Source organism: Streptomyces sp. NPDC002577, from assembly GCF_053594815.1.
This window is the reverse complement of sequence record NZ_JBSFWK010000048.1, coordinates 1-57,671: the sequence shown is the minus strand read 5'-3', so window position 1 is coordinate 57,671 and position 57,671 is coordinate 1. Positions and strand designations below refer to the sequence as shown.

Below are 57,671 nucleotides of genomic sequence, written 5' to 3'. Positions count from 1 at the left end.
GGCCAAGTCTCGTGCCACGACGGTCCAGATCGACCATGTGATGCCGCTCTCGTACGACTGGCAGATGGGTGCCTCGCGCTGGGCGAAGGACAAGCGCGAGGACATCGCCAACGACCCGCTCAACCTGATTCCGGTGGATGGTCCGTCCAACAGCGCGAAGGGCGATTCCGGCCCCGCGAGCTGGCTGCCTCCGAACAACCGGATCCGTTGCTCCTACGCGGTGCGCTTCGCGCAGGTGTCGCTCAAGTACGGCCTTCCTGTGACGGCGGCCGACAAGCAGATGATGCTGCAGCAGTGCGGTGGCTGACCTGACGCGGTGACCCGCTCTGCGTCACCTGGTGCGGCGTAGAGCGGGCGCGGCACACCTGGTGTGTGGCGCAGAGCGGACGCGGCCGAATGAAGGAATTCGGTCGCAAAGATGACCAACTCGCAAAGAGGTTCACAAGGGAGAAGCGGACAGTCGACACAAGTCGGGCTGGTTGAGCAAGAAGCAGTCAAAGTCAGACCAAGATCCTTCTTTCCCCCTGTGCACGGCATGTCCACGACGTGCAGGATCAGCGCGTTTCTGTGACCTTCCTGAGCCCGGGAGTCAAAGCCGTGCGCGCTCGGCCTTTCCGCAGTTTCCGCCTCACCCGTGGCGTCCGCCCCACCGGTCGCGTTCGCCGGGTGCGGCGCGGCATCGCGTTTCTCGTCCTGACCGCGCTGGCGGTGATGCTGACGACCCAGCAGGCCATGGCCGACGGGGCCGAGTTGGACGCGATCTCGCTGCCGAGCCTCACCTCGCTGTCGTCCTGGTTCAAGGACCCGCGATGGGGCAAGCTGCCGCACCAGCAGTCCGGGACCGCGGCCGGGCACAAGCACTATGTGTCCGCGAAGGCCACCCAGGCCCACCAAGGGCGCGGCCACGCCCCGGGCAAGGGGCGCGGCGAGCTCGCCGCCTACCACGCGCACAAGCCGGCCGTCGCCCGCGGCAAGAGCCAGGGCGCTGTCGGCTTCAACGCCAAGACCAGCAAGCGGAACGCGGCCAAGTCGTCCCGTACGGACACCGTCTTCGACAACGCCGACGGCACGACGACCCGGGACATATCCCCGACACCGGTCAACTACCAGGTGAGAAAGGGAAAATGGGCGCCGATCGATGTCGACGTGCGGGCCGGGCCGGACGGCCGCTGGCAGGAGAAGGCCAACTCCCTCGACGTCGACTTCGCCCGCACGGCCGATGACCCCGCCCTCGTCTCCTTCGGCGTCGACGGCAAGCACTCCGTCGCGTACGGCCTGCAGGGTGCCGCATCCGTCAAGGGAACGGCCGACGGCTCCACCGTCACGTACCAGAACGTCCTGGACGCGACCGATCTCGAGCTCTCTCCCACCGCCATCGGGCTGAAGGAAGCGATCGTCCTGCACTCGGCGGACGCCGGGAACAGCTGGACCTTCCCCCTCGCCCTCAAGGGCCTCACCCCCGTCCTGACCAAGAACGGGTCGATCGCCCTGCGCAACGCCGCCGGCAAGACCGTCGAGCGCATTCCCGCCGCGTACGCCTTCGACTCGAAGGTGAACAAGCGCTCCGGTGACCCGGCGACCACCTACGACGTCACGTACAAGCTGCTGCACGACAAGAACAGCAAGAGCGGCTACGCGCTCAAGGTGACCCTCGACGACAGCTGGCTGCACGACCCGCGCCGCGTCTTCCCGGTCACCGTGGACCCGACCGTCGACGACGGCTGGCTGACCACCTACGTCGAGTCGCCCGACGTCCAGGACCATTCCTTCGAGCAGACCATCAAGGCCGGCTCCTACGACTCCGGTACGCACAAGGCGATCGGCTTCTCCAACCACTGGGACACCGCCTGGGACGGCAGCAACGCCACCGTCACCGAGTCGCACCTGGACATCTTCGACACCTGGGCCTCCACCTGCACCCCGGAGCGGTTCGATGTCGCCCTGGTGACCCAGGCGTGGACGCCGGAGTCCGTCACGACCTACCCGGGCCCCTCGCACGGTGCCTCGATCGGCAATGTGACGCCGAGCGTGCCCAACGCCTGTGCGAACACCGCCGCCGACCGCCAGGTCGGCGACTGGATACAGGTCCCGCTGTCCACCTCCGCCATCCAGGGCTGGTTCAGCGGCACCACCCCCGACTACGGCCTCGCCGTCTACGCGGCGACCACCGACAACCTGCACTGGAAGCAGTTCGGCTCCTTCAACGACCCGGCCGACGGCCCGCACATCCTGGTCACGTACACGGGCAACACGGCGCCGCAGCTGTACGAGCAGTTCCCGAGCGACAACGCGGTCGTGAATACCACCCAGCCCGAGCTGACCGCCTGGGCCGGCGGTGCCAACTCGACGAGCGGCAGCACCGACCAGTACATCTTCAAGGTCTACGACAGCACGGGCACCAAGGTCGCCGACTCCGGCCTGCTCTCCACCGGCGACTGGACCGTCCCGTCGGGCAAGCTCGCCTGGAACAAGAGCTACACGTGGACCGTTCAGGCGTACGACGGCGGGCTGTACTCACCAGCGGACTCGTACGCGATGTCCGTCCAAGTACCCCAACCCGTGATCACGTCCGGGCTGTCGCAGAACAGCAGCGACCACGGCTTCGACGCCTCGATCGGCAACTACACGACCTCCGACACCGACGCGTCCATATCCACCGTCGGCCCGTCGCTGGACGTGGAGCGCGACTACAACTCCCGTGACCCGCGCTGGACCGGCGGGTTCGGCGCCGGCTGGTCGAGCATCTTCGACTCCCGCGCCACCGAGCAGTACACCGCGTCCGGCGCGGTCTCCAGCGTCAACGTCACCTACCCGGACGGCTCGCAGGTCGGCTACGGCAAGAACAGCGACGGCACCTTCACACCCGGCAACGGCCGCTTCGCCACCTTCAAGTCGGTCACCGGCGGCTACTCGCTGACCGACAAGGACGACACGGTCTACACCTTCACCCAGTCCCTGGGCTCCGGCGGCTACGGCCTCACCTCCGTCACCGACGCCAACGGCCGCTCCATCAACCTCACCTGGACCAGCGGCCATGTCACCAAGATCGCCTCGGCCGTCTCCGGTCGCTCCCTGAACCTGACCTGGTCCACGCCGAGCGGCGCGTCCGCCGCGCACGTCGCAACAGTCGTCACCGACCCGGTCACCCCCGGCGACTCGTCCACGGTCCAGACCTGGACGTACGGCTACACCGGCGACCAGCTGACGAAGGTGTGCTCGCCACTGTCCACGACGGCGTGCACCACGTACGGCTACACGAGTGGCTCGCAGTACAACAACGCCGCGCTCGACCTCGACCCGCACACGTTCTATCCGCTGTCGGAGACGTCGGGCACCACGGCGAAGGACACCGTCCTCGCCAACGAGGGCACCACCAACGCCACGTACGAGAACGTGACGCTGGGGCAGACCGGCCCGCTGACCGGCTCCTCCGCCAAGGCCGCCGGGTTCAACGGCACCTCGTCGGACATCTCGCTGCCCAAGAACCTCGGCAACGACACCGACTCGGGCGCGCTCTCCCTGTGGTTCAAGACCTCCGCGGGCCCAGGCGTCCTCTACTCGTACGCCTCGCAGCCGATCAGCTCCGGGCAGGCCGCCGGCTTCTACACGCCGTCGATCTACGTCGGTACGGACGGCAAGCTGAACGCCGAGTTCTGGTACAGCGGCGGTATCAACCCGATCGTGTCCTCCGCGTCCGTCGCCGACGGTCACTGGCACCACGTGGTGCTGTCGGCCGCGGGCAACTCGCAGTCGCTGTACCTGGACAACGTCAAGGTCGGTTCGCGCACCGGCACCGTCTCGATCAAGAGCGCGGACGCCTTCGGCAAGAACCAGTCCTTCAACTACCTCGGCACCGGCTTCCTCGGCGGCAACTGGCCCGACGAGCCGCACCAGAGCTCCACCGCGCCGGACGGCTACCCGACCTACTTCAACGGCTCCATCGCGGACGTCGGCTGGTACAGCCGCCCGCTGGTCGCGGCCGACGTCAACTCCCTCTACCAGTACGGCACGCACTCCGCGAGCCTGCTGACCTCCATCAAGCGGCCCTCCGGCAAGACGTACGCGGCCATGACGTACGACACGGCCACCACCACGCTCACCCAGCTCACCGACGAGAACGGCGGCGTCTGGGGTCTCGCCGCGCCCACGGTCGCCGGGTCCAGCCAGACCTACCGCGGCGCGGTCCTCGGCGCCGCCCCCTCCGCGTACTTCCGGCTCGGCGAGGCGGCGGGCGCGAGCACGGCCGTCGACGAGGTCCGCGGCGGCAGCGGCACGTACAACGCAGTGACCCTCGGCGTCACCGGGCCGTTCAGCGACCAGAAGGCCGCGTCGTTCGACGGCAGCACGTCGTATGTCGAGGTGCCCACCTCCGCGCTGCACGCCACCAACGACCGCAGCGTCGAAGCGTGGTTCAAGACCGCGTCCCAGGGCGTGATCATCGGCGACCAGTCCGTCGCCATCGGCGGCGCGACCGCCGCGTCCGGCAACTGGGCCCCTCTGCTGTACGTCGGCAGCGACAACAAGCTGCACGGCCACTTCTACGCCGGAAGCGGCTCCGCCAGCGCGACGTTCGGCTCGACCGGCACGGTCACCGACAACGCCTGGCACCATGCGGCGCTCACGGTCTCCGGCAGCACCCAGACCCTGTACCTGGACGGCGTCCAGCAGGCCACCTACTCGGGTGCGCCCAACGACCAGGCCAACAGTCACCTCTACATAGGCGCCGGTTTCGCGAAGGGCTGGGTGAACTCGCCCGCCGACGTCAGCCACTTCACGGGCTCCATCGCCGACGTCGCCTTCTACCACTCAGGGCTCACCGCACAGGACGTCAGCGCCCACATGGAGGCGGCGAAGAACTCCACGGGCCTGCTCCCGGTCGAGACGGTCAGGGTGACCTCGCCGACCAACGCGACCTGGACCTACACGTACGACGTCACCAACGGCAACCGCGCGCTGACCGAGACCGACGGCCTCGGCAACAAGACCAGCTTCGGCTACGACACCGGCGGCTTCGAGCACACGGTCACCGACCCCAACGGCGCCATGACGATCACCGGTCATGACGTGCGCGGCAACGTGGTCTCCTCGACCGCCTGCCAGGACCAGGCCGCGAACAAGTGCCCGACCGAGTACTACACGTACTACCCGGACGACACCACGGCCCAGCTGACCACCGCGGACCCGCGCAACGACCAGCTGCTGACCGAGCGCGACGGCCGCTCGACGTCCGCTTCCGACAACACCTACCTGACGTCGTACACCTACGACTCGGCGGGCAACCAGACCGCGATCACCGGTCCGGCGGTGCCCGGCTTCTCGAACGGCCGCACCACCACGACCGTCTACAGCGACGGCACCAGCACCTACCCGTCCGCCAACGGCGGAGTGGTGCCCAAGGGCCTGCCCGTGAAGACGATCAGCCCCGGCGGCGCGGTCAACACGGTGTCGTACCTCTCCAACGGCGACGTCGCGTCGACCACCGACGCCATCGGCCTGGTCACGTCGTACACGTACGACGGTCTCGGCCAGGTGCTGAGCCAGAAGGTCGTCTCGGACACCTATCCGAACGGCCTGACCACGACGTACAAGTACGACGCGGGCGGCCAGGTCATCGAGGAGCACGACCCGCAGCTCACCGACCGCGTCACCGGCGCCACGCACGCCGCCGTCACCACCACCGTCTACGACGACGACGGCGACGTCACCTCGCAGACCGTCGCCGACGCGAGCGGCGGCGACCAGTCCCGCACCGAGACGCAGACCTACGACGCCTACGACCACGTGCTGACCGAGTCGGACGCCAACGCCGCGGCGGGCGCGTCCAACGGCAACACCACGACGTACACGTACGACACCTCCGGCAACAAGACCAAGGAAGTGACGTCGGCGGGCGTCGACACCCGCTACACGTACGACGACAACGGCAATCTGCTGACGCAGGGCCTGATGTACACGGGTGACCCGGTCAACCCGCAGACGGCGACCCTGCTCACCGAGTCGTCGCGCGCCTACGACCCGTCCGGGCGCCTCGCGTCGGTGACGGACGCGATGGGCAACAAGACGTCCTACACCTACACCGACGACGGCCTGACCGCCTCGGTGAAGAAGACCAGCGCCGACAGCAGCAGCACATACACGCTGGAGTCGGACACCTACGACGGCGCCGGCAACCTGCTCACGTCCACCACCGACAACGGCGAGACCGTCACCAACTACCAGGTGGACGCGGCCTCCCGGACCACCTCCACCACGGTCGACCCGACCGGCGTCGACCGCGTCACGACCGTCTCGTACACGCCGGACGACGAGATCGCGACCGAGAACGACCACGACTCCTCGGGCTGGGACCGCACCACCACCAGCACGTACGACGACATGGGCAACGTGCTCAGCGAGACGCTGTACGGGGACGCCTCCGGGCACCCGGCGGGCTGGTGGAAGCTCAACCAGACCTCCGGCACGAACGTCACCGACGCGTCCGGCACCGGCAACACCGCCACCGCCGGATCGGGCGTGACCTGGGCGGACGACGCGGCCAAGTTCAACGGGACCAGCACCGGCACAGGCGATGTCATTGCCACCGGCAGCCCGGTCCTGGACACCACGGCCTCCTACACGGTCTCGGCCTGGGTCAACTTGGCCGACACCTCCACCTACCGCACCTTCGTCGCGCAGGGCGGCACCAACCGGGCCTCCTTCTACCTGCAGTACTCGAAGGCGGACAACGCGTACCGCTTCCACGCGGCGAGCTCGGACGTGGCCTCCCCGTCCGCGTTCTACGACGCCACGGCTGCCGGGGCGCCGACGCTGAACACCTGGACCCACCTGGTGGGCGTCTTCGACGCCACGACCGGCTCGATGAAGCTGTACGTCAACGGCGCACAGGCGGGGTCGACCACCGACACCTCGCCGTGGACCGGCACCGGACCGCTGTCCATCGGCGGCACCAAGACCGCCGGCGGCACCACCAGCGACGTGGTCAACGGCGAGGTCGACAACGTCCAGACCTACCAGCGGGCCCTCACCGCATCCGAGGTCTCGTCCCTCTACGGCAAGGGCCGCAGCGGCGGCACCGTCGGCTCCTCCGACGAGCAGACCACCAAGTACACGTACGACAAGCAGGGCCTGCAGACGTCCATGACGGACGCCGAGAACAACACGACCACCTACGCCTACGACGAGGCGGGCAACCTCGCGGTCACCACCGCGCCCGCCGTCCAGGCCGAGGCGGACGGCACGAACCCGGCGACCGTGCACCCCGTCACCACCAGCGGCTTCAACACCTTCGGCGAGGCCGTCGAGGAGCAGGACCCGAACGGCCTGACGACGACCACGGCGTACGACGCGAACGGCGACAAGGTCTCCGAGACGCTGCCGTCGTACACCCCGGTGGGCGGCTCGTCGCCCAACGCGGGCACCACCGTGTGGACGTACGACAGCGAGGGCAACCAGACCTCCGAGACGACCCCCGGCGGCGAGACGACCTCGTCCCTGTACGACCAGATGGGCAACGTCGCCCAGATCACGGCGCCGGACGGCACGAAGACGCACGCCACCTACGACACGAACGGCGACCAGCTGTCGGCGACGGACGCCATGGGTGCCGCAAGCCAGGCCACGTACGACTACCTGGGCCGGCAGCTGACCTCCACGACGCTGGAGCGCTACCCGTCGACGAAGACGCTGACGACGACGAACTCGTACGCCGTCACCACCGGCAACGCGTACGGCGCGCACGTCGCGTCGACCACGTCGCCGGGCGGGGTGACCTCCTCCTACGGCTACAACCGGGCCGGCGACGTCACCTCGGTGACGGACGGCGCGGGCAACACCACCCACTACACGTACGACTTCCAGGGCAACCAGCAGAAGACGATCCTGCCGGACAACACCTGGACCGAGACGGACTACAACGCCGCGGGCGACCCGACGTACACGAAGCAGTACGACGCGAACAACAACCTGCTCACGCAGACCTCGCAGACGTACGACGGCGTGGGCAACCTGACCGCGGCGACCGACGCGAACGGCCACACCACGCGCTGGACGTACGACGCGGCGGGCACGATCACGCAGGAGGTCGAGCCGGTCGACGCCTCGACGTCGATCACCTCGACGTTCGGTTACGACGCGGCGGGCAACCGCACCCGGTTCACCGACGGCCGCGGCAACTCCTTGCGCTACACGTACACGCCGTGGGGCCAGCAGGAGAAGGTGATCGAGCCGACGACGTCCACGTACACGTCGGCGGCCGACTCCACCACGACCTTCGCGTACGACGCGGACGGCCAGCCCACCACGGTCACCCAGCCCGGCGGCGTCACGACGACGATGACGTACGACGCCAACGGCCAGCTGAAGACCATGTCGGGTGCGGGCGCGGAGGCGGCGACCGCGAAGCGGAGCTTCAGCTACGACGCGGACGGCCGGGTCCTGTCGGCGGACACGGACGTGGCGGGCACCGCGGGCCAGAACGACTACCAGGCCGCCACGCACGACGCGTTCACCTACGACGACCGGGGCGATGTGCTCACGGCGTCGGGTGCGGCGGGTTCGTCGAGCTTCACGTACAACGACGACGGCTCGATGCTGACGCGCGCGGACGCGGCGGGCACTACATCGTACGGCTACGACACGGCGGGCCGCCTGTCCTCGCTGAACGACGCGGCGACCGGCACCCAGCTCACCTACACCTACGACCAGCTGAACGACCTGAAGACCGTCAAGTACGGCTCGACCGGCCAGACCCGCACCTTCTCCTACAACAGCGCGCACGAGCTGACCGGCGACACCCTGGTGCAGGGCGCCTCGACGCTGGCGAGCTTCGCGTACGGCTACGACAACAACGGCAACCTGACGTCGAAGACGACGACGGGTGTGTCCGGGGCCTCGTCGAACACGTACACGTACGACTGGTCGGACCGTCTGACCTCGTGGAACAACGGCTCGACGACCACGCAGTACGCGTACGACGCGTCGGGCAACCGGATCCGGAACGGCTCGGACGTGTACACGTACGACGCCCGGGACCAGCTGACGTCGGACGGCACGAACACGTACTCGTACTCGGCGCGCGGCACGATGACGCAGGAGTCGTCGGCGAGCGGCTCGATGGCGCTCAAGACGGACGCGTTCGGTAACCAGATCGTGGCCGGCAGCCAGTCCTACACGCTGGACGCCCTCGGCCGGAACATCACGGACACGGACACGGGCGCGCAGTCCACGCGTACCTTCGCCTACTCGGGTGCGGACAACACGATCGCCTCGGACGGCGACAACACCTACACGTACGACCCGGCGGGCGGCGTCATCGGCATCAAGCCGGGCGGCGGCAGCGCGGTCCTGGCCCTGACGGACCAGCACAGCGATGTGGTGGGGACGTTCACGTCGGGTGCGACGGGTCTTACGGGTTCGGCGTCGTACGACCCGCTGGGCAAGGTGCTCTCGACGAGTTCCATGACCGGTCACCTGGGCTTCCAGTCGGGGTGGACGGAGCCGGGCTCGGGTGATGTGGGGACGGCGTCGCGCTGGTACAACCCGGGCACGGGGCAGTTCCTGAACAAGGACAGCGTGTCGCTGGACGCGGTGCCCAACTCGGTGGCGGCGAACCCGTTCGCGTATGTCGACGACAACCCGATGGCGGGCACGGACGAGTCGGGCAACTGCTCCTGGTACGACGTGGTGTGCGGCGCGAAGAAGGTCGCGCACAAGGTCTCGCACGCTGTGCGGCATGTGGCGCACAAGGTGTACCACGCGGTCAAGCACGTGGCGCACCGCGTGGTCCACGCGGTCAAGCACGCGGCGCACAAGATCGCGCACCGGGTGCGGGATGTGTACCGGGCGACGGTGCGGGTGACGCGGCGCGTCTACCACTACGCGGTACGGCATGTGAGACGGGCGTATCGCGCGGCGGTCCATGCGGTGCATTCCGCGTATCACAAGGTCTCGCGTGTGGTGCACCGGGTGGTGCATGCGGTCAAGCACGCGGCCCACAAGATCGCGCACGGGCTGAAGAAGGCCGCGCATGCGGTCGCCCATGCGGCGAGGACGGCGTACCACGCGACGGTCAGCGCGGCGAAGACGGCGGCGAAGTTCGTCAAGCACCACGCCGCGGCGATCACCTCGTTCGTGGTCTCGACGGCGGTGTTCGCCGGCTGTGAGGCGGCGACCTGGGGGGTTGGCACGATCGGCTGCGCGGCGCTTGCGGGCGCGGCGGGCTCCCTGGTGGAGCAGGGCTTCAAGTGCGCGCAGGACGGCGGGGACGACTGCAGCGTGGGGGCGTTCGCGGGGTCGGCGGTCACCGGGGCGGTCGCGGGCGCCGTGGGCGGCGCCCTGGGCAGCCTGGGCGGAAAGCTGCTGTCGAAGGCGGCGCCGAAGGCGATGGAAGCCGTGGGCGGCCTGTTCGGCAAGGGCGCCACGGAAGCCGGGGAGTCCGCGGCAGCCGATGCCACGGATGAGGCGGCTTCGACGGCGGAGTCGGAGGCTGCCGGGACACGGAGCCAGTCGAAATCGGGCGAAAGCTGCGAGGTCCACAGTTTCACTGGGGCCACCCGAGTCCTGATGGCCGACGGCACGACCAAGGCCATCGACCAGGTGCGGGTGGGTGACACGATCGCCAACTCGGTGCCCGGTGTGACAGGGACGGAGGCGCACAAGGTCACCGCAGTGATCGTTACGCACACGGACCACGACTTCGTGGACCTGACGATCGCGAAGGTGGCCAAGGCCGGGGCCAAGGGAGCGCTGAAGGACGGAGTGAAGGCTGGGGCGAAGTCCCTGGCCAAGAAGGCGGCGCGCAAGGCGGCGTTCGGCCTGGCGGCCTCGGCCGCAGTGCTCGGCGCACTGGGAGCGAGCGGCCACGGCCATGGCGACGCCCAGGAGCCGGCGACGGCTCCGGTCGCGGCTGTCAGCACCGCGTCGCCTGGTCAGGACGCGAAGGCGGCCGGCACGAGTGGCGGGGAGGCCGAGGGCGCGCGTTTGACGACGACGTTCCACCACCCGTTCTACGACGAGACCCAGGCGGCGTTCGTCGACGCCAAGGACCTCCACACCGGAGACGTCCTGCAGACCCCGACCGGCACGGCCGAGGTCACTGGTGTCCGCCGCTACCACGCGCACACCACGACCTACGACCTCACCATCGGCACCCTCCACACGTACTACGTCGAGGCCGGCGGCACCCCAGTCCTTGTCCACAATTGCAAGGAAGCGATTGCTGCAGGCCTCAAGTCGCGGGTCGATCAACTGCATGGCCTGCTCCCTGAGGGAGCACAGGGGCGCCGGTCGACGGCCATCATTCGCGCTATCGACCAGGATGGAAACACTCGGGATGTCGTGGGGTGGAGTGGTACCGCGAAGCGTGGCTTGGATCGTCTGATCAAAGAAGGACTCCAGGATGGCGAGGAGATGGCCGACAGGGTCGCAGGCGACGCAGAAACGAGCGCACTCAACCACATCCGGAGCAGGGGCTGGACACCAGTAGCAGGCGCCTCAAACAGGCCAGTATGTCCATGGTGTCAAAACGCGCTGTTCGATCCGTTCAGCAAGTCGGTCGGTCCTGCGCGATTGGTTGGGCCAAGTGATGGCACTGCTATCCTGGGTCGAATTAGATCTACCCCTGATGGCAGCAAGCTGACAGGGCAGAGCCAATTCGTCTGGGACTGAGGGGAATAGCGATGTTCGATCGAGGGCGTGCAGCTGCCGCCATTGAGGGTCTGACGCCCTTCGGTCGAGGCCAGTTGGCGACCCTTTGCCTTGTCCGGGCTGCCAATTTGATGGATGACAGCAGGATCGCGGACGAGTTCGCTTCCATGACCGAACTGATTCATGCAACTCAGGAATATTCGACCATGCGTGCAGAGGGTCGACAGGATTCTGGAGTACTCGACCCGTCGATTCTGGACGGTCGTGTACGTGATTTTCTTGGCCCTGACGAAGATCCTCACGAGGAGCTTCCTGGTTGGGGCGCCTGGGCTATGGACATCGTGTCTTTGGCTGACTACGTCCTGCGAACCTGGTGTGCCCCTTTGGACAGCGCGGAGAAGTCCTTCAACGTGTTGTTGGCTGCATATTCCATCGCAGGCTATTTGGAGGATGATTCCGACAGTCCGGATGTCCCCGCATTGGCAGAGGGAGAATTCCATCGACAGATGGAAGACGCTTCTCGTATTGCTGCGGGAGAGGAGTGGGCTGACCTGGTCGAGCCGTCGATCGACCTGGCGCGCATTTACGCTCAATGGGTGCGGCATGTGACGGTCTGACGGCTCTGACCACTGAAGTGGCGGCATGGCGTGCTGACCAGGCATCGTCGGCGCAGAAGGACAGCGTCTCGCTGGACGCGGTGCCCAATCGTGGTCCACGTGGTGAAGCACGCGGCCCACGGGTAGGGCAGCGCGGTGCGGCGCCTGATCGAGCAGCTGGTTTGCCTTTGAGGCCGCCGGTCAAGTTGCTGTAGCTGACCAGCTTCTGTCGTCAGGCGATCCGCTCTCCAAGGAGGAGGTGTTCAACCTCCGCATTGGTGCCGGGAGTGACGCGATGCATTACCACCCGGCACTGAAGGAGTGGATGAGGAACGGGTGAGCGGTTGTGTGAATCAGATCCACCCCTGATGGCAGAAAGCTGACTAAGTTGTCCAAAGATTCTCGCCATGGATTCGCTAGGTAGGAGCCTGGGATGTTCGAGGGAAGGGCCTGGGGTCTCTCATGTGGGCCGAGATAATCGAAGGCATTTCCCCGGAGGCTGCTGTGCACGGGGCCGAGGGGGGGAGGCGCTTGCAGAGATTGAGGCGGCTCTGGCGTGCAGCATCCCGAGTGATTTGCGCAACCTGCCTCTGGAGGTCGGAGGCGTATCCGGGCGCAACGGACTTCCTGTCGTCTGGGGAGCGCGGGAGATCCTTCGGGAGAACCTTGATCTGAGAGTGCCTCCCCAGGATTCTTGACCCTGAAGAGTTGAACGTGGATACGCTGAAGGTCGGGGGTGAAGGTATCCGTGGCCATGCGGAACAAAATTCTCCCTTCACGCTCTTCTGGTCGCCGATGGGATGATGGCTGATGACTCGGTATCGAGACTTCGCATTCCTTGAAAATGCCTCTGACTCAATCCTCTCACTGTTTAGCGCTGCTGCTGCCGAACGTGTGCTTGGCGTGTATATCTCGTTGAGTCCTGCCGAAGACGGCGAATGGGCTCGGGATGCCATGGATCTCGTCTGGTCGGCCATTGGCGGTGATGCTGATGTAGAGTCTTGCGCTGATGCCCTCGAGGTGCTCGAAGAGAACGAGGACGTCGATGAGGATGATGACGGAGATTGTGGGTTCATCGTGGCGCGTTCGCTTGACGTCGTTGGCCTCGCACTGTCCTGCGCTGTCCGGCCGGAATTCGCACAGGCTGACATGGCGGCCAACACGGTGGAGACCGTATTGGACTCACTGGATTTCATGTTGTCGGGGGAGCGCGTGGTTGTAACCAAACGTGGTGATGCACTGCCTTCACCGGGGGCGTTGCTTTCAAACGAACTGAGCGTGCACGACAGATTCTTCAGTGCATTGAGAAATGCACAGTTGGAGGTGGGCTCTCCGGCTGTGCCGGGCAGGGTCGTCGCCGAGGTGCGGGAAGCTGCGATGCGCGCAGGTGAAATTAATGCCCAAGCCGCTCAAGAGTTGGCTGCAGTCAAGGGGTGGAACCACGTGCCCTGAATCGGTATCAGGGTGACTGAGGTGTCACTCCTTCATGTCGAACCGCTCCGGGCGCTTGGTCCACTCCAGTTCGGTATGAGTCGGGCGAGTTCCCAGGAAGTCCTCGGGCAGCCGGAGGTTTCTTTCCGGAGGTCGGCCTGGGAGAGCCAGCCCGCGGACAGCTACCCAACCCTTGGCCTCACGCTCGAATTCGGCCCCGATGGTGCTCTGGAAGCCATTGAGGCGATGCCGCCTGCTCGTCCGGTTTTCGAGGATGTCGATTTGTTGGCGGGTTCGGGCCGAGACGTACTGCGTCTCCTGACTGAGCGGTCCTGCGCATTTGAATGGAGCCTTGGGGTCTACAACATTGAGACGGCTGGCATCAGTCTGTTCTCGTCGTCGGGCCCCAATCCCGAGGACTCGTTCGGCAGTGCTTCTGTATTCAGGCGCGGAGTCCCTGCGCCACCTGCGTTCTTCGGTGAAAGAACGGAGTTGTCGTCCGAACCGCTTGAGGTCCTGAACGACCGGATCGGGGACGCCCGTCTCGGGATGAGTCAGCGGAATATTCGTTCGATCTTTGGCGAAGGAATGGAGACGGTCCACTTCGGTTGGGCGACGGATATCTTTTTCTCGGGAATTGTCGCTCAATATGATGCGGAGCGGATCGTTCGCAGGCTCGTGGCAACCTCTCCGGCCCAGGTGTCGATCGGAGGTCGCATCGTTCTGGGAATTCCTTTCCGGGAATTCGTCGAACAAGTGAGAGTGACGGTACCCGATTGTGTAATTTCCGATTCCGCGGTCACAGTCGGAAGCGGTGGCCCGCAAGCCTCGATTTCCAGGGCTGGCGCAGATGATCTGCCGATTTCGGCAGTTTCGATCGGCTGCCTGCCGCCTGAACGTTGAGGAGCGGCTCACGCTTCCCGATCCTCGACCAAGCCGCAGGCGAAGGGAAATGACTCCAGGAACTCCCGCCGCCCCGGGTTCGGCTCAGCTTCGGCCAAGTCTCTGAGCGCCTCCAGGAACCGGCCGCGCTGGTCCGGTGGCAGTTGCTGCAGAACCCAGCCCACGCTCTCCATGATCTTCACCGCGGAGTCGGGATCCACCTCGTCGTCCCCGCAGCTCTCAAGAAACCAGACCACGTCGACGACCAGTCCGGCAAGGACGGGCACCAGCGGATCCATGGCAGTCATCCGCGCAACTTATCCGAACGCCACGACAGCAAGAACACCACCTTCGGCCGCGCGCGGTGGTGACAGGCACCGCCTCGCCGAGGCGACCAACGGACGAGGCGTCGTCCTCCTCGAGTGCCCCCGGTGACTCTCCGCCAGCCGGGAACCGTACCGTCCCTTGACGGGCGGGCGGCCGTGCTACCCACGAAGCAGCCCCGTACGCTCCGGAAGGCCGCGCGCAGCGGGGCGGCAGTGGATGACAGGTTCTCCTGTCAGTCTGCGGTCTAGTCCTCTTCTGGTATGGCGGTTGGCGGTTCGGGCGTCGCGATGACGTACGTCCCCTTTGCGGGCAGGGTCGCGACAAGCCCTCGCTTCCGCAGTTCCACGACGGCGCGACGCACGGTGCCGATGCTCACACCGTGCAACTCCGTCATGGCTCGTTCACCTGGTAGCGCGGCCCCCAGCGGCAACTTTCCGGACGCGATGTCAGCAGCGATGACGTCGGCGAGTTTCACGTACTCGTAGCGCGGGAGCTCACTCATGCTCCCACCGTGGCGCACTCCCACGCACTATGCAGGGCTGGGACGCGTCCGGCCGCGGTGGAGTGCATAGGGATTCAGAAGGGTGCAGGGGGACGCAGTTGCGGGTATCGTCGAAACGGGAAGACCCCGGCGAGGTGGACAGACCTCCCGGGGCATGGCCAACGCTGCGAAGGAGCGTCGACATGCACGACCTTATCCGCCGGCTCGCCAAATGGTTGGTGCTGGTGTTCTCTCCGGGGCCGGGGCGGCACCGCGCCGGTGCTCGCCCGGCTCACTCGGCTCCCGTCTGGCGGCTGGACACGACCCACTCCAACGCAATGTGCCTCCCCGCCCACCGGTCACCGTACGGAATCGATGGCCCCATCGACGGGGGCGCGACGGCGCTGGTGCGCCCGTATGTCGTCGTGCATGAGGAGGGGAGTGTGCGGCAGCGACGGCTTGCCCTGGTGCACGCTGACTGCCGGATCGACCTCGACCGGCACCTGATCGGCGCGCGGGAGGTGGCTGCCTGATGGATCCGGTCACCGCACTCCGCCTCTTGCCGTGGTCGTCGCCGGAAGGCAAGCCGTGTTTTCTCGTGTCGGGCAGTAGCGGGTACGTGTCCCGTCTGGCCGACGACGTGGAAGCTGCGCAGCTGGCCATGGGCGCGGATGTGCTTCGTCACGCCTGGAAGGTGCTGGACGACCCCATGTCGCCGTACGCCGAAGTGCGGTACGCGGGTGTCCGGCTTGCCGAGTGCCTGGGGGACGTTCTGCGGGTCGCCGAGTCACGCGGCATGCGCCTTCCCGCGCCGGACATCGAGGATGGTGGGGACGCCGAGAGCGACGACGCCGAGTCGGGAGCTCACGCATGAGCCGCGTGCCTCGTACCGGTATATGCGTCCGTACGATTGGGCAGGTCCGGATGGTGGCGTGATCTATGAGGCTTCTGCGTCACCGCCGACTGTAATGCCGCGTCCGGTCCTCCGGCTGCCCAAAGGGTGTACAGGGCTGGGTACTTGCGCAAACGCGCACCGATCACTGCTTCTTGCGCCGCGTTGTGACCGATCAGCCCACGTGACCTGCGGCGAGTAGACCCTCGCTTACAGCAGTGACCGTACTGAACCACTGGAGTGGGACTCAACAGCCCCCGCCTGCCCTCCGTTTCCCATGGCAGGCGGGGGTTCACCTCCGGATCCCGGACTGGCGGGCATCGAGCCGACGGGCGGCACGGGGGTTCTGGCCCTGACGCAGTCGCACTCAGGTGACGAGGGCGGAAGCTGTCCCGCACACCGGAGACGTCCTCCAGACCCCGACCGGCACGGCCGAGGTCACCGGTGTCCGCCTCTACCACGCGCACACCACGACGTACGACCTCACCATCGGCACCCTCCACACGTACTACGTGGAGGCGGGGAACACTCCGGTCCTCGTCCACAACGACGATGTTGAGTGTCCGCGCAGTCCTGGGCAGTTGTTGCGGGACGCTGAGGCGATCCATGACGCTGGGATCCGTAATCCTCAGAAGCCGCCCACCATTGGGAACAAGAAAGCAGATCAAGGAATTACTGTGGCCACAGGTCAACTGGGCGGGCGCTCCGTCTACACTGTGAGCAACAACGCGACCACTCCTGAGATGCGAGCCCTGGCGAAGAAGCTTGGGTACGAGCGCATCAACGGGATTGAACACACCGTGCCGGGTCTCCAGACAGATGCAGAGCAAATCGTGTTGAATGCAGTGGAGGATGGCACCCTGCCGGATGAAGGCATGATGGCAGCGTCGCGTCCGTTCTGCGGTCCTAATAGACAGGATTGCGCAGCGCGAGTGGCAAGCTTTCCAAAGATAAAAGGTTTTGAACAGGCGAGAATCTCTCCCTGGGAACGTTAAGGGATGATTGAATCTGGGCGGGTGCGGGTGGAGTAGTACCCGCCCAGAGTTGAATATTCGAGGCGCGACAAGAGGTAGCGATGCTGCTCTGGGATTATGAAAGCGAAGGCTGGGAATCGTCGATCTCTGGTATGTCAGAAGAGAGACGAAGAGATCTTTCCCTCAGCTGCATCGAAGCTACAGTGGAAAGCTTTCATCCCTCGTTTGAAGCATCTTTCCGCGCTCATACTGTCAACTTCATCAGGGCTGCCCTGAGAGACTTCAGAGTGAACTTGCAGGATCCTGGCTCCAGTGTCGCAGTTCGGGATGAAGAGGAATTCTTCGACAACCTCCATGCGCTGGTTGATCAAGACCCAGCGCCAGGCCTCGCTGCGCTCGTAATGGCCGTGTCCGAGTATGCGGATTGCCTGCGAAATCGCCCACTGGGCAGCCGGGAGGTCCTTGGCGTTCTGTCGTCTTGCTATGAGGCCGCCCTCAACGAGGAGCGCATTCCAAGAGTCACCCCTGACGCTGAACGTGAAAATGAAAACTGTCGACGTGCTCTTGAAATGCAGCGCGAAATGGTGATGAATTTCGCCGGGCAGTGACAAGCTGCCGGGGCGGTAAGTGTTCAGGGTAATCCGCATGCGGTGTCATGGGCGAGTACTTAACCATGCCTGAGGTGTCGTTCTTTCATATTGAACCGTTCCGGGCATTCGGTCCGCTCTGGTTTGGTATGAGTCGGGCGAGTTGCCAGGGGGTCCTCGGGCAGCCGGGGGTTTCTTTCCGCAGGTCGGCCTGGGAGGGGCAGCTCACGGACAGCTACCCAACCCTTGGCCTCACGCTCGAATTCGGCGCCGATGGCACGCAGGAAGCCTTGCGGAGTCCCTGCGAAACCGTCCGTTGGGTTGGCGACAGCACAGAGCGGGAGAAGTCCGGGGTGGGGAGTGCGGGGCGTCCGGGCTACTGCCAGAAGCACTCGTCGATCACGATCTGCGGATCGGTGGTGCGGGGTACGAAGTGGTACCGCAGCCATCCGCGTCCGTGGTCGAAGTAGAGAACGTGCTCACCGCCGGGGCGGGTGGACTGGACGGGTTCGACGCTCATTCCGGCTGGTAGATCGCGGTCGCTGTCGATGCCCCGGAAGTACGGGTCTTTCGCGGTGACGAGCTCCACGCGTGCGGCGTCGACCAGCGCACGGGCCTGGGTGGGAAGGGCGTTCCTGTTGTCGTCGGCTTCCTTCGTCCAGTCGGCTTGCCAGGGTGGCCCCATGAATTCGCTTGTCACTGGCCGGGCTCCGTCTTCGCGGCCGTACGGCGGATGCGGCCGGCCTCTTCGATGAGGGCTTTCGCACGGGCGTAGTCGGATTCCTGGGCGGCCTCGTCCTCCAAATGGTGGACCCTGGCTTCGAGCTGTGGGTCACGGGCGAGGGCGTATTCGCTCCACCAGCGGGCCATGAAGGCGGGGACGGGAGCGAGGTCGTAGGCGTCTGCGATGTCCCGTCGCCAGTGCCGGTCGAAGTCGACGAGGAGCTTCGGCGCGTACTGGGCGATGGCGGCGCGGAGCGCCTTCGGGTTCCTCTCGGGCATCGGGGGAACGGATGTCCCGCCCCCGAGGGGTGCGGTGGTCATGAGCGGCGGGTTCCTCTCTGCGGCGCGGATCGGTCAGGCTGCGGCGGGGAGCGAGGGGGTTACGGGGCCATCTGCCTCGGGATACGGCTCCGCTTCCCTGGCTCGGCTCTTTCGCACCGCGGCGCGGATCTTGGCGACGCGGTCGCGTTTGACTCCGAGCAGTCGCGCGACGTGTTCGACGCGGCCGTACGGGATGGGGTTGGCCGGAGTCCTCGTGGTGGCGGCATAGACGAGCTCGGCGAGCCTTTCCCGCTCCTGCCGCATCGTCTCTTCCGCCTGGCGGATGACCTCCTGCTGGCGTGCGATGGCGATCAGTGTCGGCGTCCTCAGGTCTTCCTGGTACCGCGCGTCCTCAGCGCTCATGCGGCCGAGCATGACACAAGATAATCGCGCCTAACAATTGATTCTGCCGGTATGCACTCTGGCGTGGAGGGCCGTGAGGCAATCCGCGGCCCGACGGCCACAGGTGACAGGTGACAGGTGACAGGTGACAGGTGGCCCGTGTTTGACACCCCGCCGCTGTGATCGGACAACACCGGTCACGCGGCGACCGCCGGCGCTCGTACGGCGCGCACGCCGCGCCGACCATGCCTCGTCGATTTCGGGCCGGAGTGGTATAGCGGCTGTCCGCGCGAGTCGGCAAATCTGTGTGGGTCGTCTGTAATCCGCAGTCCATTCGCGCTGATGGCCGGCGGCAGAACCGAGTGGGTGAGGCGAAGGGTGCCTGAATGTCCAATGTGGTGACCGTCGAGGTCTGGGATCCCTCGTATCAGCACTCGAAGGTTCCTCTGTCGGACCTCGCGGACGTGTACCGATCGATTCCAGCGACCGCATCCCTCGGGCTGACACTGGACGATGGTGAGGGCGACTGTGTCATTGTGACTGTCGAGTCTGATTTCTCGACGGTCACGGCACTTCGGGAGCGGACGTTCTACAACCTCCAGATCTTCGGCGACTCCGAAGAGGTGGTGATAACCGCCGCCGGTGAGGAGATCACCTGGCCAAAAGGTTGTCTCCTGCCCCGGGAGACGGGCGTCCAAGTTCTGCTGGAGGCCGAGGACCGGGATGCGGTGTGGAATCGGTACACATGGGTCGAACAATGAGCCCCCGGCTTCCCGGGTTCCATGCGGGACGCTCGGCCGCCAGGCGGAGGCGCCCGGCGGTCTACGCCGACCCCGCAAGCCCTCAGCGAGTGACGGGCAGAACCGAAGTGAACCGCCGGCCGTCCCCGCGGTTCTGGACCGGGAATGTGAGCTTCAGGCCCTTCTCCTGGCCGGCGACGGTCAGATGCGTGACCACGGTGAGGCCGAGGAAACCATTCTTGGGTTCCGTGGCGGAGACGTAGGGGCGCGGCAGGTTCATCTGGAGCCGGCCCGGCCTGCCGCCGTTCGTGCCGTCGAAGAACAGCAGGCGCTGGTCGGTCATGACGATGTACATGGGGTGGGGGGTGACAGTCGCCATCACCGTTCCGGCGCTGAGTACGCCGACCACGGCCGCCGTGAGGGCCTGCTTGCGCACGGACACCGAACCGACGGCGGCCAGGGTGGTGAACTGGACCTGCTCGCCCTGTATCAGCAAGGGGGCCGCGGTCTCGAGCAGCTGGCGGTTGCGGCGGGGGTTGAGTGCCACGGTGGACTCCGGGGTTGGGCGACGGACAGGCGACGGACAGGGGACGGTGGGCGACGGGTCGTACGTGCCGACCCGCCGGACCGACCAGGCGGAGGCGGCAGGATAAACCAGGAACGCACGTGACCAGAGCGCGTCCCGAGCGGGTGGGGGGTGGTGCGAGGCGAGCCGCAACAGAAGTGCCCGAACCGCCGGGTTTCGTAGCACTTCGTGGGCGCGCAGCGGAGCGCATGGAGGTGCGGGGAGGCGAACACGCCCAGCCCCCCGACGCGGGCTCCCGTCCAGGCCGCTCCCGCGGTGCAGGTGCAGGGGCAGGTTCAGGGGCCGCTCGCTCGCGCAGTCAGTCTTCCACGCAAGGTGCAGGCCAGAAGCAAGCTCAGGGCAAGGCGGTGCCAAGTGAGCATCAAGGCAGGGTCAAGCACACCCAAACCAGCCCCAAGTCGAAGCCAAATCGACAGCCAGTGGCCCCACATGCCCCTTTATGTCCATCGCGTGGTCGCCTCGTCGCCACGGATAGCCGGTCATCTGTGCCATTTACCATCCGCTTCATGCCAACCGCCGCATCCCTGCCGCCCCCCGACTTCGAGCTCGCCTCGGCGTTCCCCGAGGCCGCCTGGCTGGAGCAGGCCGCCGCCGCGAACGACTGGGCCGCGGTTCGCCAGTACGTCGACGGGCTTCCGCACGGGACCAACCGGAGCTTCGCCTTCGGTGTGCTGGCCGACGTCCAGGGGGTGGAACACCCCCTGCGCGAACTCGTGGCCGCGGTACCGACCGACGTCTTCGCCCTGACGCTCCTCGGAACCCGTGAGGTACGCATCGGCTGGGAGATCAGGACGGAGGGCCGCGCCGAGAGCGTGAGCAGGGAGCAGTTCGCCCAGTTCCATGAGTACCTGCGGCGGGCCGAGCAACTGCTCATCCGGGCCACCGCCCTCGACCCGTCCCACGACGCGGCCTGGGCCGAGCGGCTCAACACCGCGCGGGGACTCCAGCTGGGGCAGAACGAGGCGCGGCGCCGATACGACCGGCTCGCCGCCTACCACCCGGCCCATTTCTCCGGCCAGGCACGCCTGTTGCAGCAGCTGTGTCCCAAATGGAGCGGCAGCTGGGAAGCGGCGCACGGGTTCGCCCGCGAGTGCATGCTGAACGCCCCCGAAGGCGCCCTGAACGGCGGACTGGTGGCCGAGGCGCACCTCGAGCACTGGCTCGACCTCCGCAACAAGGACAAGCGGGCCGAGTACCTGCGCCAGGCCTATGTCCGGTCCGAACTCATCGAGGCCGCCCAGCGGTCCGTGCTCCACCCGGCCTTCCAGCGCCCCTACGGGTGGGTCAGCGTCCAGGGCACCTTCGCCGCGCTCTTCTCCCTCATCGGGGACACGGAGAGCGCCGCCGTCCACTTCCGCGCCATGGGGAACCTGGCGTCCGAATTCCCCTGGAACTACCTCGGCGATCCCACGGAGGCCTTCACCAGACACCGTGCCGCCGCACTCGCGAGAGGCTGAACCATGAGCCAGACCATCCACTCCACCGAGGTGGACGGCATACCCACCCTCTTCGCGTACTCCGCGGGACCGATGCGCGCCGGGCTGGTCTTCCGCGTCGGCGTCGCCGACGAGACGCTGAGCCGGGCCGGAATCACGCACCTGGTGGAGCATCTGGCGCTGCACCGCCAGGGCCTGGCCGACTACCACTTCAACGGCGCGACCACGGCCGCGTTCACCCACTTCCATGTGGAGGGCGCCGAGCACGAGATCGTCGCCTACCTGGACGGCGTGTGCACCTCGCTGGCCGACCTGCCGATGGAGCGCCTGGAGACCGAGAAGGAGATCCTGCGCACCGAGGAGTCCCGTCGCGACCCCGGTCTGCTCCCGCTGTGGCGCTACGGGGCACAGGGCTACGGCCTGCCCAGTTATCCGGAGTGGGGCGTACGGCAGCTGCGCCCGGAGGACGTACGGCACTGGGCGGAGGCCTGGTTCACCCGGGACAACGCCGTGCTGTGGGTCGCCGGGGAACGGCTCCCGGCCGGGCTGACGCTCAAGCTGCCCGCCGGCGTCCGCCGCCCCATGCCGGCGGTCACCTCCGCCCTCTCCGAGAGCCCCGCCTACTTCTCGGACGGTACGGGCGGTGTGCTGCTGGACTGTGTGACGGCGGACACCACCGCGGCCCGGCTGTACTCGGGAGTCCTGGAGCGCGAGTTGTCGCGTGCGCTGCGCCAGGAGGGCGGCTACTCCTACACGGCCGCGACCTCCTACGAGTCGCGCCGGGACGGCTTCGCGATCGTCACGGCCTTCGCGGACGCCCTGCCCGCCAAGCAGGACGCGGTACTCGGCGGCTTCGTCGACGTCCTGGCGGGGCTCCAGGCCGGCCGGATCGAGCAGGCCGACCTGGAGGCGGTACGCACCCGCCGCGACGGGGCGCTGACGGCCCCCGACGGGGCGGTACGGCGGCTGCCCGGCGCGGCCGAGGACCTCCTCGCGCATCGGACGCTCCGCGGTACCGACGAACTGAGGGCCGAGCTATGGGCTGTGACACCGGCGCATCTGCACGCGGTCGCGCTCGAGGCCGCCGGGACGGCGCTGATGCAGGTGCCCTCGGGCCACAGGGCCGACTGGGCCGGGTACGCGGCGGCCCCGACCAGCTCCGCCCACACCGTCGCCGGGAAGCAGTTCCCCTCCGTACGCAAGGACGGTTCGGCGCTGGTCGTCGGGGACGAGGGGGTCAGCCTGACCACGGGGAAGCAGACGATCACGGTGCTCTACCGCGCGTGCGCCGCCGAGCTGAGCTGGCCCGACGGCGGGCGCCAACTCGTTGGCACCGACGGCCTGGCCGTACACGTGGAGCCGGCACTGTACGGGATCGACGCCCACACGATGGCGACCATCGACGCCGCGGTGCACCCGTCCGCCACCGTCTGGCTGCCGCCCCGGCAGACACCGCCGAAGGCCGACGCGGGAGCCACGGCCGGCGGCTCCGCGGCTGCTGCAGCAGGGGCGGCCCGGTCCGGACAGCCGGCGCGCCCGCGACGCACGGGCGCGCAGACGGCGGGGCTCGTCGTGTTCGGGGTGCTCGCGGGCCTCTGGTCCCTCGTCGCGGTCGCCTACACCGTCTTCGGCGCCACGGATCCGGAGACCACCACGGGCGAATGGGCCGGCCTGACCGTCTTCCTCTGGATCATCGCCGCCGGGCTGGCCTGGCCCGCCGTCCGGATCCAGCGGCGAACCCGGCGTACACCCGCGGGAGACGGCAGCTGACCACTGCGACACCCCTGGCTTTGCTGTGCCTTGGGGGATTCTTGTGGCGATCAAGATGCGATGTTTCCCGACCGGCCCGAAGCCGTCGGTTACGGTTCGATCCGCTTTGCGCCCGGCACGGCCGGTGTGCGGCGTGCCCGGTGCAAGTCGCGTGCCGGGAGTTCTCTCGTAGTCGGTTCGCGAAGTCGACTCTCGCAGTCGATCTCGTGTCGTGAATGGGGTGGGGATGTCCAGCCATCGGGTGTCTAGGAAGCGTCGCTACATCGCGTGGGCCGCGGCAGGTGCCGCAGTGCTCGCGGGAGCGGGCATCGCGGCGCAGAACTCCCTGGCCACCACGACGAGCTGGCCGGCGGCCAAGGTCTACACGGGCCGTGCCTTCGACACCTGCGCCGCGCCATCCCTGTCCGCGATGAAGGCCTGGCACACCGGCTTCTACGGCGCCGCCGCCGTGTACGTGGGCGGCAAGAACCGCGGCTGCTCGCAGCCGAACCTCACCGCTTCCTGGGTGAAGTCCGTCAGCTCGGTCGGCTGGAAGCTCATTCCGATCTACGTGGCGGCCCAGCCGCCCTGCCAGACCGGCTCGAGCCCCGAGACGATCAGCGCGAGCACCGCCGCCTCGCAGGGTGCCGCCGACGGCGCGGACGCCGTCGCCAAGGCGTCCGCCCTCGGCATGAAGGCGGGCAGCGGGCTCTACCTGGACATGGAGCCGTACGACACCACCAACACGTCCTGCAACGACGCGGTGCTGACCTATGTGCGCGCCTGGCACAAGGCCGTCAACGCGAAGCAGTACCGCAGCGGTCTCTACGGTTTCAGCAGCTCCAGCGCGAAGGCGGTGGCGACCGCGTCCGACCGTACGAACCTGCCGGGCAACCTCTGGTACGCCAAGTGGGACAAGGTCAACACCACGACCAGCGACTGGCCGTTCAGCTCGACGCTCTACACCGGGCACCACCGCGGCCACCAGTACCTGGTCAACAGCAAGGAGTCGCGAGGCGGTTACACGATCACCGTCGACCGCGACGCCTGGGACGCGCCGGTGGCCATCACCGGCTGAGCCCCGCAGCAGCAGGAGGAGCAGGAGGAGCAGGGAATGAGGGTCGAAAGGGTGCCGGTGCTGGGGCCGGTCGCCGTCCGGGCGGGGCTCGCGGCGCTTCCCGTCGTCAGCCTGGGGCTGCTGTGCCCTGTTCCCTCGCTCGTGATCGCGCTGAGGCGGGGCGGCCGCGCGGACTGGGGCGCCTTCGGAGTCTTCAGCGCGGTGCTGGTGGCATGGGTCCTGGAGCTCGCTCTGACGCCCGAGACCACCCACGGCATGGCGTTCGCCGACGACACGCTGCTGATCCTGATGTCGATGGCGGGAGCCTCGGTGCACGCCTGGACGGTCTGGCCCCGCCGCATGGGACGCCCCAGGTACCGGTAACCGGACCTGCCGCACCAGGGTCGGCGGCCGCCGCAGGCCGAGAAGCAAGAAGTAACGAGAGAAGCGAGCCGGACAGGTGGCCAAGCGGGTCAGACAGGTGCTCCAGGCACAGCGGGCGAAGACGGCGAGCGAGACGGCGCAGCTGTCGCGCGTCGCCGCACGCGCGCGTGGCGCCGTCCTCCGGCTCAGGTCGCTGAGCGGCCGGCAGATCACCGTCACTGCCTCCGCCCTCGTGGTGGTGGCCGCGGTGGCCGTCACGGGGTTCCTCGTCTTCCAGGACGACGGCAGGCCGCCGATCCCGGACACCCGGGCGCGGCACTACACGGAGGTCGACGCCTGCCTGCTGACCGGCAAGAAGGGGATCACGTCTGGGACCACCGCCGCCGAGGTCTGGCAGGGCATGCAGGACGCGTCGCTCAAGACGCACGCGCGCGTGAGCTACGCACCGGTGACGGGTGAGCAGTCCACGGCCAACGCGCGGCCGTATCTGAACGGGCTGCTGCAGCGCTCCTGCGACGTCGTCGTCGCGACGGGCAGTCCCGAGGTGAAGGCCGCGGCCCAGGCCGCGCCCCAGTACCAGAAGGTGGGCTTCGTACTCGTGGGCGCGGACGCCGACTCCGGCACAGGCACAGGCACCGGGCGGGGCGGAAGCGCCCGGCCCGGGAACGTCACCGTCACGAAGACCGGGGACGGGCTGCGGGCCGAGATCGCGGGGGCGGTCGAGCGGGCGGTCGACGCGCAGGGGTAGGGCGAGGACGAGGACGACGTGGGCGCCGGGGTGCCGTAACGCGCGGCGAATCGTTGGTTCTGGGGCATCCCCTGCACGAAGTGCGTGGGAAGGGGTGGCCCAGAACACAGCCACTGCCTACCATCGATCACCGCAAGACTTTGTGCACCGCCGCACAATCTCCTCGGGAGGCTTCCTTGCACCGCCGTCGCCGCATCGCGCTCGCCGTCTCCTCCGTGGCTCTTCTTGCCGCAACCCCGCTGCTCACCGCCTGCGGAAACGATGCACGGCCCGGGGCCGCGGCCGTCGTCGGCGGCGACCGGATCACGGTCGCGCAGCTGGACAGCCGAGTGGCCGAGGTACGGGACGCCCAGCGGGCCGCCACCTCGGACGACACGCAGTACGCGCAGGCCCTCGCCAGTACCGGCGGCCTCGCCCGCGACACCCTCCAAAGCCTGGTGTTCGACCGGGTGGTGCACCGCGCCGCCACCGACGCCGGGGTGGAGATCACGCCGAAGCAGATCCAGGACGCCCGGACGGGCCTCGAACAGCAGGCCGGCGGCTCGAAGCAGCTGGAGGCGGTCTGGCTGCAGCAGTACAACATCGCCCCTGCACGCGTCGACGAGAGCCTGCGTACCGAGCTCGAGGCCCGGGAGCTCGCGAATCGGCTCGGTGCCGACATGAACACGCCGACGGGCCAGGACACGTTCCTGAAGGCCCTGTCCGACGCGTCGAAGGCGCTCGACATCGATCTGAACCCGCGGTACGGCACCTGGGACGTGCAGAAGAACGGGCGTGCGGACGTCAAGACGCCGTGGATCCGCGAGGTGACGGCGGCGGGGAAAAAGCAGGCGTAGGCGTTGCCGCAGCCGAGTACGGAGGCACGGCCCGACCGTCCGGCCCCTCCGTACTCCCGGCGCCCGGGGCTATGTCGGTGGCGTGGGTTACGTTCGATGCGTGAACGCAACCAGCTCTGAGGACCCCGGCCGCATCGTCCTGCTCACCACCAGCCATCGCGTCGCGCCTGGCCTGCTGTCCTGGCCTGCCTGGCAGGCCCTGCGCACGGCCGACCGCGTGCTGTGTGCGGACGCGGCGCACCCGCAGCTCCCGTATCTGCGGGACGCGGGCATCGAGGTCGAGCAGACGGCCCCCACGGCCCAGGAGCTGGTGGACGCCTGTGCGGGCGGGCGGACGGTGACCGTCGTGGCCACGGGGGAGGGCGAGCCGCGGCTGACCGACGGCCTTGCCCGGCTGGCCGGCTCGGGCCGCGTGCAGATGCCCGAACTGGAGCTGCTCCCCGGCTCGTACGACCTGCCGGGCGCCCGCCTCCTCGACCTCGTCCAGGTCATGGACCGCATCCGTGCGGAATGCCCCTGGTCCTCCACCCAGACGCACCAGGGCCTCGCCAAGTACGGCATCGAGGAGGCGTACGAACTCGTCGAGGCCATCGAGTCGGGCGACCGCGCCGAGCTGCGCGAGGAACTGGGTGATGTGCTCCTCCAGGTCGTCTTCCACGCCCGTATCGCCGAGGAGGGCCGTCCTGAGGACGGGACGGAGCCGTTCTCCATCGACGACGTGGCCGGCACGATCGTCGAGAAGCTCATCCACCGTCACCCCCATGTCTTCGGCGACGACACCGCCGAGACGCCCGAGGACGTCAAGGCGCACTGGCTGCGCACCAAGGCGGTGGAGAAGCAGCGCACATCCGTGACCGAGGGCATCCCGCTGCACCAGCCCGCCCTCGCGCTCGCAGCCAAGCTCGCGTCCCGCACCCGCACGGCCGGGCTCGACGTCCCCCTCCCCACCGGCGACGGCATCGGGTACGAACTGCTGGCGCTGGCCGCCCGCGCCGAAGCGGAGGGCGTCGACCCGGAGACGGCACTGCGCGCGGCGGCCCGCTCGTACCGCGACGCGATACGCGCGGCGGAGCGGCCGACGGGCTGAGCGCCGTCCGGCGGGCGAGCCGGCGCCATGTGGATCGACGCCTCAGCAGCCACGCCGCCGGGGCGGGGCCGGGGCGGGAGCGGGTGCGGTCGGCTCGCCGCCGCACCGATGCGTGCCTGCGGCGGCCGTCGGGTCCGCAGACCCATGGACCGTGCCGACCGCCACGGTCCGGCCCGCAGCCCGCGGCCGGGCCGACGCCCGCCGTCCCGCGGCCGGGCCGACGCCCGCAGCCCCATGGGCGAGCCCCGCCCGCTGTCCCTCCCCACCGCGTACTGCGGCTACGGTCGAGACGTGCACGATCAGAACCCGGCCGGGGCCCCCGAAAAGGGGCCCGCTCCCGCAGAGGAAGCCTTTCCCGAACTCTTCAGCTGGGAGTTCGCCGCCGACCCCTACCCTGCCTATGCCTGGTTGCGCGAGCACGCGCCCGTGCACCGCACCAGGCTGCCCAGCGGGGTCGAGGCCTGGCTGGTGACCCGGTACGCGGACGCGCGGCAGGCGCTCGCCGATCAGCGGCTGTCGAAGAACCCGGCGCACCACGACGAGCCCGCGCACGCGAAGGGCAAGACGGGTATCCCCGGAGAGCGCAAGGCGGAACTGATGACGCATCTGCTCAACATCGACCCGCCGGACCACACGCGGCTGCGGCGGCTGGTGTCGAAGGCGTTCACCCCGCGCCGCGTGGCCGAGTTCGCGCCGCGCGTGCAGGAGCTCACCGACCGCCTCATCGACCAGTTCGCGGCCAGAGGGACCGCCGACCTCATCCACGAGTTCGCCTTTCCCCTCCCCATTTACGCCATTTGCGACATGCTCGGCGTCCCCCGCGAGGACCAGGACGACTTCCGGGACTGGGCGGGCATGATGATCCGGCACGGCGGCGGGCCGCGCGGAGGCGTCGCGCGGTCCGTGAAGAAGATGCGCGGCTACCTCGCCGAGCTGATCCACCGCAAGCGCGAAGGCCTGCGCCAGGACGGCGACGACGACCTCATCTCCGGGCTCATCCGCGCCTCCGACCACGGCGAGCACCTCACCGAGAACGAGGCGGCCGCGATGGCGTTCATCCTGCTCTTCGCGGGGTTCGAGACGACCGTCAACCTCATCGGCAACGGCACGTACGCGCTGCTGCGCAACCCCGTCCAGCGCGAGCGGCTGCAGAAGTCCCTCGCCGCGGGCGAGACGGACCTGCTCGCCACGGGGGTCGAGGAACTCCTCCGTTACGACGGGCCGGTGGAGCTCGCCACCTGGCGGTTCGCCACCGAGGCGCTCACGATCGGCGGGCAGCACATCGAGCCCGGCGACCCCGTCCTCGTCGTACTCGCCGCCGCCGACCGCGACCCCGAGCGGTTCGCCGAACCCGACACCCTCGACCTGGCCCGGCGCGACAACCAGCACCTCGGATACGGGCACGGCATCCACTATTGCCTGGGCGCGCCGCTCGCCCGGCTGGAGGGCCAGACGGCTCTCGCCACGCTGCTGACGCGCCTTCCTGACCTGCAACTCGATGCGGATCCTGCCGATTTGCGGTGGCGCGGCGGGCTCATCATGCGGGGGCTGCGAACGCTGCCGGTGCGCTTCACTCCGCGGCCGTAGCCCAACTCGTCAGTAGCATTCCGGAAGCTCTAGCTGACGCACCGTCAACCTTGTGACTTTCACGTGATCTGCGCTGCATTGACTTGTGACAGGCGTTCGACTCCCGCTACGTTCACCGTCGACTCGGGCATCAACTGTCCCAGTCACCCCAATCTTGCCCGGTTGGCTCCGTCGGCCGGGTAAGTCCCGACCGCGAAAGGCAACCGCATGCTCTCCGGGAACGGCCGACACCGTCGCCCCCGCCAGGCTCCGGCCCTCATCGTCGCGGCGGGGGTGACCGGATCGGCCATCGCGATCCCGCTGCTCGGCGCCACCAGCGCCGTCGCCGCGGACACCACCACCTGGGACCACCTCGCCGAATGCGAGAGCGGCGGCGCGTGGAGCGCGAACGAGGGCAACGGCTACTACGGCGGTCTGCAGCTCACGCAGGAGACCTGGGAGAACCACGGCGGCCTCGACTACGCCCCGAGCGCGGATCAGGCGAGCCGCTCGCAGCAGATAGCCGTTGCCGAGAAGGTCCTCGCGGACGAGGGGCCCAAGGCGTGGCCGACCTGCTCCCTGCTCGTCGGTCTCACCAAGGGTGAGGCCGCGGCGGACGTCGACACGGGTGTGTCGAAGGACGCGTCCGGTTCGTCGTCCGAGGCGTCGTCCGGCTCCTCGGATGCGGCGGAGCACTCGGCCTCCGACGAATCGACCGACGACTCCACCACTGACTCGGCAGCCTCCGGCGAATCGAAGGGGAGCAATCGGGGCGATTCGGGCAAGTCCGATAAGTCTAGTAAGGCCGACGGTGGTTCGTCCTCCGATTCGGCCACCGCGGACCCCGCCGAGTCTGGCGAGTCGTCGTCCGAAAGCGCGGGAACGGGCCGGCATCGCGGCGACAGCGCCCAGGAGGGCCTGACGGACACGCGCTCCTCCGACCCCTCCGGCCGCCATGCCTCGCGCTCCGAAGCGGGCCGCGGCGAGGACGATTCGTACACCGTGCGCACCGGCGACAACCTCTGGGCCATCGCCGACGCCCATGACATCAAGGGCGGATGGACTGCTCTCTATCAGGAGAACAAGAAGAGCGTCGGCGCCGACCCCGACCTCATCCTCCCCGGTCAGACCCTGGATCTCGGCCTCGAATCGGCCGATAAATAGCGATAGTTCAGGGCTAATTGTCCGTTTTGGCGGGAGTGAGAGATGAGTCTCAGAAGCCCTGATCGTCTTTGAAATCCACTCCAGCGGATGTTTACGGTCGTGACCGCTCGCCACAGCGGGCACTCGCGGTCGTCACGCCGAATCCTGCCGACGGCCATGCGGGTTCAGTCGTCGCGTTCAGCGCCGTAGGCAGGAGCGGGGGACCCAAGGTTTGCGCCGGCAACGGCCGTTGAGTAGCTGAGCACACATGGTGCCGGCTGACTGCGGCCAGAACCGGCTTGGGGTGAAGTCGCGCGCAACGAAAGCCGCGACCGGGCAACTCTTCCCGAAGCTCTCAAGGAGCACGGGATACCCCTACCGCCCGAACCCGACAGCTCACCTCGCAGGCGTCGGTGAGGGGATCACTCCATGCTGCGTTCCAGCCAGGGCAAGCACCGCCGCGCGTCCGTGCTCAACCGGACTTCTCGCATCGCTTCGCTCGCCGGTGTCACCGGTGTCGCCATCGTCGCCCCGCTGATGGCGGCCGGCTCCGCCTCCGCCGCCACCGCCACCGAGTGGGACGCCGTCGCCCAGTGCGAGTCGGGCGGCAACTGGTCCATCAACACCGGCAACGGCTACTACGGCGGTCTGCAGTTCTCGGCCTCCACGTGGGCCGCGTACGGCGGTACGCAGTACGCCGCCACGGCCGACAAGGCCACCAAGGAGCAGCAGATAACCGTCGCCGAGAAGGTCCTCGCGGCTCAGGGCAAGGGCGCTTGGCCGACCTGTGGCGTGAACCTCTCCAGCACCCCGTACGAGGGCGGCTCGACCGCGACCACCACGGACTCCGCCACCGCTCAGCAGAGCGACAGCACTCAGCAGAAGTCGAGCGAGAGCGCGACCGAGTCGGGTGCGACCGAGTCGAGCAAGACCACGCAGAGCACGGACGAGCAGACCGCCTCCGGCTCCGAGGGCAGCGGCTCGACCGCGACTGTCGAGACCCCGACCGGCGAGAAGGTCAAGAAGGGCGACGGCGAGTACAAGGTCGTGAAGGGCGACACCCTCAGCAAGATCGCCAAGGGCCGCAAGGTCAAGGGCGGCTGGAAGAAGCTGTTCGAGCTGAACAAGGACGTCGTCCAGGACTGCAACGTCATCTACCCGGGCCAGCAGCTCCACCTCGGCTGAAGGACCGCTCTCCCATAGATCTCCCGCAGATCTCTCCAGCCCCTCGCCCCGGCGCGTGTCCCCCCGCGTGCCGGGGCGAGGTTCGTCCCGTTGCGTGCCCGTAGCCGCCGGGATGCCACCCGCCTTTGTTCCGTTCAGAAACAATTTGCTTTCAGTTTGTCCACGGGCCGGTCGGTCGGCTGGCCGTCGCCCCGGAGCCGGATAGGCTCTTGTCGCAAGGCCAAAGACATACAGCCCCGCACTTCCAGCGTCACATCCCAGAAGGAGATGCTCGTGCCGTCCATCGACGTCGTCGTAGCCCGGGAAATCCTGGACTCCCGAGGCAACCCCACGGTCGAGGTCGAGGTCGGCCTCGACGACGGCAGCACCGGTCGTGCCGCCGTCCCCTCCGGTGCGTCCACCGGTGCGTTCGAGGCCCTCGAGCTCCGCGACGGAGACGCCAACCGCTACGGCGGCAAGGGCGTCGAGAAGGCCGTCCTCGCCGTCATCGAGCAGATCGGCCCGGAGCTCGTCGGGTACGACGCCACCGAGCAGCGCCTGATCGACCAGGCGATGTTCGACCTGGACGCCACCCCGGACAAGTCCTCGCTCGGCGCCAACGCCATCCTCGGCGTCTCGCTCGCCGTCGCCCACGCCGCCTCCGAGGCCTCCGACCTGCCGCTCTTCCGCTACCTGGGCGGCCCGAACGCGCACCTGCTGCCGGTGCCGATGATGAACATCCTGAACGGCGGCTCGCACGCCGACTCCAACGTGGACATCCAGGAGTTCATGATCGCCCCGATCGGCGCGGAGTCCTTCTCCGAGGCCCTGCGCTGGGGCACCGAGGTCTACCACACCCTCAAGAAGGTGCTGAAGGCCAAGGGCCTGGCCACCGGCCTCGGCGACGAGGGCGGCTTCGCCCCGAACCTCGGCTCCAACCGCGAGGCCCTCGACCTCATCCTCGAGGCCATCAAGGAGGCCGGTTACGCCCCCGGCGAGCAGATCGCCCTCGCCCTCGACGTCGCCGCCTCCGAGTTCTACAAGGACGGCAAGTACCTCTTCGAGGGCAAGGAGCGCTCCGCCGCCGAGATGACGGAGTACTACGAGGAGCTCGTCGCGGCCTACCCGCTCGTCTCCATCGAGGACCCGCTGTTCGAGGACGACTGGGCCGGCTGGAAGGTCATCACCGACAAGCTCGGCGACAAGGTCCAGCTGGTCGGCGACGACCTGTTCGTCACCAACCCCGAGCGCCTCGCCCGCGGCATCGAGGAGGGCGCCGCCAACGCCCTGCTGGTCAAGGTCAACCAGATCGGCTCCCTGACCGAGACCCTGGACGCCGTCGAGCTGGCCCAGCGCAGCGGCTTCAAGTGCATGATGTCCCACCGCTCCGGCGAGACCGAGGACGTCACCATCGCCGACCTGGCCGTCGCCACCAACTGCGGCCAGATCAAGACCGGCGCCCCGGCCCGCTCCGAGCGCGTCGCCAAGTACAACCAGCTGCTGCGCATCGAGGAGATCCTCGACGACGCCGCGGTGTACGCCGGCCGCAGCGCCTTCCCGCGCTTCAAGGGCTGAGCCGGCCCGGCAGACGCCGGTCTAGCCAGTCGTACGTACGTCCCCGTACTCGGTCCCGTACCGTGTGCGGGGACGTACGCACGTGATGGGGAGGCGGGGCACATGGCCGTCAAGGACCGGGACCGGTTCTCCACCGCGACCCGGCTGCGGCTGCTCGGCGAGCAGACCGCCGCCCGTGTCTACCGCTCCCAGACCCGGCGCCAGGCCCGCCGCTCCCGGCTCACCGGCCGTGCCGCGCTGCTGGCGCTGGTGCTCTGTTCGCTGATCGTCGCGCTCGCGTATCCGATAAGGCAGTACGTCGCGCAGCGCGCCGAGATAGAGGATCTGGAGCGGCAGCGGCAGCAGGCGCGCGAACGGGTCGAGCAACTGCGCGACCTCAAGGCACGCTGGAAGGACGACGCGTACGCGGAGCAGCGCATCCGGGAGCGGCTGCACTATGTGTTGCCGGGCGAGACCGGCTACATCGTGGTCGACCCGAGCGCCGCGAAGCAGACGCGTACGGCCCAGGGGGCGGCCAACCGTCCCTGGTACTCCAACGTCTGGGACGGCGTCGACAAGGCGGACCGTTCCGGCAACTGAACGGCACCCGCCCGACCCCGCCCGCGAACCCCTGTACGACCCCGCATCTGACTCCCGCACCTGACTACTGAAAGACGCAAGCCACGGCATGGAAACCCCCCCGCCGCCCACCCCGCGCACCGAGCCGACCGACGCGGACGTCGAGGCATTCAAGCAGCAGCTCGGCCGGCCGCCGCGCGGGCTGCGGGCCATCGCGCACCGCTGCCCGTGTGGACAGCCGGACGTCGTCGAGACGGCGCCGCGGCTGCCGGACGGTACGCCGTTCCCGACGCTGTACTACCTGACGTGTCCGCGGGCGGCGTCCGCGATCGGCACGCTGGAGGCCGACGGCGTCATGAAGGAGATGACGGAGCGGCTGGCCACCGATCCCGAGCTGGCGGCCGCGTACCGTGCGGCGCACGAGGACTACATCCGGCGCCGCGACGAGATCGAGGAGCTCGCGGGCTTCCCGAGCGCGGGCGGCATGCCGGACCGGGTGAAGTGTCTGCATGTGCTGGTGGCGCACTCGCTGGCCGCCGGCCCGGGCGTGAATCCGCTCGGTGACGAGGCCATCGCGATGCTTCCCGAGTGGTGGCGCAAGGGGGCGTGCGTGGTGTCTGCCGAGGAGTGATCGCCCCCGCCGCCCCTGCCCTTCCCGTCCCCTGGGGGCTGCGCCCCCGGACCCCCGCTTTCGGCCTTGACGGCCTCGTCCTCAAACTCCCCCAGCCAACGCTGGGAGGTGCCCCCAGACGGGCTGTTTCAGCACGACAGGAGATCAGAGTCCATGACCCGTGTCGCCGCCATCGACTGCGGTACCAACTCCATCCGGCTGCTCGTCGCCGACGTCCGTCCCGACGGTGAGCTCGTCGAGCTCGACCGGCGGATGAAGATCGTGCGGCTCGGCCAGGGCGTCGACCGGACCGGGCGGCTGGCCCCCGAGGCGCTGGAGCGGACCTTCGCCGCGTGCCGTGAGTACGCGGAGGTGATAGGGGCCCTCGGTGCCCAGAAGGTGCGGTTCGTGGCGACCTCCGCGTCGCGCGACGCCGAGAACCGCGACGACTTCGTCCGGGGCGTCTTCGACATCCTCGGGGTCGAGCCGGAGGTCATCACCGGCGACCAGGAGGCCGAGTTCTCCTTCACCGGCGCGACCAAGGAACTCGTCGGCCGCGACCACTTGGAGAAGCCCTTCCTGGTCGTCGACATCGGCGGCGGCTCCACCGAGTTCGTCGTCGGCGAGGAGCACGTGCGTGCCGCCCGGTCCGTCGACATCGGCTGCGTACGGATGACCGAGCGCCACCTCGTACAGGACGGCGTGGTCAGCGATCCTCCGACGCAGGGTCAGATCGACGCCATCCGTGCCGACATCGAGGCCGCCCTCGATCTCGCCGAGCAGACGGTGCCGCTCAAGGAGGCGCGCACGCTGGTCGGGCTCGCCGGGTCGGTCACCACCGTCGCCGCCATCGCGCTGGGCCTCGAGGAGTACGACTCCGGGTCGATCCACCACTCGCGTATCTCGTACGAGCAGGTCGCCGCCATCACCCGGCGGCTGCTCTCCTCCACGCACGACGAGCGCGCCGCCATCCCCGTGATGCATCCGGGCCGCGTCGACGTCATCGGCGCGGGCGCCCTCGTACTGCTCTCGATCATGGAGCGGGTCGGCGTACAAGAGGTCGTCGTCAGCGAGCACGACATCCTCGACGGGATCGCTCTGTCGATCGCTTGAGCGCTTCCTATATCGTCTGAGCGCGCCCGAGGGGGCCGGAAAACCCCCTCGGCGGCGGCCCGTCGAGAAACTTCGTGAAGTTCTTCACAAGGAAATCCGCCCGGTAGGGCATGGATTCCTGCAGCCGGGCCCGCCGGGAGGGGGCGGTGGTCCCTGGAGGGTCTCTGTCGGACCCTGGACGGCGGGACGGAAGTCCCCGATGCGGGGTGGGTGGTTCAACCCCTGCGATGCCACTGAGGGGCAGCTCACGAGGCCTTGACAACGCCTCGTGAGGCCCCGCGGTTCCCTGCTGTGACATGACCTCCGTCACGAGGGCCGGGCAGTGTAGCAGAGCCCCCACCCAAGCTTGTGAAGGGGCGCACGAGCGACCCCCTCCGAGCGGGTGGATACTCGATGCCATGAGCACCACGGAGCGTCCCAGGATCCTCGTAGTCGGGGGCGGGTACGTAGGCCTGTACGCAGCTCGCCGCATCCTCAAGAAGATGCGCTACGGCGAGGCGACCGTCACGGTCGTCGACCCCCGCTCGTACATGACGTACCAGCCCTTCCTCCCCGAAGCCGCCGCCGGCAGCATCTCGCCTCGGCACGTCGTCGTACCGCTGCGACGCGTGCTGCCCAAGGCTGAGGTCCTCACCGGCCGGGTCACCACCATCGACCAGGACCGCAAGGTCGCCACGATCGCCCCGCTGGTCGGCGAGGCGTACGAGCTGCCTTTCGACTACCTCGTCATCGCGCTCGGCGCGATCTCCCGTACCTTCCCGATCCCCGGCCTCGCCGAGCAGGGCATCGGCATGAAGGGCATCGAGGAGGCCATCGGCCTGCGCAACCACGTCCTCGAGCAGCTCGACAAGGCCGACTCCACCACGGACGAGGAGGTCCGCCGCAAGGCACTGACCTTCGTCTTCGTCGGCGGCGGCTTCGCCGGTGCGGAGACCGTCGGTGAGGTCGAGGACATGGCCCGCGACGCGGCCAAGTACTACAGCAGCGTGTCCCGCGAGGACATGCGCTTCATCCTCGTCGACGCAGCCGACAAGATCCTCCCCGAGGTCGGCCCCAAGCTCGGCCAGTACGGCAAGGAGCACCTGGAGAGCCGTGGGGTCGAGGTCTACCTCTCCACCTCCATGGACTCCTGCGTGGACGGCCACGTGGTGCTGAAGAACGGCCTCGAGGTCGACTCCAACACCATCGTGTGGACCGCCGGTGTGAAGCCGAACCCGGCGCTGGCCCGCTTCGGCCTGCCGCTCGGCCCCCGCGGCCACGTCGACACCAGCGAGACCCTCCAGGTCCAGGGCACCGACTACATCTGGGCCGCGGGCGACAACGCCCAGGTTCCGGACGTCATCGGCCGCAAGGCCGGCAACCCCAACGCCTGGTGCCCGCCCAACGCCCAGCACGCGCTGCGTCAGGCGAAGGTCCTCGGCGACAACGTCATCGCGGGTATGCGCGGCTTCCCGCAGAAGACCTACAGCCACGGCAACAAGGGCGCCGTCGCGGGCCTCGGTCTGCACAAGGGCGTCGCGATGATCGTCATGGGCAAGATGAAGATCAAGCTCAAGGGCCGTCTCGCCTGGTACATGCACCGCGGCTACCACGGCATGGCGATGCCGACCTGGAACCGCAAGATCCGGATCTTCGCCGACTGGACGCTCGGTATGTTCCTCAAGCGCGAGGTCGTCTCCCTCGGCGCCATGGAGACTCCGCGCGAGGAGTTCTACGAGGCCGCGAAGCCGACCCCCGCGCCGGCGGCCGCGAAGCCGGAGGAGAAGGCCAAGGCCTCCTGACCTGAGGGTCGTTGCCTCCTGACCTCGACGGGGTCACCTGCTCAGCCCGAAGGGGCCGCCCGCCATCCGTGGTGCGGGCGGCCCCTTCGGTGTGTCCGGGCAACCGGTGTCCGGCCCCGGACACGTGAGCCATACGTGTGGGCTGCAAGCATTTTGCGTGGACGTAACGCTCCAGTGGGACTGCGCGCGGGGCCCGTTGGTGTTTACGTGGTGTTGGACCGTTGCGCGATCTGTCGTCACGGAGGTGTGCGCCATGCAGGATGCCGCACTGCGGCTGAAGACTCTTGTCGAGCAGTTGCTGGGGAGCCCGCTCCCGGTACGTGTCCGCGCCTGGGACGGATCGGAAGCAGGACCGCCGGGTGCCCCCACGCTCGTCGTACGCCACCGCCGCGCCCTGCGGCGCCTGCTGTGGAAGCCGGGTGAACTGGGGCTGGTCCGCGGCTGGGTGGCCGGCGACCTCGATGTGGACGGCGATCTCTACGAGGCCCTGGACCTGATGTCCGGGCTCATCTGGGAGCGCGGCGAGGACGCCAGGGGTACGTGGGACACGCTGCGCGCCCCTGAGGCGCGCGCCGCCGTCCGCGGCCTCGTCAAGCTGGCAGGACCCTTCCTTCCGCCGCCCCCGCCGCGCGAGGAGATGCGGCGGCACGGACGCCTGCACCTGCACACCAGGAGAAGCGACAAGCGGGCCGTCAGCCACCACTACGACGTGGGCAACGACTTCTACGAACTGGTGCTCGGCCCGTCGATGGTCTACTCGTGCGCGTACTGGGAGAGCCCTGAGGGCTCCCTCGAGGACGCGCAGCGCGACAAGCTCGAACTGGTGGCCAGGAAGCTGGGTCTGGGGCCCGGGCAGCGGCTGCTCGACGTCGGCTGCGGCTGGGGCTCCATGGCGATCCACGCGGCCCGCGAGTACGGCGTCAGCGTCGTCGGCATCACGCTCTCCGGCGAGCAGGCGGCGTACGCGCGCAAGCGGATCGCGGAGGAGGGCCTGACGGACCGGATCGAGATCCGCGTCCAGGACTACCGCGACGTCGTCGACGGCCCGTACGACGCGATCTCCTCGATCGGTATGGCCGAGCACGTCGGCTCCGCCCGCTACCTGGAGTACGCGAAGAGCCTGTACGCCCTGCTCAAGCCCGGCGGGCGGCTGCTCAACCACCAGATCGCGCGCCGCCCCCAGACCGACGAATCCACCTACCACGTCGACGAGTTCATCGACGCGTACGTCTTCCCGGACGGGGAGCTCCAGCCGGTCGGCGCCACCGTGGGGCTGCTGGAGCAGGCAGGCTTCGAGGTGCGCGACCTCGAGTCGATCCGCGAGCACTACGCCCTGACGCTGCGCCGCTGGGTGGCCAACCTGGAGGCGAACTGGTCTGCCGGCGCCCGGCTGACGAGCCCCGGCCGGGCCCGCGTCTGGCGCCTCTACATGGCGGCCTCGGCGCTGTCCTTCGAGCGCAACCGCATCGGCGTCAACCAGGTCCTGGCGGTCAAGTCGCCGGAGTCCGGCACGTCGGGGATGCCGCTGCGGGCCCGTACCTGGGGCTGACGCACGAACCGACCGGCACACGGACCGGCGCACGGAGGACGGCAGGAGGGCCCGGACGGAATCACCGTTCGGGCCCTCCTGCCGTCATGCGGCCTCCACACGGAACGCACCGACTCGGTTTCATTCGTTGGGGTGACATCTGTTTCGGGGAGAGCCGGGCACCCGAAGGTGTGAGACGGCGGGGCTGCGGGCCCGTGAGGCAGGTGACGGGGCGGTGAAATTCCGTCATTCCGCGCCGCGGGCCCGGGGGAGCGCTCGGGCTCTTGGCAAGTGCGGATTACACGCTTCGGGGCCTGATGCACCCTCAGACGTCAATAAAATAAGACAACATCGGTCTGTCGTTCCGCTGTTCGGGGGATGTGCGCCGGATAGGCTCTGCCCCTGGTGTGGAGCCACGACCTGCCCGGATGGTGGAAAGCAGACACGGCGAGCTTAAACCTCGCTGCCCCTTCGCGGGCGTGCCGGTTCAAGTCCGGCTCCGGGCACTCCCACGCTGCGGCGACCGGCTTGAGTAACGGCCGTCCTCCCGCTCTTCCGAGGGCGCGATGAACCCGCCGGGGGCCTCCCCCTCTCCAGGACGCCCGACGACCCCGCCGCCCACCCGCTACGGCACGCGCACGGTGTTGAAGCGCCCCGCCGTGTGCAGGTCGGCCTCGATCTCCGCGGCCGTCTCGCGAAGGGCGGGCAGCAGGGCGTCGCGGGTCTCCTCGAGAGGCGCATCACCGGAGTGCTGCGCCACGTTGAGGGCGGCGATCACGTGGCCGTGTGCGTCCCTCACGGGTACGGCGATCGAGCGCAGGCCCTCCTCCAGTTCCTCGTCGATGGCCGCGTAGCCCTGCTCGGCCGTGGTCCGCACGATGTCGGCGATGGCAGGCACCGAGGCGACCGTGCGCCGGGTGAGGGGCCGGGGCGGTGCGGCCCCCAGCAGGCGGGTGCGCTCGGCCTCCGGCAGCCCGGCCAGCAGCACCCGGCCCATGGCCGTCGCATACGCCGGAAAGCGCGTCCCGGGCGCGATGTGCACGCTCATGATGCGGACGGTCGGTACGCGCGCCACGTACAGGATGTCCGTGCCGTCGAGCACCGTCAGGGACGCGGACTCGTGGACACGGCCGACGAGGTCGCGCACGTGCGGCTCGGCGAGTTCGGCGAAGGAGAGCGCGGAGAGGCGGGCGTAGCCGAGCTCCAGGATGCGGGGCAGGGGGCGGAAGAGACGGCCGTCGTGGGTCGCGTACCCCTCCTGCTCCAGGGTGATCAGGCAGCGGCGGGCGGTGGCCCGCGGCAGCCCCGTCGCCGCGGCGAGCGCCGTGAGCGGCAGCCCCTCGCCGCGCGCCGCACCCAGCGCGCACAACACGGCCAGCCCGCGCGCGAGCGACTGCAGGAAGCCCGCGCCGAGTTCGGCCTTGGCGTGGCGCGCGGCGTCGGCGGGGGAGGCCGCCTCGGGCCCACCCGGAGTGGCGGCGCCGATGGCGGGTGGCTGCTCGACCGCCTCGGGCCTGCCCCGCGTCGGCATATGGCCGGGAGGAGCCCCCGCGGCGGCGCCCCAGGCCGAGGGCGGCGGCGCCGTGTGTGCGCGTTCGAGCGCCTCGGCGAGCCACGCCGCCTCCTCCTGGAGCCGCGGCAGTACGGCCTTCGCGAGGCCCTCCGCCGTATGCCTGCTCGTATGGCTGACGGCGCTCAGCACGCACCGGACGCCTCCGCCGGGGGCGGGAACCGGCACGGACACGGCCACCAGACCCGGTTCGATCAGCTGGTCGTCCAGCGCCCAGCCCGCCGTTCCCGCCCGCCGCGCCCGGTCGGCGAACTCGGCCTCCGGGACCTGGCGCGGCGGCACCGCCGTGAACGCGTGGGCCGCCGGGTCGGCGGCCCGGCGGGTGCGCCACTCCGCCCACCGCGCCTCGTCCCAGGCCGCGGCGAACAGCGCCCCCGGCGCGCACCGCTCGGCCGGCAGCAGGTCGCCGATGCGGAAGGCCACGGACATGGTGCGGCGCCGGGTCGTCTGTGCGACGAACCGGGCGCCATCCCTGTCGGGCACGGCAAGCGACACCGACTCGTCGAGCTCGTCCGCGAGGCGCGCCGTGCGCTCGGCGATCTCGGCGGTCAGCCCGGCCGCGGCCAGATACGCGTTGCCCAGCTCCATCAGCCCCGGCGTCAGACGCAGCTCCTGACCCTGCTGGCGCACGTGACCGAGCCGGATCAGCGTCGCCACGACCCGGTCCACGGTCGAGCGGGCCAGGCCCGTGGCGCGCACGAGGTCGCCCGCGCGCACCTGGTCCCCGTACGGGGCCGACGCCAGTGCGCGCAGCACGGCGAGGCCGCGCTCCAGCGGGCGTACGGACTCGTCGGCCATCGCGGCCCTCCCTTTCCTGACCTGCGGCGAGACGTCTCGACCCGCCGGTGGCGAGAGGCCCGGCTGTGCCGTGGATTACGGCACGACCCGTTGACACGGGCAGGAAGCCGGAAGAGACTCCCGCTTAAGCAACATTATGAACTTAAGTTCACCACGCGAACAAGTCGCCACCTGAACAAGAGGACAAGGGGTCTCGCATGCGCACCACCGTCGGCATCATCGGAGCCGGTCCGGCAGGTCTCCTCCTCGCCCGCCTGCTCCACAACGCGGGCATCGACTCCGTCGTCCTGGAGAGCCGCGACCGGGCGTACGTCGAGCAGCGCCAGCGCGCCGGGATCCTGGAGCAGGGCACCGTCGACGTGTTGCGCGAGGCCGGCGCCGGGGAGCGCATGGACCGCGAGGGACTGCGCCACGACGGGATCGAGCTGCGCTTCGAGCGCCGCCGCCACCGCGTCGACTTCCCGGAGCTGACCGGCGGCAAGTCGGTGATGGTCTATGCGCAGACCGAGGTGTGCAAGGACCTGATCGCGCTGCAGCTCAAGGAGGGCGGGCCGCTGCTGTTCGAGGCCGAGGCGCTGGCCGTGGAGGGCGCCGACACCGACAGCCCGAGGGTCCGCTTCCGGCACGAGGGCCGCGAGGACGTCCTCGAGTGCGACTACGTCGTCGGCTGCGACGGCTTCTGGGGCGTCGCCCGCAAGGCTGTCCCGGCGGAGCTCTCCCAGGTCTTCGAACGGACGTACCCTTTCGGCTGGCTCGGCATCCTCGCCGACGTGCCGCCCTCGCACGACGAGCTGATCTACGCCCGCCACGATCGCGGCTTCGCCCTGCTCAGCATGCGCTCGCCGGCCGTGTCCCGGCTCTACCTCCAGGTGCCCGAGGGCACGGACGCCGACGAGTGGAGCGACGAGGCGATCTGGGACGAGCTGGAGCGGCGCTTCGAGACGGACGACGACTGGCAGTTGGAGCGCGGGCCGATCACGCAGAAGTCCGTGACGCCCATGCGCAGCTTCGTCCACGAGCCCATGCGCCACGGCCGGCTCTTCCTCGCCGGGGACGCCGCCCACATCGTGCCGCCCACCGGCGCGAAGGGCCTCAACCTCGCCGTCGGCGACGTCGTCACCTTCGCCCGCGCCCTCATCGAGTTCCGGGCGACGGGCGACTCGACCCCGCTCGACTCCTACTCCGAGACGTGCCTGCGCCGCGTCTGGCAGGCCGAGCGCTTCTCGTACGCGATGACGACCATGCTGCACCGCGCCCCCGACGCGACCCCCTTCGACGACCGCATCCAGCTCGCCCAGCTGGACCGGATCGCCACCGCACGCTCGGCCGAGACCGATCTCGCGGAGGGATACACCGGCTTCCCCCTGGACTGACCGGCTCTCCCTGGACTGAGCGGCTTTCCTTGACCAGCCGGCTTCCCCCTGAACCGACCGGCCCGCTGAACCGTTGGAAGAACTGGCCGGCCAGGACAGAATCGTTCAGCCGTCCGGCGCAACCGAACCGCCTCCGGCGGCGTGGTAGCGAGCGGAGGAATATCGGGGGAATGCCAGATCAAACACCGGTGTTCGAGGTCACAAGCGGGGAAAGATCCTCCCCAAGCACTAGAGGCAATTCTTTGCCCGGCCATTACCCTTGGGGCAAGGCCGCGCAGGGCGGCCATGGAGGAGTGAAATGAGGAGCAGTAACCCGGTCTTCTCGCGACGGGGGTTCAGCCGCGACAACGGCTACGCGGGCTTCAACGCGCAGCAGCCGCAGGCCGGGGGACCCGCTGTCGGGACGCAGTACGCCCAGGGCAACCCCTACGCGGGCGGCAACCCGTACGCGCAGGCGCCCAACAACCCCTACGCCCAGAACCCGTACGCGCCCCAGGACCTGCAGTACGGCGCCCCGCCGCAGGCCCCGGTCACCACCGGCCGCATGACGATGGACGACGTCATCATGCGCTCGGCCATGACGCTCGGCACGGTCGCCGTCTTCGCCGTCCTGGCCTGGGCCGTGCTGCCGGTGTCGTCCACGAGCTACGGCCTCGCCGTCGGCTCCGGACTCGTGGCGTTCGTGCTGGCCATCATCCAGTCCTTCAAGCGCAAGGCGTCGCCCGCGCTGATCCTCGGCTATGCCGCCTTCGAGGGTGTCTTCCTCGGCGTCATCAGCGAGATGTTCAACAGCCAGTGGAGCGGCGCGCCCTTCCAGGCCGTGCTGGGCACCATGGCGGTCTCCGCCGCCACGCTGCTGGTCTACAAGGCCGGCTGGGTCCGCGTCACCGCCCGGTACGCACGCATCGGCATGGCGATCGCCATCGCGTTCGTCCTGGTCATGGCGGTGAACCTGCTGCTGGTCGCCTTCGGCGTCGCCGAAGACGGCGGACTGCGCAGCATGGGCCCGCTCGGCGCGATCGTCGGCGTCATCGCGATCCTGCTCGGCGCCTTCTTCCTCACCCTCGACTTCAAGCAGATCGAGGACGGCATCGCCTACGGCGCCCCCCGCGAGGAGGCGTGGCTGGCCGCGTTCGGCCTGACCATGACGCTCGTGTGGATCTACGTCGAGATGCTGCGGCTGGCCGCCATCTTCAGCAGCAGCGACTAAAGGGCCGCGGACGGCTGCCTCCCACGGCAGCCGCCACCGGCACAACGGCGAGGGGCCCGCGAACCACCTGGTTCGCGGGCCCCTCGCCGTTGTGTTGTGACGCCTTCCGGCGGCGCGCGCTCAGAGCAGCTTGCGCGCGGCCCGCCTCAGGTCGTGCTCGTGAATGATTGCCTTGGCGTGCCCGTACGCGAGATTGTGCTCGGCACGGAGCCAGCTGACCTTCTCTTCGAAGCGGAAGAGAGCGGGGCCTTCATCGACAGCCCGAAGCCAGTCGGAGACTTCACGGCCGGTGCACTGAGGGATGCGAGCGAGCAGATTGCGGTGGGTCTCCTCGGAGAAGACTTGGGACATCGGCGCCTCCGGACGCATTCGATGTGTTCCGTCCTTCACGCCACCGTGCCTGAGCGTTCGCCCGTTGGCAACAGCCCGGGTCGGGCGCATAGGGTCGCGGCGTGCTAGATACGACTCCATTGACGTCCGCCGTGGACCATTTCGCCGACCGTCTCAGGGCCGCTCCGCAGAGCCGACTGCAGCGTGGCGCGGCGGCCGAGGCACTGGCCCTGGCCAGGGAACTCTCGCTGCGGGCCCAGCGTCTGGAGGACCCGGAGGCGGAGCCGCGCGAGATGCCGGACGCGGGGATGTTCGCGGCCGCGGACCAGATCACGGTCGCGGTCCGCGACCTGGCGCTCGTACTGCAGGACGAGCGTCAGCTCGCCGAGGCGGTGGCGCTGGTGGCGGAGGCCCAGAAGCGGGCCGGGGTGTAGCCGCTCTTCCGCGCCCGAAGGCGATTTTTTAGGCGCGCCCCGATCAATGGGCGCGTCCCGGGACGACGCCGTGTCCCAGGACGGCAGGGGTGCACCCGGGGGGCGATGGCGCGCGCCGAGCGGAGGGGCGGGGCCCCGGCCAAGGGGCCCGGCTACGAGGCCCCGTAGCGGGGGCCCCGGAAATCAGAGGCTGGCGATGACCCGGTCCGCCAGGACGTACACGTTCTCGTCACCGCACGCGAAGGTCAGCGCGTAGGCGCCGGAGACGGCGGAGCCGCCCAGCAGCACGGGGGCCTCGCCGTCGCGCAGTGCGACGGCCAGCCGCTCGGCCGTCTCGCGGTGGCCCGGGGTCATGCACAGCGTCGTACCGTCCGCGAACACATACACATCGAGCGTGCCCAGCGGCCCTGGCCGCACGTCGGCCAGCGTCGTGCCGGACTCGGCGAGCTTCTCAAGACGGGACATGGTGCGCTCGTGGTCGTCGCCGCCCCGGGTCTGCGCCGGGACGAAGTCCGGGTGCGAGGGGTGACGGCGCCGGGCCGCGGCCAGCTCGGCGGACTCCCCGGCGAACTCGTCGGCTTCGGATGCGGGCTCGGCCACCGGCTCGAGGCGCTCCAGGCCCGCGAAGTCGGACGGGCGGGGCAGATACCCGTCGTCGAACGGCAGTCCGAGCAGCGACGGGGCGTCCGTGGCGTCACGCGCCTCCTGCGCCGCCCAGAACGCACGGGCCTCCGCCAGCTCGCGCTCACGCTCGTCTGCGAGGGCGGCGGCGACGGCAAGGCGTATCGCGTCGGAGTCGGACGTCGTACGGGCGGCGGGCACCGCGACACGGGTGAATGCCGTGCGCCCCTCGGCCAGCTCCACGCGCAGCGCCGCGATCTGCTTGCGCACCCCGTGCAGCGAGCGCAGGGCGGCGACGCCCACGACCGTGGCGGCGGTCGTGGTGAGCAGCAGGGCTAGAGGCATGGCACTCACGACGTACTCCTGAATTCAGACAGAGACCCCCGACTTCTTACCTCAGCTTGGGGCCTGTGCCACCCGGCTGTCAGTGCAATACGTCACCAACTGGACAGTTCTTTGGTCCCGGGTTTCCACCGGCGCCGGACTGACCTGCAGATATGGCTCTCCCCCAGGAGATAAGTCACATCCTGGGGGAGATTGGATCACGAATCGGCCCGGGAGAGGCTCAGCTGAGGCGCTCGATGACCATGGCCATGCCCTGGCCGCCGCCGACGCACATGGTCTCCAGACCGAACTGCTTGTCGTGGAACTGCAGGCTGTTGATCAGGGTGCCGGTGATGCGGGCGCCCGTCATGCCGAAGGGGTGGCCGACCGCGATGGCGCCGCCGTTGACGTTCAGCTTGTCGATGTCGATGCCGAGATCGCGGTAGGACGGGATGACCTGGGCGGCGAAGGCCTCGTTGATCTCGACCAGATCGATGTCGCCGATGGTCAGCCCGGCGCGGGACAGGGCCTGCTGCGACGCCTCCACCGGGCCGTAGCCCATGATCTCGGGGGACAGGCCCGAGACGCCGGTGGACACGATGCGGGCGAGCGGGGTGAGACCCAGCTCGCGGGCCTTGGTGTCGCTCATGATCACGAGGGCCGCGGCGCCGTCGTTGAGCGGGCAGCAGTTGGCGGCGGTGACACGGCCGTCGGGACGGAACACGGGCTTCAGGCCCTGCACGCCTTCGAGCGTGACGCCGGCACGCGGACCGTCGTCCTGGCTCACCACGGTCCCGTCCGGGAGCGTCACCGGGGTGATCTCGCGCTCCCAGAAGCCCTTGGCGATGGCCTGCTCGGCGAGGTTCTGCGAGCGGACGCCGAACTCGTCCATCTCCTCGCGCGTGACGCCCTTGAGGCGGGCGAGGTTCTCGGCGGTCTGGCCCATCGAGATGTACGCGTCGGGCAGCAGGCCGTCCTCGCGCGGGTCGTGCCAGTCCGCGCCCTCGGTCTCGGCGACGGCGGCGGTACGGGCCTCGGCCTCCGCGAAGAGGGGGTTGCGCGTGTCCGGAAGGCTGTCGGAGTTGCCCTTGGTGAAGCGGGAGACCATCTCGACACCGGCCGAGATGAAGACGTCGCCCTCGCCCGCCTTGATGGCGTGCAGCGCCATACGGGACGTCTGCAGCGACGAGGAGCAGTAACGGGTGATCGTGCAGCCCGGCAGGTGGTCCATGCCCATCTGCACGGCGACGATGCGGCCCAGGTTGTTGCCCTGCTCGCCGCCGGGCAGACCACAGCCGAGCATCAGGTCGTCGATGTCCCTCGGGTCCAGCTCGGGGACCTTGGCCAGGGCGGCCTGGATGATCGTGGCGGTCAGGTCGTCCGGCCGCAGATCTTTGAGCGAGCCCTTGAAGGCGCGGCCGATCGGCGAACGGGCGGCTGAGACGATCACGGCTTCGGGCATCACGGCTCCAGGTGTCCGGTGAGGAATCGGGCAGGACTCACTGGGAAGTTACCCGTACGTATCGCGATGGTCATGCGATACGTACTGTGATGAGGGCCGCATTTCTAAGCGCCCGCTCAGTGTCAGGGTACGTCGTGGGTTGCGGCTACCCGTCCCGGGTGCGGGTCCCGCGCGAGGGCGCCGTACGACGTGCGTTGTGCCCACCCTCCCCCATTGCCTCAAGGGCATGGGAGGCACCCCCATCGCCTGGGGGCACCTCCCAGCGGTAGCTGGGGGAGGAACGACTGCCCACAACAGTGGGTCGGGGCCGGCGCGGCCCCGACCCACCCACCGGCAGGTGGCGAACCGAAGCGGACTACGTCGCCCGGTTCGAGGCCGGGTCCGGGGCCGCAGCCCCGGACGCGTCCTGCTCCGGGGCCGGGCTCGGAACAGGGTCTGTCGCCGGGACGCGGCGCCTGCGGCGCCGCTTGAGGAGGGCCCACGGCCCCCGCGGCCCCGAGGGAACCGCGGCCGTGACCTCCGTACCGCCCTCCGCCGCGGCTTCCACGGCCGCCCGGGCCACCGGCAGGAACCCCTCCCGCCGCGAGGCGTCCGGACGCTCCTCCTCGGCCGGCCACAGCCCCAGCGCGGCGCACACGGTGGGCAGGATGGCCATGGCCGCGGTGGCGTACCCCTCGGCCGACGGGTGGTAGTTGTCGGGGCCGAACAACTCCCGCGGGTTCGCCGCGAACTCGGGCCCGAGCAGATCGCCCAACGACACCGTCCGGCCGCCCTGCTCCACCACGCCGATCGTCTGCGCGGCGGCCAGCTGGCGCGAGGCGCGGCGCGCCAGCCAGCGCAGCGGCTGCTGCACCTGCTCGACCGTGCCCAGATCAGGGCAGGTCCCGACGACCACCTCGGCGCCCGCGGTCCGCAGCCGGCGTACCGCCGCAGAGAGGTAGCGCACGGAGCGCGTGGGCGGCATCCGGCGCGTCACGTCGTTCGCACCGATCATGATCACGCAGATGTCGGGGACCCGGTCCGAGTCCACGAGTGCCCGCGTCACCTGCCGGTCCAGGTCGTCGGACCTGGCCCCGGGCAGCGCCACGTTCCGCAGGTCGACGGGCCGTTCGGCGACGGCCGCGAGCCCCGAGGCGAGCAGCGCCCCGGGCGTCTGCCGGGCCCGGCGCACGCCCTGCCCGGCCGCCGTCGAATCGCCGAGCATGGTCAGCCGGAGGGGTCCGTCCGGCGCGGGGTACTGGAGCCCGAACAGCCCGTCCGCGCGCGGCGGCGGATCCATGGCGCCATTCCCGACGTGACGTTTTGCCATCTGCACCTCGGTCAGTAACACCCCGACCGCAGCAGCGCCCAGCAACCCGATCCCGCCACCGCCGTACGCCGCGCCCGCGGCGATTCGCCGTGCCACCCTCGCCCTCGACATACGCCGGAGCCACCTCCTCGTAGCCGTACAACCACACCTTGCCCCGTGAAGTGGGCGGCCCAATCGCAACGGCACGTGAACGGAGGCCCCTGCGGCCTTAGGCTGACGGCACCATCCCTATGCGGATCCCTGATGGATCCCTGCGCAGATTCCTGTGCAGATCCCTGTGCGGCTTCCTCTTGCAGCTCCGGAGACAACGGTGCAATTCCACGACTCGATGATCAGCCTCGTCGGCAACACCCCGCTGGTGAGGCTCAACAACGTGACCGCGGGCATCCAGGCGACCGTCCTGGCGAAGGTCGAGTACTTCAACCCCGGCGGTTCCGTGAAGGACCGCATCGCCCTGCGCATGATCGAGGCCGCCGAACAGAGCGGCGAGCTGCAGCCGGGCGGCACGATCGTCGAGCCCACCAGCGGAAACACCGGCGTCGGCCTGGCGATCGTGGCCCAGCAGAAGGGCTACAAGTGCATCTTCGTCTGCCCTGACAAGGTGTCGACCGACAAGATCAACGTCCTTCGGGCGTACGGAGCGGAGGTCGTCGTCTGCCCCACGGCCGTCGCCCCGGAGCACCCGGACTCGTACTACAACGTCTCCGACCGGCTCGTGCGGGAGACCCCCGGCGCCTGGAAGCCGGACCAGTACTCCAACCCCAACAACCCGCTCTCGCACTATCACTCGACCGGCCCCGAGCTGTGGGAACAGACCGACGGAAAGATCACCCATTTCGTGGCGGGCGTCGGCACCGGCGGGACGATCTCCGGTACCGGCCGCTATCTGAAGGACGCCAGCGACGGCCGCGTGAAGGTGATCGGCGCCGACCCCGAGGGCTCCGTCTACTCCGGCGGTTCCGGGCGTCCGTATCTCGTCGAAGGCGTCGGCGAGGACTTCTGGCCGACCGCCTACGACCGCACCGTCGCCGACGAGATCATCGCCGTCTCCGACAAGGACTCCTTCCAGATGACCCGCCGCCTCGCCCGCGAGGAGGGCCTGCTGGTCGGCGGCTCCTGCGGCATGGCGGTGGTGGCGGCACTGCGCGTCGCCGAGCGGCTCGGCCCGGACGACGTCGTGGTCGTGCTCCTCCCCGACAGCGGCCGGGGCTACCTCAGCAAGATCTTCAACGACGAGTGGATGGCGGACTACGGCTTCCTGGAGGACGCCGGCCCCAGCGCGCGCGTCGGCGACGTACTGAACGACAAAGAGCGCGGCAGCATCCCCTCGCTCGTCCATATGCACCCGGACGAGACGGTCGGTCAGGCCATCGAGGTGCTGCGCGAGTACGGCGTCTCGCAGATGCCGATCGTCAAGCCGGGCGCCGGGCATCCGGACGTGATGGCCGCCGAGGTCGTGGGCTCGGTCGTCGAACGCGAGCTGCTGGACGCCCTGTTCACGCAGCGCGCCTCGCTCGACGACCCGCTGGAGAAGCACATGTCGGCGCCGCTGCCGCAGGTCGGCTCAGGTGAGCCGGTCGGCGACCTGATGTCCGTACTGGGCACCGCGGACGCGGCGATCGTGCTGGTCGAGGGCAAGCCGACCGGCGTGGTGAGCAGGCAGGACCTGCTGGCGTTCCTGGCCAAGGGCGGCAAGCAGTAACCGATTCCGGGGGAACGCGGGTTCGGGTCGGCGGGAACGCCGGTTCGGACCTTCGGGAACTTCGTGGAAGTGGTACGCACGCGTCACGTCCGCGCAGCACCCGCTTAACACGGGTCCGGCACATTAGTGGTTGTCGGCAGGGAGGGAGCGGCTCCCCTCCCAGGCCGGCAACCCAAACGGCGTCAAGGACCTCCGGAGCGGCTCCCGGACCTCCATGGACGCCACGGACGCGCAGCCCGGCCCTGACCCGGCCCGCGTCCCTCGCGGGGACCGCCGTCGTCCCGCCCCCCGGTAACGGGGGTGCGGCGGTCCCCGCGCAATGCTTGCCGCTGTGGCTCAGCGGGTCGTAGGGCGCCCCAGATTTCTGGGGCGCCCTGTGTCGTGGTGTGCGAGGCGTCTACTCCTCCCAGCCGGAGGGCTTCCCCCTGCGCGTGCCGAAGCCCGGGCGGGTGCGCAGGGACTGGACCGTGTTGACGCCGACGATTCCTGCCCAAGCCACGGCGAGGCCGGGGAAGCCCGCTGTTCCGGCGCCGATCGCGGAGAGCGGGATGGCGAGGATCAGGGAGACCAGGCCGAAGCCGAAGCGTTCTGCCCATGAGTCGCCGGAGCGCGGAGGTCGCGAGCCCCGCGCGGCCGCCATCTGCTGCTCAGCGAGATGGCGCCGTACCCGCTGGTCGACCATGGCGTCGAGGCGTTGATCGACCTTGTCCAGGAACGACTCGACCAGCGCGGAGTCGTACTCCTCGCCGAGCTCCCTGCGCGCCTGCAGGGTGGCGTCGAGTTCCTTCTTGAGTTCGGCGTCACGGGTGTCCATGCCACCACGCTACGGAGCCGGCGCGGCTCGGTCACTGGGGCTAACCCCCCTCTTCGAGTGCGTCGCCCCGGGGCTTACTGCGCCTTGGTGAGCTCCTTCCGGGCCGCGTATGCCTGAGCCACGTCCTCCGGGTCCTTCTTGTCCTTGTCCACCTGCCGATTGAGTTCGGTGAGGTCCTCCGTCGTCAGTACGTTGCCCAGCTCGGCGAGCGCCCTGCGGACCGTCGAGTCGGCCTTGCGGTCGGCGATGAGGGGGACGATGTGCTGGCCGGGGATGAGGTTCTTGGGGTCGGTGAGGACGACCCAGTCGTTGGCCTGGATGTCGGTGTCGGTGGTGAAGAGGTTCGCGACGTCCACATCGCCCTTCTTCAGGGCGCCCTTGACCAGTGGCCCGGAGGAGTCCAGCGACTTGAACTCCTTGAACTCGACACCGTAGACGTCCTTCAGGCCGACCACGCCGACGGCGCGCTTCTTGACCTCGGGGGCGGCTCCGATGACGAGCTTGCCGTTCTGCTTGGCCAGGTCGGCCAGTGACGTGAGCCCGTACTTCTTCGCCGTCTCGCGCGTGACGACGAACGCGTCCGAGTCCTCGGCCATCCCGTACGGCAGGACCTGCAGGCCGCTGGGCAGGGCGATGGCGAGGGCGTTCTGCATCTCGCCCTCCTCCGTGGCCTTCGCCTTCGGCGCGAGGTAGTGCAGCAGCGCGCCCTGGTACTCGGGCAGGAGATCGATGTCGCCGCCCTTGAGTGCGGGGATGAGGATCTCGCGGGTGCCGAGGTTGGGGCGGACCGTGGTCTTCACGCCGGCCGCCTCCAGGACGGCGGCGTACAGGTAGCCGAGCACCTGGTTCTCGGTGAAGTTGGCGGTGCCGATGGTGATGCCGTTCTTGCTGGAGCCGGCGCCGGTGCCGACGCCGCCCTGGCCGTCGAGCGAGGTGATGCCGCTGCCGCAGGCGGCGAGTGCGGGGACGGAGGCGGCGGCGAACAGGCCGCCGAGGAGAGTCCTGCGGTTCATGGTTCGTTGCTCCTTGGCCCTAGGCGGGGCGGTGTCGGAAGAGGGCGCGCTGGAGGCCGGCGAGCGCGAGGTCCAGGGCGACGGCGATGACCGCGACCAGAACCGCGCCGCCCAGCACCTGAACGAGGTCGCGCTGGGCCAGGCCGTCGAAGACGTACCGGCCGAGGCCACCGAAGCTGACGTACGCGGCGATGGTGGCCGTCGCGACCACCTGGATCAGCGCGAGCCGCAGGCCGGTCATGATCAGCGGCAGGGCGAGGGGGAGCTCCACCTGGAAGAGGACCTGGTGGGCGCGCATGCCCTGGCCGCGGGCCGCGTCCTTCACCTCCGGGTCGACGGCGGTCATGCCCGCGTAGGTGTTGGTCACGATGGCCGGGACGGCGAGGGCGACCAGCGCCACGTACACCGGCCACATGGACAGGCCGCTGGCCAGGAAGACCAGCACCACCAGGCCGACAGTGGGCAGGGCCCGGCCGAACGACGAGAGGTTGATGGCGAGGAAGGCGCCCCGGCCGGTGTGGCCGATGAGCAGGCCGACGGGCAGGGCGATGGCAGCGGCGATGAGCGTGGCCAGCAGCGAGTACTGGAGGTGCTCGGCGAGGCGGTGTGTGATGCCGTCGGGGCCGGACCACTGGTCGCCGCTGACCAGCCAGGCGCCGAGGTTCTTGAACAGCTCGTACATGGGCTCAGGCCCCCCGCTTCTGACGGGTCCAGGGAGTCAGGACGTGCTGGACGGCGACCAGTAGCGCGTCCGCGACCAGCGCAAGCAGCAGTGTCAGGGCGACGCCGACCAGGACCGGGGTGGGGAAGTTGCGCTGGAAGCCGTCGGTGAACAGCTGGCCGAGGCCGCCGTCACCGATGTAGGTCGCCACCGAGACGAGGGAGATCGACATGACCGTGGCGATCCGGACGCCCGCCATGATCACCGGGAGCGCGAGCGGGAGCTCGACGGTGAGCAGCACGCGCAGCGGCCTGGTGCCCATGGCCGTCGCGGCCTCCTTGGTCCGGGTGGGGACGGAGTCGAGGCCCTCGACGGTGTTCCGCAGCAGCACGACCAGGGTGTAGATCGTCAGGCCGATGACGGTGGTGGTGCGGGTCAGACCGGAGACCGGGAGCAGCAGTACGAAGATCGCGATCGACGGGATCGTGAAAAGGACGTTCGACAGGCCGAGCAGGAAGCCGCGGAGCGGGCGGATCCGGTGCGCCACGACGGCCAGCGGCAGGGAGATCAGCAGCCCGAAGAAGACGGCGGACAGGGCGGCCTGGAGATGCGAGACGGTGAGGGTGGCCAGGTCGCCCGCATGGTCGGATATCCAGCTCCACTCGATGGTCATGCGGCGACACTCGCTTCGGCGTGGGCGCGTCCCGCGTGGATGTGGATGTCGTCGCGCGAGGTGACGCCGGTGAGGGCACCGTCGGCGTCGACGCGGGCCACGAGCCCGGCGGGTGAGGCGACGGCCTCGTTGAGCGCGGACAGCAGCGCGTCGGCGTCGCGCAGGGGGCGTACGGGGGTGAGTGGAGCGTCCTTCGGGGCCTGCGTGTCGCGCCAGCCGAGGGGCGTACGAGCACTGTCGAGGACCAGTTCCCAGCGGGCGCCCTCCGGCGCCGGGCCCTGCGGGACGTCCGCCAGCGTCGTCAGCGAGAGCAGCTTCAGGCCGCGTTCGGCGCCGAGGAAGTCCGCGACGAAGTCGTCCGCCGGGCGGGCGAGGAGTTCGGCGGGCGAGGCGCACTGGACGAGATGGCCGCCGGTGCGGAAGACCGCGATGCGGTCGCCGAGCCGGACGGCCTCGTCGATGTCGTGCGTGACGAAGACGATCGTCTTGCTCAGCTCCTTCTGGAGCCTGAGCAGTTCGTCCTGGAGCTGGGTGCGGACGACGGGGTCGACGGCGCCGAACGGCTCGTCCATGAGCAGCACGGGCGGGTCGGCGGCGAGTGCGCGGGCCACGCCGACGCGCTGCTGCTGGCCGCCGGAGAGCTGGTGGGGGTAGCGCTTGCCGGCCTCGGCGGGCAGGCCCACGGTCTCCAGCAGCTCCGCCGCCCGCGTACGTGCCTTCCTGCGGCCCCAGCCGAGCAGCAGCGGCACGGTGGCGATGTTGTCGAGCACGGTGCGGTGCGGGAAGAGTCCGGCCTGCTGGATGACGTAGCCGATGGAGCGGCGAAGCTCCGCGGCGTCCTGCTGGAGGACGTCGCGGCCGGCGACCCGGATGGTTCCGGAGGTCGGGTCGACCATTCGGTTGATCATGCGGAGGGTCGTGGTCTTTCCGCAGCCGGAGGATCCGACGAGTACGGTGACGCCGCCCTCCGGCATGTCGAGGGAGAGGTCATGGACCGCCGTTGTGCCGTTGGGGAAGCGCTTGTGGACCGCATCGAATTGGATCATGAGATGTCCCTTGCCCGGTCTGCATATTGTCATGCAGAGTTCTCGGTAATGAATAGGTTGTCAATGCTTCAGCGTTAATCGCTGGTTACATATGGCCGAGGACGACCGAGGGGTAAGACACCGACGTCCGGAGAGGGAGGATTTGCGTGTGATGTCGTCTCGCAACATGGACACGGCGGCTCGGGAGCCGTCCGGCAGCGTGGTCCTCGACGGGCAGGAGCTGGCGGTCGCCGATGTCGTGCGGCTCGCCGACGGCACCGCCCGCCCCGTGGCGGGCGCCGAGGCGATGAAGCGCGTCAAGGAGTCCTGGGACGCGGCACGCGAGATCGCCGCGACCGGGCGTGTCTACGGCCGCTCCACCGGCGTCGGCGCCAACCGCAGCGAGGACGTGCCCACCGAGGCCGCCGCCGAACACGGGCTGCGCCTGCTGCGCAGCCACGCCGGCGCCATCGGCGAGGAACTGCCCGCCCGGCAGGTCCGTGCGATGCTCGCGGTGCGCGCCAACCAGCTGCTCGCGGGCGGCGCTGGCCTGCGCCCCGGTGTCGTCACCGCGCTGTGCGACGCCCTGGAGGCGGGCGCGCACCCCGTCGTCAACGAGTTCGGCTCGGTCGGCACCGGTGACATCGCCGCCCTCGCCCAGGTGGGCCTCGCACTCGCCGGCGAACACCCCTGGCGGGGGCAGGGCCCCGAGCCGCAGCCGCTCGACAACAACGACGCGCTCGCCCTCATCAGCAGCAACGCCCTGACACTCGGCCAGTCCGCGCTCGCCCTGCACGAACTGCGCGGCCTCATCGACGCCACCCAGGTCGTCGCCGCCCTGTCGCTGCTCGCGGTCGACGGCTCGCACGAGGCGTACGCGGAGCCGGTGCACGCGGCACGCCGCCACCGTGGCTCGTACGAGGTCGCCCGGCGCATGCGTGAGCTGATCGGCGCCGCCGACCGGCCCACCCCGCCCCTCGGCCGCATCCAGGACCCGTACGGCCTGCGCTGCCTGCCGCAGATCCACGGGCCCGCGCACGACGCGGCCGACACCCTCGCAGAGATACTGACCATCGAGATCAACGCGGCCGCCGAGAACCCGCTGATCTCCCCCGAGGACATGGCGGCCTACCACCACGGCGGCTTCTACATGGCGCAGCTGGCCCTGGCCCTGGACCACTTCAGGCTGGCTCTCGCCTCGGTCGCCCGCCTGTCCACCTCGCGCCTGTCGACCCTCAACGAACCGGCGTACACGCGTCTGCGCCCCTTCCTTGCCGATCACGAGCCCGCCTCGTCCGGGGTGATGATCCTGGAGTACGCCGCCGGGGCCGCGCTCGGCGATCTGCGGGCCTTCTCCGCACCGGCCTCGCTCGGCCACGCTGTACTCTCCCGGGGCGTCGAGGAGCAGGCCAGCTTCGCGTCGCTCGCGGCCCGGCAGACGCTGCGGGCCTGCGGGGCGTTCCGGCTCGTCGTCGGCTGCGAACTCGTCGCCGCCGTACGCGCGCTGCGCCAGCGCGACCTGCGGCCCGAGCCGGAGCTGCCGGTGGGGCGGGCGCTGGAGCTCGCCGAATCGGTGCTCGACCCGGAACTCGCGGACCGGCCGCTCACCGACGACGTGACGGCCGCGGCCGCACTGCTCGACCGGTTCACGGAGCTCATGTCCGAAGTGGTGAAGCGGGCCGACGCGATGACGGGCTCCGCTGTGAGCGATGTGATCACGGGCTCCGCTGTGATGAAGGGTGCGACGCCATGACGGGGGCGGACGCGAGAATGAGGGCCGACGTCGTGACGGGGTCGGGAGCTCAGGACGAGGACCGACGCGGTGACGGAGCCCGAGGCGAGGATGAGGGCCGACGTGATGAGGGGGAAGACGGCATGAGCGTGAGCGACAGTCCGGCCGCCCGGCTGCAGGCGCTGTTCGAGGGGCACCGGCTGACCCCCACCCAGCGCCGCATCGCGCACAGCATGGTGCGCCGGGCCGCCGACGTGCCGTTCCTGTCCAGCGTGGAACTGGCCGAGCTCGCCGGCGTCAGCCAGCCGTCGGTGACCCGCTTCGCCGTCGCACTCGGCTTCGACGGCTATCCCGCGCTGCGCAGGCACCTGCGCGAGGTGGCGCCGGCGGAGGCCCCGGCCGGCGCGACCTCGTCCAACGAGTACCAGCAGGCGGTCGAGGCCGAGATCGAGAACCTCCGCCATCTCGCGGAGCTGCTCGCCGATCCGCGGCCGGTGGCCCGCGCCGGACGCCTGCTCGCGGCGTCCCGCCCGCTGCCGGTCCTCGGCCTGCGCGCGGCCGCGTCCCAGGCGTACGGCTTCGCGTACTTCGCCGCGAAGGTGCATCCGGACGTGCGGCTGCTGAACGAGGGCGGTTCGATGCTCGCCGACCGCATCGACGCGGCCGTCCGGGCCGGGGCGACGGCGCTGCTCTGCTTCGCGCTGCCGCGCCATCCGCGGGAGGTCGTGGACGCGCTGGCGTACGCCCAGGAGGCCGGTCTCACGGTGGTCACGGTCGCCGACAGCGCGTTCGCCCCGGTGGCGAAGGTGTCGGACCTCCTGCTCCCTGCCGCCGTCGGTACGGGCCTCGCCTTCGACACGGCCTGCGCCCCGATGCTGCTGGGCCGGGTGCTGCTGGAGGCGATGTGCGACGACCTGCCGGACGCCCAGGCCCGGCTGGAGGAGTTCGACACGAAGGCGGCTGCGCGGGGCCTGTTCGTCGAGTAGCCGGCGCGGGGCCTTCGTCGTTTCTCATCGGCTCCTCAGAGTCCGCCACTACCCTCCCTCGCTGAACAGGCCGGCGAAGGAGCTGTCAGGAGGCGGAACGTGGCACGCGGAGGTCAGGGGCTTGCTCGGGTCGCGGTGGTCGTACGCGCCGGAGCCGCACCGCTGTGGTGGCTCGGTGTGTTCGCCGCCGGCATCGGCGTACTCCCGCCCGGCCTCACCGGCCGTCGCATCGGGGTGCTCGCAGGCGCCGCTCTCTTCCTGGTGGCCGCCGCCGTCGTGGCGTATGCCCACAGGAAGCGGTATGCGGCCCTCGCCGCCGGTGCCGCGCGCGCGGGCAAGAACGACGTGCTGCAGGACCGCGCCGTGACGGTCCGCAACTGGCGGCGCGGCCACCGCTGGTGGCTGCTGCTCGCCTTCCTCGCCGCGCTGGGCAGCGCGTTCGCTGTGCCGGCGGCCGGCGGGATGCTGCTCGCCGGCACCGGCGCAGGCCTCTGGCTGAAGGCCGCCCGTCTGGGCCGCCGCGAGCGCAACGACGCCGCGCTGCTGTGGGTACGCGTCGACTGGCTCGGCCGGGGCGCCGGCGCCCCGGCGGGCAAGCGGGCCAAGGGCTATCGCACGACGGGCGTCGCGGCGGGCGACGCCGCCCCCGGTGGCTCCCGCCGACGGACGGGCGCACTCGTCTAGGCCCTGTCGTCAAATTCCCGTCGTCCGCCCGGAGGGCGGGCCTCGCGGTGTCTGGTGCGTGCGATCGCAAGGCGCCGGAGCGCCCTCGTG

49 protein-coding genes, 1 tRNA gene and 1 riboswitch (1 of these 51 running past the window's edge) are annotated in these 57,671 nt (G+C 69.3%); of the genes, 34 read left to right on the top strand and 16 right to left on the bottom strand.

The window, feature by feature from the left end; translation table 11 throughout:
- The 5 genes from ACWD4J_RS36840 to ACWD4J_RS36820 form a co-directional block, all read left to right on the top strand.
- Nucleotides 1-307: the final stretch of an HNH endonuclease family protein gene (locus ACWD4J_RS36840; protein ID WP_451399889.1), read on the top strand. 425 nt of this gene lie to the left of the window's left edge; 307 of the gene's 732 nt are visible here — the last part of the coding sequence; the start codon falls outside the window, past its left edge; it ends in the stop codon at nucleotides 305-307.
- Between the two features lie 290 nt (nucleotides 308-597).
- Entirely contained in the window at nucleotides 598-11,664 is an 11,067-nt protein-coding gene (locus ACWD4J_RS36835; RefSeq protein WP_451399881.1) for a LamG-like jellyroll fold domain-containing protein, read from the top strand.
- A gap of 11 nt (nucleotides 11,665-11,675) precedes the next feature.
- Nucleotides 11,676-12,260: a hypothetical protein gene (locus tag ACWD4J_RS36830; protein WP_451399880.1), complete on the top strand. Its 585-nt coding sequence runs from the start codon at nucleotides 11,676-11,678 to the stop codon at nucleotides 12,258-12,260.
- Between the two features lie 789 nt (nucleotides 12,261-13,049).
- A complete protein-coding gene (locus ACWD4J_RS36825; RefSeq protein WP_451399879.1) occupies nucleotides 13,050-13,691 on the top strand; it encodes a hypothetical protein in 642 nt (213 codons plus the stop codon).
- Between the two features lie 21 nt (nucleotides 13,692-13,712).
- Entirely contained in the window at nucleotides 13,713-14,573 is an 861-nt protein-coding gene (locus ACWD4J_RS36820; protein ID WP_451399878.1) for a hypothetical protein, read from the top strand.
- Between the two features lie 8 nt (nucleotides 14,574-14,581).
- Here the strand turns inward: ACWD4J_RS36820 and ACWD4J_RS36815 are convergent, their stop codons facing one another.
- Together ACWD4J_RS36815 and ACWD4J_RS36810 are read right to left on the bottom strand one after the other, a co-directional pair.
- Nucleotides 14,582-14,851 (bottom strand): hypothetical protein, encoded by a 270-nt coding sequence (locus tag ACWD4J_RS36815; protein WP_451399877.1) that lies wholly within the window; start codon nucleotides 14,849-14,851, stop codon nucleotides 14,582-14,584.
- Between the two features lie 272 nt (nucleotides 14,852-15,123).
- Nucleotides 15,124-15,381: a GntR family transcriptional regulator gene (locus tag ACWD4J_RS36810; RefSeq protein WP_451399876.1), complete on the bottom strand. Its 258-nt coding sequence runs from the start codon at nucleotides 15,379-15,381 to the stop codon at nucleotides 15,124-15,126.
- Nucleotides 15,382-15,563: 182 nt separating this feature from the next.
- Between ACWD4J_RS36810 and ACWD4J_RS36805 the strand changes: the two genes are divergently transcribed.
- From ACWD4J_RS36805 to ACWD4J_RS36790, 4 genes are all read left to right on the top strand, one after another.
- On the top strand, nucleotides 15,564-15,893 hold the full coding sequence (locus tag ACWD4J_RS36805; RefSeq protein ID WP_451399875.1) for a hypothetical protein: 330 nt from the start codon (nucleotides 15,564-15,566) through the stop codon (nucleotides 15,891-15,893).
- Between the two features lie 86 nt (nucleotides 15,894-15,979).
- A complete protein-coding gene (locus ACWD4J_RS36800) occupies nucleotides 15,980-16,234 on the top strand; it encodes a hypothetical protein (protein WP_451399874.1) in 255 nt (84 codons plus the stop codon).
- 389 nt (nucleotides 16,235-16,623) lie between these two features.
- Nucleotides 16,624-17,247 carry a hypothetical protein gene (locus ACWD4J_RS36795; RefSeq protein ID WP_451399873.1) on the top strand — a complete coding sequence of 208 codons (624 nt, stop codon included), beginning with the start codon at nucleotides 16,624-16,626 and terminating at the stop codon, nucleotides 17,245-17,247.
- An 80-nt stretch (nucleotides 17,248-17,327) separates the two neighbouring features.
- Entirely contained in the window at nucleotides 17,328-17,834 is a 507-nt protein-coding gene (locus ACWD4J_RS36790) for a hypothetical protein (protein ID WP_451399872.1), read from the top strand.
- 355 nt (nucleotides 17,835-18,189) lie between these two features.
- Here the strand turns inward: ACWD4J_RS36790 and ACWD4J_RS36785 are convergent, their stop codons facing one another.
- The 3 genes from ACWD4J_RS36785 to ACWD4J_RS36775 are packed head-to-tail and all read right to left on the bottom strand — an operon-like array spanning nucleotide 18,190 to nucleotide 19,220.
- A complete protein-coding gene (locus ACWD4J_RS36785) occupies nucleotides 18,190-18,513 on the bottom strand; it encodes a hypothetical protein (RefSeq protein ID WP_451399871.1) in 324 nt (107 codons plus the stop codon).
- Nucleotides 18,510-18,857 (bottom strand): DUF6247 family protein, encoded by a 348-nt coding sequence (locus tag ACWD4J_RS36780; RefSeq protein ID WP_451399870.1) that lies wholly within the window; start codon nucleotides 18,855-18,857, stop codon nucleotides 18,510-18,512. The genes ACWD4J_RS36785 and ACWD4J_RS36780 overlap by 4 nt, the downstream gene beginning before the upstream one ends.
- 33 nt (nucleotides 18,858-18,890) lie before the next feature.
- A complete protein-coding gene (locus ACWD4J_RS36775; protein WP_451399869.1) occupies nucleotides 18,891-19,220 on the bottom strand; it encodes a hypothetical protein in 330 nt (109 codons plus the stop codon).
- Nucleotides 19,221-19,585: 365 nt separating this feature from the next.
- Here ACWD4J_RS36775 and ACWD4J_RS36770 point away from each other — a divergent pair, with 365 nt between their 5' ends.
- Nucleotides 19,586-19,960: a hypothetical protein gene (locus tag ACWD4J_RS36770; protein WP_451399868.1), complete on the top strand. Its 375-nt coding sequence runs from the start codon at nucleotides 19,586-19,588 to the stop codon at nucleotides 19,958-19,960.
- A gap of 82 nt (nucleotides 19,961-20,042) precedes the next feature.
- Here ACWD4J_RS36770 and ACWD4J_RS36765 read toward each other — a convergent pair whose 3' ends face one another.
- Nucleotides 20,043-20,486 (bottom strand): hypothetical protein, encoded by a 444-nt coding sequence (locus ACWD4J_RS36765; protein ID WP_451399867.1) that lies wholly within the window; start codon nucleotides 20,484-20,486, stop codon nucleotides 20,043-20,045.
- A gap of 545 nt (nucleotides 20,487-21,031) precedes the next feature.
- Between ACWD4J_RS36765 and ACWD4J_RS36760 the strand changes: the two genes are divergently transcribed.
- The 17 genes from ACWD4J_RS36760 to ACWD4J_RS36680 all read left to right on the top strand — a co-directional run bounded on the left by ACWD4J_RS36760 (nucleotide 21,032) and on the right by ACWD4J_RS36680 (nucleotide 39,366).
- Nucleotides 21,032-21,982, top strand: a complete 951-nt coding sequence (locus ACWD4J_RS36760; RefSeq protein WP_451399866.1) for a hypothetical protein — start codon at nucleotides 21,032-21,034, stop codon at nucleotides 21,980-21,982.
- A gap of 3 nt (nucleotides 21,983-21,985) precedes the next feature.
- Entirely contained in the window at nucleotides 21,986-23,731 is a 1,746-nt protein-coding gene (locus ACWD4J_RS36755; RefSeq protein WP_451399865.1) for an insulinase family protein, read from the top strand.
- 226 nt (nucleotides 23,732-23,957) lie between these two features.
- Nucleotides 23,958-24,788, top strand: a complete 831-nt coding sequence (locus tag ACWD4J_RS36750; protein ID WP_451399864.1) for a glycoside hydrolase domain-containing protein — start codon at nucleotides 23,958-23,960, stop codon at nucleotides 24,786-24,788.
- Nucleotides 24,789-24,824: 36 nt separating this feature from the next.
- A complete protein-coding gene (locus ACWD4J_RS36745; RefSeq protein WP_451399863.1) occupies nucleotides 24,825-25,151 on the top strand; it encodes a hypothetical protein in 327 nt (108 codons plus the stop codon).
- Between the two features lie 76 nt (nucleotides 25,152-25,227).
- Nucleotides 25,228-25,899: a hypothetical protein gene (locus tag ACWD4J_RS36740; RefSeq protein ID WP_451399862.1), complete on the top strand. Its 672-nt coding sequence runs from the start codon at nucleotides 25,228-25,230 to the stop codon at nucleotides 25,897-25,899.
- 176 nt (nucleotides 25,900-26,075) lie between these two features.
- Nucleotides 26,076-26,735 carry a SurA N-terminal domain-containing protein gene (locus ACWD4J_RS36735; protein WP_451399861.1) on the top strand — a complete coding sequence of 220 codons (660 nt, stop codon included), beginning with the start codon at nucleotides 26,076-26,078 and terminating at the stop codon, nucleotides 26,733-26,735.
- Nucleotides 26,736-26,835: 100 nt separating this feature from the next.
- Nucleotides 26,836-27,822 carry a nucleoside triphosphate pyrophosphohydrolase gene (locus tag ACWD4J_RS36730; RefSeq protein WP_451399860.1) on the top strand — a complete coding sequence of 329 codons (987 nt, stop codon included), beginning with the start codon at nucleotides 26,836-26,838 and terminating at the stop codon, nucleotides 27,820-27,822.
- Between the two features lie 291 nt (nucleotides 27,823-28,113).
- Complete coding sequence (locus ACWD4J_RS36725) at nucleotides 28,114-29,409, top strand: cytochrome P450 family protein (protein WP_451399859.1); 1,296 nt, start codon at nucleotides 28,114-28,116, stop codon at nucleotides 29,407-29,409.
- 207 nt (nucleotides 29,410-29,616) lie between these two features.
- Nucleotides 29,617-30,552, top strand: coding sequence for a transglycosylase family protein (locus ACWD4J_RS36720; RefSeq protein ID WP_451399858.1), 936 nt, complete (start codon nucleotides 29,617-29,619; stop codon nucleotides 30,550-30,552).
- 171 nt (nucleotides 30,553-30,723) lie between these two features.
- A riboswitch (cyclic di-AMP (ydaO/yuaA leader) is annotated at nucleotides 30,724-30,956 on the top strand.
- A 4-nt stretch (nucleotides 30,957-30,960) separates the two neighbouring features.
- Nucleotides 30,961-31,716, top strand: coding sequence for a transglycosylase family protein (locus ACWD4J_RS36715; RefSeq protein ID WP_451399857.1), 756 nt, complete (start codon nucleotides 30,961-30,963; stop codon nucleotides 31,714-31,716).
- Between the two features lie 267 nt (nucleotides 31,717-31,983).
- The gene (gene eno / locus ACWD4J_RS36710; protein ID WP_451399856.1) at nucleotides 31,984-33,270 is read left to right on the top strand and encodes a phosphopyruvate hydratase; all 1,287 of its coding nucleotides are present in this window, start codon (nucleotides 31,984-31,986) and stop codon (nucleotides 33,268-33,270) included.
- Between the two features lie 102 nt (nucleotides 33,271-33,372).
- On the top strand, nucleotides 33,373-33,849 hold the full coding sequence (locus tag ACWD4J_RS36705) for an FtsB family cell division protein (protein WP_451399855.1): 477 nt from the start codon (nucleotides 33,373-33,375) through the stop codon (nucleotides 33,847-33,849).
- An 88-nt stretch (nucleotides 33,850-33,937) separates the two neighbouring features.
- On the top strand, nucleotides 33,938-34,459 hold the full coding sequence (locus ACWD4J_RS36700; protein ID WP_451399854.1) for a DUF501 domain-containing protein: 522 nt from the start codon (nucleotides 33,938-33,940) through the stop codon (nucleotides 34,457-34,459).
- A 153-nt stretch (nucleotides 34,460-34,612) separates the two neighbouring features.
- Nucleotides 34,613-35,551, top strand: coding sequence for a Ppx/GppA phosphatase family protein (locus tag ACWD4J_RS36695; RefSeq protein WP_451399853.1), 939 nt, complete (start codon nucleotides 34,613-34,615; stop codon nucleotides 35,549-35,551).
- A gap of 398 nt (nucleotides 35,552-35,949) precedes the next feature.
- Nucleotides 35,950-37,332: an NAD(P)/FAD-dependent oxidoreductase gene (locus ACWD4J_RS36690; RefSeq protein WP_451399852.1), complete on the top strand. Its 1,383-nt coding sequence runs from the start codon at nucleotides 35,950-35,952 to the stop codon at nucleotides 37,330-37,332.
- Between the two features lie 253 nt (nucleotides 37,333-37,585).
- Nucleotides 37,586-38,881 (top strand): class I SAM-dependent methyltransferase, encoded by a 1,296-nt coding sequence (locus ACWD4J_RS36685; protein WP_451399851.1) that lies wholly within the window; start codon nucleotides 37,586-37,588, stop codon nucleotides 38,879-38,881.
- 401 nt (nucleotides 38,882-39,282) lie between these two features.
- Nucleotides 39,283-39,366: transfer RNA gene (locus ACWD4J_RS36680), tRNA-Leu, on the top strand.
- Between the two features lie 119 nt (nucleotides 39,367-39,485).
- On the opposite strand, the gene ACWD4J_RS36675 is transcribed toward ACWD4J_RS36680, so the two are convergent.
- Nucleotides 39,486-41,228, bottom strand: coding sequence for an IclR family transcriptional regulator domain-containing protein (locus ACWD4J_RS36675; protein ID WP_451399850.1), 1,743 nt, complete (start codon nucleotides 41,226-41,228; stop codon nucleotides 39,486-39,488).
- Nucleotides 41,229-41,425: 197 nt separating this feature from the next.
- On the opposite strand from ACWD4J_RS36675, the gene ACWD4J_RS36670 reads away from it, so the two are divergent.
- Complete coding sequence (locus ACWD4J_RS36670; RefSeq protein WP_451399849.1) at nucleotides 41,426-42,601, top strand: 4-hydroxybenzoate 3-monooxygenase; 1,176 nt, start codon at nucleotides 41,426-41,428, stop codon at nucleotides 42,599-42,601.
- Nucleotides 42,602-42,899: 298 nt separating this feature from the next.
- On the top strand, nucleotides 42,900-43,811 hold the full coding sequence (locus tag ACWD4J_RS36665) for a Bax inhibitor-1/YccA family protein (protein ID WP_451399848.1): 912 nt from the start codon (nucleotides 42,900-42,902) through the stop codon (nucleotides 43,809-43,811).
- A gap of 120 nt (nucleotides 43,812-43,931) precedes the next feature.
- On the opposite strand, the gene ACWD4J_RS36660 is transcribed toward ACWD4J_RS36665, so the two are convergent.
- The gene (locus tag ACWD4J_RS36660) at nucleotides 43,932-44,162 is read right to left on the bottom strand and encodes a DUF4287 domain-containing protein (RefSeq protein ID WP_451399847.1); all 231 of its coding nucleotides are present in this window, start codon (nucleotides 44,160-44,162) and stop codon (nucleotides 43,932-43,934) included.
- 101 nt (nucleotides 44,163-44,263) lie between these two features.
- Here ACWD4J_RS36660 and ACWD4J_RS36655 point away from each other — a divergent pair, with 101 nt between their 5' ends.
- On the top strand, nucleotides 44,264-44,575 hold the full coding sequence (locus tag ACWD4J_RS36655) for a hypothetical protein (protein ID WP_451399846.1): 312 nt from the start codon (nucleotides 44,264-44,266) through the stop codon (nucleotides 44,573-44,575).
- Between the two features lie 183 nt (nucleotides 44,576-44,758).
- Here the strand turns inward: ACWD4J_RS36655 and ACWD4J_RS36650 are convergent, their stop codons facing one another.
- The 3 genes from ACWD4J_RS36650 to ACWD4J_RS36640 form a co-directional block, all read right to left on the bottom strand.
- Complete coding sequence (locus tag ACWD4J_RS36650) at nucleotides 44,759-45,541, bottom strand: hypothetical protein (protein ID WP_451399888.1); 783 nt, start codon at nucleotides 45,539-45,541, stop codon at nucleotides 44,759-44,761.
- A 220-nt stretch (nucleotides 45,542-45,761) separates the two neighbouring features.
- A complete protein-coding gene (locus ACWD4J_RS36645; protein ID WP_451399845.1) occupies nucleotides 45,762-46,982 on the bottom strand; it encodes an acetyl-CoA C-acetyltransferase in 1,221 nt (406 codons plus the stop codon).
- 355 nt (nucleotides 46,983-47,337) lie between these two features.
- Nucleotides 47,338-48,402 (bottom strand): SGNH/GDSL hydrolase family protein, encoded by a 1,065-nt coding sequence (locus ACWD4J_RS36640; protein ID WP_451399844.1) that lies wholly within the window; start codon nucleotides 48,400-48,402, stop codon nucleotides 47,338-47,340.
- Nucleotides 48,403-48,601: 199 nt separating this feature from the next.
- Here ACWD4J_RS36640 and ACWD4J_RS36635 point away from each other — a divergent pair, with 199 nt between their 5' ends.
- Nucleotides 48,602-49,993 carry a cystathionine beta-synthase gene (locus ACWD4J_RS36635; protein WP_451399843.1) on the top strand — a complete coding sequence of 464 codons (1,392 nt, stop codon included), beginning with the start codon at nucleotides 48,602-48,604 and terminating at the stop codon, nucleotides 49,991-49,993.
- 397 nt (nucleotides 49,994-50,390) lie between these two features.
- On the opposite strand, the gene ACWD4J_RS36630 is transcribed toward ACWD4J_RS36635, so the two are convergent.
- From ACWD4J_RS36630 to ACWD4J_RS36610, 5 genes are all read right to left on the bottom strand, one after another.
- Nucleotides 50,391-50,807 (bottom strand): hypothetical protein, encoded by a 417-nt coding sequence (locus ACWD4J_RS36630; RefSeq protein WP_451399842.1) that lies wholly within the window; start codon nucleotides 50,805-50,807, stop codon nucleotides 50,391-50,393.
- 74 nt (nucleotides 50,808-50,881) lie between these two features.
- The gene (locus ACWD4J_RS36625; RefSeq protein ID WP_451399841.1) at nucleotides 50,882-51,820 is read right to left on the bottom strand and encodes an ABC transporter substrate-binding protein; all 939 of its coding nucleotides are present in this window, start codon (nucleotides 51,818-51,820) and stop codon (nucleotides 50,882-50,884) included.
- A gap of 19 nt (nucleotides 51,821-51,839) precedes the next feature.
- Nucleotides 51,840-52,502, bottom strand: a complete 663-nt coding sequence (locus ACWD4J_RS36620; RefSeq protein ID WP_451399840.1) for an ABC transporter permease — start codon at nucleotides 52,500-52,502, stop codon at nucleotides 51,840-51,842.
- A gap of 4 nt (nucleotides 52,503-52,506) precedes the next feature.
- Nucleotides 52,507-53,154 carry an ABC transporter permease gene (locus ACWD4J_RS36615; RefSeq protein ID WP_451399839.1) on the bottom strand — a complete coding sequence of 216 codons (648 nt, stop codon included), beginning with the start codon at nucleotides 53,152-53,154 and terminating at the stop codon, nucleotides 52,507-52,509.
- Nucleotides 53,151-54,200 (bottom strand): ABC transporter ATP-binding protein, encoded by a 1,050-nt coding sequence (locus ACWD4J_RS36610; RefSeq protein WP_451399838.1) that lies wholly within the window; start codon nucleotides 54,198-54,200, stop codon nucleotides 53,151-53,153. Before ACWD4J_RS36610 ends, ACWD4J_RS36615 begins: the two co-directional genes overlap by 4 nt.
- Nucleotides 54,201-54,351: 151 nt before the next feature.
- On the opposite strand from ACWD4J_RS36610, the gene ACWD4J_RS36605 reads away from it, so the two are divergent.
- From ACWD4J_RS36605 to ACWD4J_RS36595, 3 genes are all read left to right on the top strand, one after another.
- Complete coding sequence (locus tag ACWD4J_RS36605) at nucleotides 54,352-55,932, top strand: aromatic amino acid ammonia-lyase (RefSeq protein WP_451399837.1); 1,581 nt, start codon at nucleotides 54,352-54,354, stop codon at nucleotides 55,930-55,932.
- Between the two features lie 122 nt (nucleotides 55,933-56,054).
- A complete protein-coding gene (locus ACWD4J_RS36600; RefSeq protein WP_451399836.1) occupies nucleotides 56,055-56,897 on the top strand; it encodes a MurR/RpiR family transcriptional regulator in 843 nt (280 codons plus the stop codon).
- A gap of 99 nt (nucleotides 56,898-56,996) precedes the next feature.
- Nucleotides 56,997-57,581 carry a hypothetical protein gene (locus tag ACWD4J_RS36595; protein ID WP_451399835.1) on the top strand — a complete coding sequence of 195 codons (585 nt, stop codon included), beginning with the start codon at nucleotides 56,997-56,999 and terminating at the stop codon, nucleotides 57,579-57,581.
- The last annotated feature ends 90 nt before the right edge of the window (nucleotides 57,582-57,671 follow it).

Bases quoted from the DNA above. Each gene is read 5' to 3' on its own strand.
- ACWD4J_RS36830 (WP_451399880.1), top strand. From the start codon at position 11,676: ATGTTCGATCGAGGGCGTGCAGCTGCCGCCATTGAGGGTCTGACGCCC.
- ACWD4J_RS36825 (WP_451399879.1), top strand. From the start codon at position 13,050: ATGACTCGGTATCGAGACTTCGCATTCCTTGAAAATGCCTCTGACTCA.
- ACWD4J_RS36815 (WP_451399877.1), bottom strand. From the start codon at position 14,851: ATGGATCCGCTGGTGCCCGTCCTTGCCGGACTGGTCGTCGACGTGGTC.
- ACWD4J_RS36810 (WP_451399876.1), bottom strand. From the start codon at position 15,381: ATGAGTGAGCTCCCGCGCTACGAGTACGTGAAACTCGCCGACGTCATC.
- ACWD4J_RS36805 (WP_451399875.1), top strand. From the start codon at position 15,564: ATGCACGACCTTATCCGCCGGCTCGCCAAATGGTTGGTGCTGGTGTTC.
- ACWD4J_RS36790 (WP_451399872.1), top strand. From the start codon at position 17,328: ATGCTGCTCTGGGATTATGAAAGCGAAGGCTGGGAATCGTCGATCTCT.
- ACWD4J_RS36780 (WP_451399870.1), bottom strand. From the start codon at position 18,857: ATGACCACCGCACCCCTCGGGGGCGGGACATCCGTTCCCCCGATGCCC.
- ACWD4J_RS36775 (WP_451399869.1), bottom strand. From the start codon at position 19,220: ATGAGCGCTGAGGACGCGCGGTACCAGGAAGACCTGAGGACGCCGACA.
- ACWD4J_RS36770 (WP_451399868.1), top strand. From the start codon at position 19,586: ATGTCCAATGTGGTGACCGTCGAGGTCTGGGATCCCTCGTATCAGCAC.
- ACWD4J_RS36760 (WP_451399866.1), top strand. From the start codon at position 21,032: ATGCCAACCGCCGCATCCCTGCCGCCCCCCGACTTCGAGCTCGCCTCG.
- ACWD4J_RS36755 (WP_451399865.1), top strand. From the start codon at position 21,986: ATGAGCCAGACCATCCACTCCACCGAGGTGGACGGCATACCCACCCTC.
- ACWD4J_RS36750 (WP_451399864.1), top strand. From the start codon at position 23,958: ATGTCCAGCCATCGGGTGTCTAGGAAGCGTCGCTACATCGCGTGGGCC.
- ACWD4J_RS36745 (WP_451399863.1), top strand. From the start codon at position 24,825: ATGAGGGTCGAAAGGGTGCCGGTGCTGGGGCCGGTCGCCGTCCGGGCG.
- ACWD4J_RS36720 (WP_451399858.1), top strand. From the start codon at position 29,617: ATGCTCTCCGGGAACGGCCGACACCGTCGCCCCCGCCAGGCTCCGGCC.
- ACWD4J_RS36715 (WP_451399857.1), top strand. From the start codon at position 30,961: ATGCTGCGTTCCAGCCAGGGCAAGCACCGCCGCGCGTCCGTGCTCAAC.
- eno (WP_451399856.1), top strand. From the start codon at position 31,984: ATGCTCGTGCCGTCCATCGACGTCGTCGTAGCCCGGGAAATCCTGGAC.
- ACWD4J_RS36705 (WP_451399855.1), top strand. From the start codon at position 33,373: ATGGCCGTCAAGGACCGGGACCGGTTCTCCACCGCGACCCGGCTGCGG.
- ACWD4J_RS36700 (WP_451399854.1), top strand. From the start codon at position 33,938: ATGGAAACCCCCCCGCCGCCCACCCCGCGCACCGAGCCGACCGACGCG.
- ACWD4J_RS36695 (WP_451399853.1), top strand. From the start codon at position 34,613: ATGACCCGTGTCGCCGCCATCGACTGCGGTACCAACTCCATCCGGCTG.
- ACWD4J_RS36690 (WP_451399852.1), top strand. From the start codon at position 35,950: ATGAGCACCACGGAGCGTCCCAGGATCCTCGTAGTCGGGGGCGGGTAC.
- ACWD4J_RS36685 (WP_451399851.1), top strand. From the start codon at position 37,586: ATGCAGGATGCCGCACTGCGGCTGAAGACTCTTGTCGAGCAGTTGCTG.
- ACWD4J_RS36675 (WP_451399850.1), bottom strand. From the start codon at position 41,228: ATGGCCGACGAGTCCGTACGCCCGCTGGAGCGCGGCCTCGCCGTGCTG.
- ACWD4J_RS36670 (WP_451399849.1), top strand. From the start codon at position 41,426: ATGCGCACCACCGTCGGCATCATCGGAGCCGGTCCGGCAGGTCTCCTC.
- ACWD4J_RS36665 (WP_451399848.1), top strand. From the start codon at position 42,900: ATGAGGAGCAGTAACCCGGTCTTCTCGCGACGGGGGTTCAGCCGCGAC.
- ACWD4J_RS36660 (WP_451399847.1), bottom strand. From the start codon at position 44,162: ATGTCCCAAGTCTTCTCCGAGGAGACCCACCGCAATCTGCTCGCTCGC.
- ACWD4J_RS36650 (WP_451399888.1), bottom strand. From the start codon at position 45,541: ATGCCTCTAGCCCTGCTGCTCACCACGACCGCCGCCACGGTCGTGGGC.
- ACWD4J_RS36645 (WP_451399845.1), bottom strand. From the start codon at position 46,982: ATGCCCGAAGCCGTGATCGTCTCAGCCGCCCGTTCGCCGATCGGCCGC.
- ACWD4J_RS36640 (WP_451399844.1), bottom strand. From the start codon at position 48,402: ATGTCGAGGGCGAGGGTGGCACGGCGAATCGCCGCGGGCGCGGCGTAC.
- ACWD4J_RS36630 (WP_451399842.1), bottom strand. From the start codon at position 50,807: ATGGACACCCGTGACGCCGAACTCAAGAAGGAACTCGACGCCACCCTG.
- ACWD4J_RS36625 (WP_451399841.1), bottom strand. From the start codon at position 51,820: ATGAACCGCAGGACTCTCCTCGGCGGCCTGTTCGCCGCCGCCTCCGTC.
- ACWD4J_RS36620 (WP_451399840.1), bottom strand. From the start codon at position 52,502: ATGTACGAGCTGTTCAAGAACCTCGGCGCCTGGCTGGTCAGCGGCGAC.
- ACWD4J_RS36615 (WP_451399839.1), bottom strand. From the start codon at position 53,154: ATGACCATCGAGTGGAGCTGGATATCCGACCATGCGGGCGACCTGGCC.
- ACWD4J_RS36610 (WP_451399838.1), bottom strand. From the start codon at position 54,200: ATGATCCAATTCGATGCGGTCCACAAGCGCTTCCCCAACGGCACAACG.
- ACWD4J_RS36605 (WP_451399837.1), top strand. From the start codon at position 54,352: ATGTCGTCTCGCAACATGGACACGGCGGCTCGGGAGCCGTCCGGCAGC.
- ACWD4J_RS36600 (WP_451399836.1), top strand. From the start codon at position 56,055: ATGAGCGTGAGCGACAGTCCGGCCGCCCGGCTGCAGGCGCTGTTCGAG.